Below are 57,416 nucleotides of genomic sequence, written 5' to 3'. Positions count from 1 at the left end.
GCAGTTTCGCGGCGATCCAGCAGTGGCAACACGACCTGGACGGTTTCGCCGCCCTGCAACCCCACGAGCGTGACAACATCATGGGCCGGCGGCTGAGCGACAACGAAGAGCTCGACGATGCGCCGGAGTCGGCCCACGTCAAACGCACCGCCCAGGAAAGCTTCGCGCCGCAAGCCTTCCTCGTGCGCCGCTCCATGCCGTGGATCGAAGGCGATCGCGCCGGCCTGATGTTCCTCGCGTTCGGTTTCTCCCTGGACGCTTTCGAGGCGCAACTGCGACGCATGAGTGGCCTTGAAGATGGCATTACCGATGGCTTGTACCGCATGAGCCGGCCGATCACCGGCGGCTACTACTGGTGCCCACCGTTGCTGGACGGGCGCCTGGACCTGCGGATCCTGGCCGGGGGTTGTGCAAAAGCGTGACGTGAACGCTATTCTTGGCCCCTGGCGTCTACCGTGAAACAGGGGAAGCAGCGTGGATAAAGTCATCGTGATCACTGGTGGTGGCCGTGGTATCGGCGCGGCCACGGCGTTATTGGCTGCCGAGCTGGGGTATCGGATCTGCATCAACTACCATTCCGATGAAAACGCCGCGCAGGACGTGCTGGCGCAGATCCGCGCCAAGGGCGCACAGGCCATTGCCGTGCGCGCTGATGTGAGCATCGAGGATGAGGTGATCGGCCTGTTCGACCGGGTGGACGCGGAGCTGGGGCGCGTTACGGCGCTGGTGAACAATGCCGGTACCGTCGCTCACAAGTCCCGGCTCGATGAGATGTCCGAGTTCCGCATCCTCAAAGTCATGAAGACCAACGTGCTGGGGCCGATTCTCTGCGCCAAGCACGCCGTGCTGCGCATGTCTCCCCGGCATGGCGGGCAGGGCGGCAGTATCGTCAACGTGTCATCGGTGGCCGCCCGCCTGGGCTCGCCGAACGAATACGTCGACTATGCCGCTTCCAAGGGCGCGCTGGACACCTTCACCATCGGCCTGTCCAAGGAAGTGGCTGGTGAGGGCATCCGCGTCAATGCGGTTCGCCCGGGTTACATCTACACCGATTTCCATGCCCTCAGCGGCGATCCCGAGCGGGTCAGCAAGCTGGAATCGGCAATCCCTATGGCCCGGGGCGGTCGTCCGGATGAAGTGGCCGAAGCGATTATCTGGCTGCTGTCGGACAAGGCTTCGTATGCGACCGGGACGTTCGTGGACCTGGGGGGCGGGCGCTGAGTTTCGCCGGTACTGGCCCCATCGCGAGCAGGCTCGCTCCCACATTTGAATACAGTCCGCCTATGGGAGCGGGTTTGCCTTTGATGCTATCGGTGTGCAGAACGCCTGCATTGAAATGGCCGGATGGGGTTATTCCTGGATGACGTAAATGTTATCGAACCCTACGCCGTATGGAGGCTTTTCAACTTCTTGGAATGCTGTAATACGAACGGTAGGTAATCCGGACGATTGAGGTGGAGGAGGGGGAAATGTCACTTTGCAGGAATGCCATTGGTCATCGCCTGCAGGGACGTCCAGTAGCTGAACATTATCATTGACTCTGCAAGCCAACTCTTTCAGCGTCACCCCATCGGGGACTTTAATGTCGAACTTTACGATGACTGGAAGATTGTCCGCGAATGGCAATTTGAATATCTTGGCCAAGCTGTAATCAGTCACATACTCGTCACCGGTGATGTAATGATTGCCACGTGGCTCCCTCACTATTTCTCCTTCACTTTGGGTAAATCTCCAGCCGTCTGGACCGTTCTCGAAATCGTGAAAATATTTCATGATCTTCTCCTTAGGATAGATTGTTGCCAACGCGGGGTGCTCATTTCGGTTGGCGATCTCTACGCTAAGTCGTTCTCCACAGGCCTGCTACTGTCAGAGCTGACAGGTATCTTGGTTGGTCATCAGTGAGCGAATAATCCTCCCCAACGTCTCCATGGCCTTTTCCGACGCCTCGGTCCAAGGGCTGCCGTAGTTCAAGCGAATGCAGTTCCTGAACCGCCGGGTCGCTGAAAAGATCGGACCCGGGGCGATGCTGATGCCTTGGGCCAGGGCCATCTGGAACAGTTTCAGCGAGTCCATCTGTTCTGGCAGCTCCAGCCACAGGAAATACCCGCCGGCCGGGTGGCTGACGCGGGTCTGGGCCGGGAAATGACGAGCGATGGCGGCAAGCATGGCGCTTTGCTGTTCTTCCAGGGCGTAGCGCAGTTTGCGCAGGTGACGGTCGTAGCCGCCGTGTTGCAGATAGTCGGCGATGGCGGCCTGGGCTGGCATCGAGGCACACAATGAGGTCATGAGTTTAAGGCGCTCGATTTTCTGCGCGTAGCGGCCGGCGGCAACCCAGCCGATGCGGTAACCCGGTGCCAGGCTCTTGGCGAATGATCCGCAGTGCATCACCCACCCTTCGGTGTCGAACGCCTTGGCCGGTTTCGGAGCTTGTTGGCCGTAATAGAGTTCGGCGTAGACGTCATCCTCGATCAATGGCACCTGATGGCGGCGCAACAACGCCACCAGTGCCTGTTTCCGTTCCTCGGGCATGGTTGCGCCGATGGGGTTCTGGAAACTGGTCATGCACCAGCATGCCTTGATCGGATGGCGTTCCAGGGTTTGTTCCAGTACATCCAGGTCAATGCCGTCGCGCGGATGCACGGGGATTTCCACGGCCTTGAGCTTGAGCCGTTCCAGCACCTGCAGGCTGGCATAGAAGGCCGGTGCCTCGATGGCCACCAGGTCGCCGGGCTCGGTCACGGCCTGCAAGCACAGGTTCAAGGCTTCCAGGGCGCCGTTGGTGACCAGCAGTTCCTCCATAGGCAGCATCAGCCCGCCGACCATGTAGCGCAGGGCGATCTGGCGGCGCAACTGCGGATTGCCCGGCGACATGTCGGTGACCACCACCCGTGGGTCCATATCCCGCGTGGCGCTGGACAGTGAGCGGGATAGCCGTTGCAGCGGGAACAGCGTCGGGCTGGGGAATGCCGAGCCGAAGGGTACGGTGCCTGGATCCTTGATGGAATTGAGCACCGAGAACACCAGTTCGCTGACGTCGACTTCGGTGGATTCGTGCACCTGGCTACTGATGACCGGCTCGGAAAAGGGCTTTGGCGCATGGTTGTTGACGAAGTAGCCGGAACGCGGCCGGGCCCGGATCAAACCGCGGCGTTCCAGCAGGTAATACGCCTGGAAAACCGTGGACGGGCTGACGCCGTAGGTCTGGCTGGCATAGCGCACCGACGGCACGCGCTGTCCCGGCCCCAGCATGCCGGAGCGGATCAGCTCTGCGATGTCGTCGGCGAATTTCTCGTAGCGTTTCATGTACGGTCCAGTCATCCACGGTTCAGGTTGCGCATCAACTGTGGGAGCGAGCCTGCTCGCGATAGCGGAGTGTCAGGCACATCAAGGTTGACTGTGCTGACCTCATCGCGAGCAGGCTCGCTCCCACAGGAAAACAGCTCTGCATCTTAAGGCTTCAGCGATTCATCGGCGCGACAAAACGGCTTTTGGCCTCGCTATGAATGTTTGGCTCGTCACTGTCGGCTACCTTGAATGTCAGTGCCTGTGAGCCGCTGCGGGAGCGTTCGCTGAGCATCGCCACCGACACCGGTACGTCGACTATTTCTCCCGGGGCCAGGCTCAGTCGGGTCTTGCCTTGCAGGACGAAGTCGTTGCCGTCCACCAGGGAGAGCTGATAGTCCTGGCGTTGCTGGGTCTTGTTGATGATCTTCAGGCTGTAGATATTCTCGATCAGTCCCTGGCTGTTTTCGCGGAACAGGCCGCGGTCCTTGCTCACGTCCAGGGAAACCATCGGCCGCTCCACCAATGCCACCACCAGTGCGCCGATCATCACCAGCAGCACGGCGGTATAACCGATCAGCCGCGGTCGTAGCAGGTGGGTCTTGCCGCCCTGCAACTGACGCTCGGAGGTGTATTTGACCAGCCCGCGGGCGTAACCCATCTTGTCCATGATCGAATCGCAGGCGTCGATGCAGGCCGCGCAGCCGATGCATTCCATTTGCAGGCCGTCGCGGATATCGATGCCGGTCGGGCAGACCTGCACGCACATCTGGCAGTCGATGCAATCCCCCAGGCCGAGATTGGCCGGGTTCGCGTCGCGCTTGCGTGGGCCGCGGATTTCGCCACGGGCCGCGTCGTAGGAAATGGTCAGGGTGTCTTTGTCGAACATCACGCTCTGGAACCGTGCGTAGGGGCACATGTGCATGCACACCGCTTCACGTAGCCAGCCGGCATTGAGGTAGGTGGCGCCAGTGAAGAACAGCACCCAGAACAGGCTTACGCCGGCCATCTGCAGGGTCAGCAGCTCTTCGGCCAGTGGGCGGATCGGCGTGAAGTAGCCGACGAAGGTCAGGCCGGTGAGCAGGCTGATGGCCAGCCACAACGTGTGCTTGGCCGAGCGGCGCAGGAGCTTGTCCAGGCTCCAGGGCGCGCTTTGCAGCTTGATCCGTTGGTTGCGATCGCCTTCGGTGATCTTCTCGCACCACATGAAGATCCAGGTCCAGGAACTCTGTGGGCATGTGTAGCCGCACCACACCCGGCCGGCGAACACGGTGATCGCAAACAGGCCGAAGGCGGCGATGATCAGCAGCGCCGACAGCAGGATGAAATCCTGGGGCCAGAAGGTGGCGCCGAAAATGTGGAATTTGCTTTCGGCGAGGTCCCAGAGCACCGCCTGGCGGCCGCCCCAGTCCAGCCACACCGTGCCGAAGAACAGCAGGAACAGCAGGCCCGCGCCGCTCATGCGCAAGGTGCGGAACAGGCCGCTGAAGCTGCGGGTGTGGATCAGGTTGTCAGTGGTCCTGGCCCTGATCTTCGCGGGCGCGGGTTCAAAGGTCTGTATCAACTGGACGGGGATTCTATCGCTCATGGTCGGTCGCTCATCAGCCTTATCTGGCCCGCGCACTATGACCATCGCGCTGTTTGCATAACAGACTCAGGTGTTTCGATAAAAACCGGATCAGATGGGCTGGAGGCCAGGGCCTGCGACAGGTTGAAGCACCCAGGGATAGACAAACACCCCCATGTAGCAAGGGAGCTTGTGTGGCGAGGGAGCTTGCTCCCTCGCCACAGATTGCCCACTTGCCGACAAGGTGGTGCTCAGATCGCCGAGCCGCTGTCGCTGGCCTTGAGATGTCTGCGTCCATCGGTTGCGCCGGCCTGGATCAAGGCGTCGGCTTCGGCCTCGGTGAAGTGGACGAGGTCGCCGTTGAGCTTCACGGCCGACATGGCTTTATCCGCGTCGGTGATAATCGTCAACTCGCTGGCGGGGCGCTGTTGCGGACCGTTTCTGGTGTCGAAATAGCAGATCCGGTGGTCATCGATACGCAGGGTCATGGTGTGCTCCTTCTTGATGTCCTGAGCGTTAGGCTCCCCATGACCACCAGGGTTCGTCGCGCCGGATCAGCGGTCGGAGCACCTCTGGCATCCGTTGCGGTCCATCGTTTATCGACGGCATGAGGATTGTATGGAAGCGTGGTGGCATCAGGTCTGGATCACTCTGCAATCGGAATTCGCCGACATCGGCGATACCCAGCAAATGACGCGGGTCACGGTGCGCCTGCTAATGGCCGCGCTGCTCGGCGGCATCCTGGGGTTCGAGCGTGAGCACAAGGGCAAGGCGGCGGGGGTGCGCACGCATATGCTCGTGGCGCTGGGCGCGGCGTTGTTCGTGCTGGTGCCGCAGATGTCCGGTTCCCAGGCCGACGCCATGAGCCGAGTGGTGCAGGGCGTGATCGCCGGCATCGGTTTCCTGGGGGCGGGCACGATCCTGAAGAACAATCATGGGGACGAAAGCCACGTAAAAGGCCTGACCACTGCCGCCGGCCTGTGGATGACGGCGGCCATCGGCGTCGCGGCCGGGTTGGGCCGGGAAGCGACGGCGGTGTTGAGCACGTTGTTGGCGTTGGCGGTTTTCAGTGTGATGCCGGTGATCGTGCGGGCGCTGGATAAGGATGACAAACCGTGATCTAACACACCGGTGCAATACCTGTGGGAGCGGGCTTGCTCGCGAAGACGGTGTGTCAGTCACTTATAAGCTGGATGATCCAACGCCTTCGCGAGCAAGCCCGCTCCCACAGGTTCTCCACTACGCTTGTTTTTCACACCCGCTCCGGCGGCGCCTCGTTCGGTGGATCGCCCACGGGCTGCTGCGGGGCGAGGGGAGGATCTTTCTCCGGTACAGGTTCCGGGTCAGGTCCTGGAGGCGGCAGGGTGGGGTCATCGATATTGGGATCGGGGGTTTCGGCCGGGATGGGAATATTCATCGGGACGGGTCTCCGTGACGCACATGGCTTGAGTCGTGCTTACTGCTGTTGACCACCCTGGGCCGGGTTTGATCCCGCTCGCCACCGGGCAAATCCCGCTGAACTTTTCCCTGCCGGTCCGGTTCGGAGTTTAAGTGAGTTCTTTCAGGGACCCGTTTTCCAAGACCAGTGGGCCTTACCGCCATAACGTCCATGGGGCGTAAAAGGAGCGATGCTCGATGATTGCCGAACACCCGACCGACTTGGCGTACAACCCGAATCTACCGCTGTCCCACGCCTTGTTGCTGCCACGTATTGCCATTGAAAACACCATGCCGGTGATCGATGGCGGCCAGTTCGCCGCCAAGGCCGTGGCGGGACAAGATGTCACGGTGACCAGCAAGGTCTTCACCGATGGTCATGACAAGCTGGCCGTGCGAATCCGCTGGCGGGCACTGGACGATGAGGTGTGGAACAGCGAGGTGATGACCGACCTGGGCAATAATGGCTGGCGGGGCCAGTTCAATGTGCCGGCCCAGGGGCGCTATGTATTTTGCATCGAGGCCTGGTTCGACCAGTACGCCAGCTTCTGCTACGAACTGGAAAAGAAATACGCTGCCGGCGTGCCCATCAGCCTGGAGTTGCAGGAAGGCCGCAATCATGTGCTACAAGCCTCCGAGCGCAGCGATGGCGAGTTGAGCGAACAACTGGCCGCCTTGCACCACGAGCTTTCGGGGTTGTTGCCGGCTGAACAGGTCGCTTTGTTCCTGGCGCCGCACAGTGCCGACTTGATGTCCCTGGCCGATCACCGGCCATACCTGAGCATCAGTCCCGAATATCCACTGGATGTCGAGCGCGAACGGGCCGAGTTCGCCAGCTGGTATGAACTGTTTCCGCGCTCGATTACCGATGATCCCAGCCGTCACGGCACGTTCAACGACGTCCATTCGCGCCTGGCAATGATCCAGGACATGGGCTTCGACGTCCTGTATTTTCCGCCGATTCATCCCATCGGCCGCAGCTTCCGAAAAGGCCCGAACAATTCCCTCACCGCCGGTCCCGACGATCCGGGCAGCCCGTATGCCATTGGCAGCGAAGACGGAGGGCATGAGGCGATCCATCCGCAACTGGGCACCCGGGAAGACTTCCGTCGCCTGGTGGCGGCTGCCGAGGCCCATGGCCTGGAGATCGCCCTCGATTTCGCCATCCAGTGTTCCCAGGACCACCCCTGGCTGAAGCAGCATCCGGGCTGGTTCAGTTGGCGGCCGGACGGCACGATCAAATACGCGGAAAACCCGCCGAAGAAGTACCAGGACATCGTCAATGTCGATTTCTACGCGGCGGAGGCGATTCCCAGTCTATGGACGGAGCTGCGGGACATTGTGCTGGGCTGGGTCAATGAGGGCGTGAAGATGTTCCGCGTCGACAACCCTCATACCAAGCCGCTGCCGTTCTGGCAGTGGTTGATCGCCGATGTGCGGGCCCAACATCCCGAGGTGATCTTCCTCGCCGAAGCCTTCACCACACCGGCGATGATGGCCCGGTTGGGCAAGGTCGGCTATTCCCAGAGCTACACCTATTTCACCTGGCGCAACACCAAGGCCGAGCTGGCGACCTACTTCAGCGAACTCAATCAGTCACCGTGGCGCGAGTGTTATCGACCGAATTTCTTCGTCAATACCCCTGACATCAACCCGGCCTTCCTCCATGAGTCGGGACGCGCCGGTTTTCTCATTCGCGCAGCGCTGGCGACCATGGGCTCGGGCCTGTGGGGGATGTATTCGGGCTTCGAACTCTGCGAGTCGGCACCGGTGCCGGGCAAGGAGGAATACCTCGATTCGGAGAAATACGAAATCCGGCCGAGGGACTTCACCGCACCAGGCAACATCATTGCCGAAATCGCCCAGCTCAACCGCATCCGCCGCCAGAACCCGGCGCTGCAGACGCACCTGGGGCTGAAAATCTACAACGCCTGGAACGACAACATTCTGTTTTTCGGCAAGCGCACACCTGACGGCAGTAACTTCGTCCTGGTCGCGGTCAGCCTCGATCCGCACAACCCCCAGGAAGCCAATTTCGAGTTGCCGTTATGGGAAATGGGCTTGCCCGACGATGCCCAGACCCAGGGCGAGGACTTGATGAACGGCCACCGCTGGACCTGGTATGGCAAGTATCAGTTCATGCGCATCGACCCGGGGTACCAGCCGTTCGGGATCTGGCGGATCAGCGCGTCTTGAAGACTGGGGGGAAGGGATTTCTGTGGCGAGGGGATAAATCCCCTCGCCACAAATAGATCTCATCAGTCTCCAGAGGCTTTATTGAATTCATCAGGAGTTGCAAATGGCGAAGAAACCGCGGTCAGCCACCTTCATCAAGGACCCGCTCTGGTACAAGGATGCGGTGATCTATCAGGTACACGTCAAATCCTATTTCGACTCCAACAACGACGGTATCGGCGACTTTCCCGGCCTGATCGCCAAGCTCGACTACATTGCCGACCTGGGCGTCAACACTATCTGGCTGCTGCCGTTCTATCCGTCGCCCCGGCGCGACGACGGTTATGACATCGCCGAATACCGGGGCGTCAGTCCCGACTACGGCACCATGGCCGACGCGCGGCGCTTCATCGCCGAAGCCCACAAGCGCAACCTGCGGGTCATCACCGAACTGGTCATCAACCACACCTCCGACCAGCACCCGTGGTTCCAGCGGGCACGCAAGGCCAAGCGCGGTTCGAGTGCGCGGGATTTCTACGTCTGGTCCGACGACGACCACAAGTACGACGGCACCCGGATCATTTTCCTCGACACCGAAAAGTCCAACTGGACCTGGGACCCGGTGGCCGGCCAGTACTTCTGGCACCGGTTCTATTCCCACCAGCCCGACCTCAACTTCGACAACCCGCAAGTCATCAAGGCCGTGCTGTCGGTGATGCGCTACTGGCTGGACATGGGCATCGACGGCCTGCGCCTGGACGCGATTCCTTACCTCATCGAGCGCGATGGCACCAATAACGAAAACTTGCCTGAGACCCACGATGTCCTCAAGCTGATCCGTGCCGAGATCGACGCCAACTACCCCGACCGAATGCTGCTGGCCGAAGCCAACCAATGGCCGGAAGACACTCAACTGTATTTCGGCGATGTCGATGCCCAAGGTCTGAACGGTGACGAATGCCACATGGCGTTCCACTTCCCGCTGATGCCGCGCATGTACATGGCGCTGGCCCAGGAAGACCGCTTTCCCATCACCGACATCCTGCGTCAGACGCCCGAGATCCCGGCCAACTGCCAATGGGCGATTTTCCTGCGCAACCATGATGAGCTGACCCTGGAGATGGTCACCGACAAGGAGCGCGACTACCTGTGGAATTACTACGCGGCCGACCGTCGGGCGCGCATCAACTTAGGGATTCGTCGACGCCTGGCGCCGCTGGTGGAGCGTGACCGTCGTCGGGTGGAACTGCTCAACAGTCTGCTGCTGTCGATGCCCGGTACGCCGACGTTGTACTACGGTGACGAAATCGGCATGGGCGACAACATTTACCTGGGGGACCGCGATGGGGTGCGCACGCCGATGCAGTGGTCCATCGACCGCAACGGCGGTTTTTCCCGGGCCGACCCGGCCAGCCTGGTGCTGCCACCGATCATGGACCCGCAGTACGGCTACCAGTCGGTCAACGTCGAGACCCAGGCTGGCGACCCCCATTCGCTGCTCAACTGGACGCGGCGGATGCTGGCGGTGCGCAAGCAGTCCAAGGCCTTCGGCCGCGGTACCCTGAAAATGCTGTCGCCGAGCAACCGGCGGATCCTGGCCTATACCCGTGAATACACCGGGCCGGATGGCAAGCATGAAATCATTCTCTGTGTGGCCAACGTGTCCCGCAGTGCCCAGGCCGCCGAGCTGGACCTGTCGACTTACGCGGGCATGGTGCCGGTGGAGATGCTGGGGGGCAATGCCTTCCCGCCCATCGGCCAATTGAATTTCCTCCTGACCCTGGCGCCTTATGGCTTCTATTGGTTCGCCCTGGCGGCGGAAAACCAGATGCCGAGCTGGCACGTGGAGCCGGCCCAGAGCCTGCCGGACTTCACCACCCTGGTCTTGAAAAAACGCCTGGAAGAATTGCTCGAAGCGCCATCGCGCACCACCCTGGAGCAAACCATCCTGCCGAGCTGGCTGCAGAACCGGCGCTGGTTCGCTGGCAAGGACAGCGCCATCGAGAAGGTCGATATCGTTTATGGCGTGCGCTTCGGCGATCCGCAGCATCCGGTGCTGCTCAGCGAAATCGACGTCACCAGTGGTGGCCAGATGCTGCGTTATCAACTGCCCTTCGGTCTGCTGGCCGAGGATCAGGTCGGCGCGGCGCTACCGCAACAACTGGCGCTGTCCCGGGTCCGCCGGGTGCGCCAGGTGGGGTTGATCACCGATGCGTTCAGCCTGGAAAGCTTCATCCGGGCCGTGCTGAACAGTATGCAGGCGGCCACCGTGCTGCCGTACGCCGATGGCGAGTTGCGGTTCGAACCCACCGAGGGGCTGGCGGCGTTGAACCTGGGTGCCGAGCCGGAGGTGCGTTACCTGTCCGCTGAGCAGTCCAACAGTTCGGTGGTGGTGGGCGGCAGCCTGGTGCTCAAGCTGATCCGCAAGGTCGCTTCCGGCGTGCACCCGGAACTGGAAATGAGCGCCTACCTGACTGCCGCGGGCTTCAGCAATATCTCGCCGCTGCTGGGTTCGGTGATCCGCCGCGATGCCGAGGGCGAGGATGCGCTGCTGATGATCGCCCAAGGCTACCTGAGCAACCAGGGCGACGCCTGGGAATGGACTCAGAACAACCTTGAGCGAGCTTTGCGTGATGAGCTGGCCGATGCAGTGTCCGAGCAGGAACAGCACTACAACGCCTTGGGCGAACTGAAGGATTTCGCCGGCATGCTCGGTCAGCGCCTGGGCGAAATGCATCAGGTGCTGGCCCAGGCCACCGACGACCCGGACTTCACGCCGCAGAAAACCACCGCCAAGGACGCCCAGGCCATCGGCCGGGACGTGGCTGCCCAGGTGGAAAATGCTTTGCGTCTGCTCAAGCAACACCAGAGCCAATTGAACCCGGCGGACCAAGCCATGGTCGCACGCTTGCTGGAGCAGAAAAAAACCATCCTGGCACACGTCCAGGAATTGGCCGGCAAGGCCGTCGGTGGCTTGCGCATCCGGGTTCATGGCGATTTGCATCTGGGGCAAGTGCTGGTGATCAAGGGCGACGCCTATCTGATCGACTTCGAGGGCGAACCGGCGCGGCCGTTGCATGAACGTCGGGGCAAGCACAGCCCGTACAAGGATGTCAGCGGTGTGCTGCGCTCCTTCGATTACGCGGCGGCCATGGCGATTCACTTGCACACCGTCGACAGCACGGCCGACGCCGATGCGGCGCGGCAACGGGTCGCAGATCGTTATTTGGCCGAGGCACGCCAGGCATTTGTCCAGGCATATCGACTGGCGGCAGCTAATCTTGCCCATGAGTGGAAGGATGCTGAAGGCGAAGACGCCGCGCTGGCGTTGTTCGGCCTGGAGAAGGCGGCCTATGAAGTGGCCTATGAAGCCGAGAATCGCCCTGCCTGGCTGCCCGTGCCGTTGCACGGGCTGTACGGGTTATTGAGTGGGCTTGAACCCTTTTCCGATTTTTAGTGGAGAGCATCATGAGCGTCTCGAACAAGGAACCACAGGGACAGGCCAAAGAGTCTTTGCTGCCGTCCCCTCGTGATATCGACGCGCTGGTGCGTGCCGAGCATCACGATCCGTTTTCCATTCTGGGCCCCCACGGCGACGGCGCCGGCGGGCAGTTCATCCGGGCGTACCTGCCCGGTGCGCTGAGCGTCCACGTGCTCGCCCGTGACAGCGGCGAGGAGTTGGGTGAGCTGCATCTGGGCGACACGCCGGGTCTGTTTGTCGGCCATTTCGAGCATGCCCAGCCTTATCTGCTGCGCACCCGTTGGGCCGGTGGCGAGCAGGTGGCCGAAGACCCCTACAGTTTCGGGCCGTTGCTGGGGGAAATGGATCTTTACCTGTTTGCCGAAGGTAATCATCGCGATCTCAGTTCCTGCCTGGGGGCGCAGCTGACCACCGTCGATGGTGTCGATGGCGTGCGGTTCGCCGTCTGGGCGCCGAATGCCCGACGGGTGTCGGTGGTCGGTGACTTCAACGTCTGGGACGGACGCCGGCACCCGATGCGCATCCGTTATCCATCGGGCGTATGGGAGCTGTTTATTCCGCGTTTGGGGGCGGGAGAAGCCTACAAGTATGAAATCCTCGGCGCCCACGGCATCCTGCCGCTCAAGGCCGACCCGGTGGCGCTGGCCAGCCAGATGCCCCCGGACACCGCGTCGAAAGTCGCCTCACCGCTGAACATCGAATGGCAGGACGGTGAATGGATGCAGCACCGTCGCGAACGCCAGGTCCCCAGTGCACCGTTGTCGATCTACGAACTGCACGCCGGTTCCTGGCAATGCGAAATCGACGAGGCTGGGGAAGTGGCCCGGCAATACAACTGGCATGAACTGGCCGAGCGGCTGATTCCCTACGTCAAGGAGTTGGGCTTCACCCACATCGAACTGATGCCGATCATGGAGCACCCGTTCGGCGGCTCGTGGGGTTACCAGCCATTGTCCCAGTTCGCGCCGACGGCGCGCTTCGGCTCGCCGGACGATTTTGCCGCCTTCGTCAACGCCTGTCACCAGGCCGACCTCGGCGTGATCCTCGACTGGGTACCGGCGCATTTTCCCACCGACACCCATGGCCTGGCCCAGTTTGACGGCACGGCGCTGTATGAGTACGGCAACCCGCTGGAAGGCTTCCACCAGGACTGGGACACCCTGATCTATAACCTGGGACGCACCGAGGTCCACGGCTTCATGCTGGCTTCGGCCTTGCATTGGTTGAAGCATTTCCATGTCGACGGCCTGCGTGTGGATGCCGTGGCGTCGATGTTGTATCGCGACTATTCGCGCAAGGCCGGGGAGTGGGTGCCCAACTGTCACGGTGGACGCGAGAACCTGGAGGCCATCGATTTCCTCCGGCACCTCAACGATGTGGTCGCCCTGGAAGCCCCAGGGGCACTGGTCATCGCCGAGGAGTCCACCGCCTGGCCTGGCGTCAGCCAGAGCACGCAACAGGGCGGCCTGGGCTTCGCCTACAAGTGGAACATGGGCTGGATGCACGATTCGCTGCATTACATCCAGCAGGATCCGGTGTATCGCGCCCATCATCACAACGAACTGAGCTTTGGCCTGGTGTATGCCTGGTCCGAGCGGTTCGTCCTGCCGATTTCCCATGACGAAGTGGTCCATGGCAAACGCTCGCTGATCGACAAGATGCCCGGCGACCGCTGGCAGAAATTCGCCAACCTGCGCGCCTACCTCAGTTTCATGTGGGGTCATCCGGGCAAGAAGCTGTTGTTCATGGGCTGCGAGTTCGGCCAATGGCGCGAGTGGAACCATGACCAGCAATTGGATTGGTACCTGACGCAATACGCCGAGCACCGTGGGGTGCAGAAGCTGGTGAGCGATTTGAACCGGCTCTATCGCGAGGAGCCCGCGCTGCACGATCAGGATGACGCGCCCCAAGGGTTCCAGTGGTTGATCGGCGACGATGCACTGAACAGCGTCTACGCCTGGTTGCGCTGGAGCAAGGAGGGGCGGCCGGTACTGGTGGTGGCCAACTTCACACCGGTGCCACGCGAGGCCTATCGGGTCGGCGTGCCTTTCGCCGGGCGTTGGGTGGAGTTGCTCAACAGCGATGCCGACACCTATGCCGGCTCCAACTACGGCAACGGCGGCGGCGCCTCCACCGAGGCCGTGCCCAGCCATGGGCAGGCCCTGTCCCTTGAACTCAACCTGCCGCCGTTGGCAGTGTTGATCTTGCGGCCGGAGGGGTAGCCTCCGGCGTGATCCGTTAAGTTTGCCCTAGCCAAATGTGGGAGCGGGCTTGCTCGCGAAGGGGGCTGACAGTCAGCAAAGATGTCGACTGTCAGACCGCTTTCGCGAGCAAGCCCGCTCCCACACTGTATAAGGCTTGGTAAACAGGTCTTCCTGGGGATCACAGGAAGATCAACGCACCAGACACGGCTGCTTGTTATTGAACGTCCAGCCTGGAATCAGATACTGCATCGCCACCGCATCGTCCCGCGCGCCCAGCCCCATGCCTTTGTACAGCTCATGGGCTTTGGCAAGTTGATCCATGTCCAGCTCGATCCCCAGCCCCGGCTTCTTCGGCACCGGCACGCAGCCGCCCTGGATCTGCAAGGGCGCCTTGGTCAGTCGTTGACCGTCCTGCCAGATCCAGTGAGTGTCGATGGCCGTGATATCACCCGGTGCGGCCGCTGCCACGTGGGTGAACATCGCCAGGGAAATATCGAAGTGATTGTTGGAGTGCGAGCCCCAGGTCAAGCCCCACTCATTGCACATCTGCGCCACCCGCACCGAACCCTGCATGGTCCAGAAGTGCGGATCGGCCAAGGGAATGTCCACTGACTGCAAGGTGATCGCGTGGCCCATCTCGCGCCAGTCGGTGGCAATCATGTTGGTGGCGGTTTTCAGGCCGGTGGCACGGCGAAACTCCGCCATGACCTCGCGGCCCGAATAACCGTTCTCGGCGCCGCAAGGGTCTTCGGCATAGGCCAGTACCCGGTGCTGGTCACGGCACAGGCGGATGGCTTCCTTGAGCGACCAGGCGCCGTTCGGGTCCAGGGTGATGCGCGCCTGGGGAAAGCGTTCGGCCAAAGCGGTGACCGCTTCGATCTCTTCGTCGCCCTTGAGTACGCCACCCTTGAGCTTGAAGTCCTGGAAGCCGTAGCGCGCATGTGCGGCTTCGGCCAGGCGCACCACGGCGGCGGCGTCCAGGGCTTTGTCGTGGCGTACGCGGAACCAGTCATTGTCGGCATCCGGCTCGCTGCGATAGGGCAGGTCGGTCTGCTGGCGATCACCAACATAAAAGAGATACCCCAGCATCTTCACTTCATCGCGCTGCTGGCCTTCGCCGAGCAGGGCTGCGACCGGTACGTCCAGGTGCTGGCCGAGCAGGTCCAGCAAGGCCGCTTCCAGGCCGGTGACCGCATGGATGGTGATGCGCAGGTCGAAGGTCTGCAGGCCACGGCCACCGGCATCGCGGTCGGCGAACGCCTGGCGCACGCTGTTGAGGATCTTCTGATAGGTGCCGATGGGGTTGCCGACCACCAGCGCCCGGGCGTCCTCGAGAGTCTGGCGAATGCGCTCGCCACCGGGCACTTCGCCGACACCGGTGCGGCCGGCGTTGTCCTTGAGAATGACCACGTTGCGGGTGAAGAATGGGCCATGGGCGCCGCTGAGGTTCAGCAGCATGCCGTCATGGCCGGCCACGGGCACGATCTGCATGCTGGTGATGATCGGGGCTTTACTGGCTTCTTGTGAATTCATTGTACTTATCCTTGAACGAGTCGAATGATCAGACGTGGCTGGCCGTCGGATTGGCTGGTGTCGCTGCGGCTTTGGGCTTGGGCACATTGCGCGCGGCAAAGACGATGATCGCGGCAATGATGGACGTGCCCGCCAAGCCGTAGAGGCCGCCCTGGATCGAGCCGGTGTGCTGCTCCAGCAGGCCGAACGTCGTCGGGGCGACGAACCCGCCGAGGTTGCCCACCGAGTTGATCAGCGCGATGACGCCGGCCGCCACCCGAGCATCCAGGTACGCCTGGGGGATCGGCCAGAACAGCGACGATGCCGACTTGAAACCCAGGGCCGCGAAGCAGATGGCGACGAAAGCGAAAATCGGCCCGCCGACGGTGGACATGAACATCCCTGCCGCCGCAATCAGCAGCGCAGCCGCCACCCAGGCTTGCTGGAACTTCCATTTGGCCGACATCGAGGCGAAGGCGTACATGCCGACGATCGACAACAGCCAGGGAATCGAGTTGAACATCCCGACCTGGAAGTCACTGAGGTCGCCCATCTTCTTGATGATGCTCGGCAGCCAGAACGTGGCGGCGTAGATCGTCAGCTGAATGAAGAAGTAGATCAGGCAGAACAGGATGATCTGGCGATCCTTGAGCAACTGGCCGATGGACAACTTGACGGGGGTGGCCGCTTCGCGGGCCCGTTGTTCGTCATCGATGGTTTTTACCAGTGCATCCTGTTCTTCACGGTTAAGCCACTTGGCGTCGTGGGGCTTGGAGTCCAGCCAGAACCAGACGAAGACGCACAGACCGACAGAGAACATCCCTTCGATGAAGTACATCCATTGCCAGCCGTGCATGCCCAGGCCGTTGATCTGCAGCAGCAACCCGGACAATGGGCCGGAGATCAGCGAAGCAATGGCCGAGCCGCTAAGGAAGATGGCGATGGCTTTGCCACGCTCGACGGCTGGGAGCCAGCGGGTGAAGTAATAGATCACGCCGGGAAAGAAACCGGCCTCGGCCACACCCAGCAGAAAGCGCAGGATGTAGAAGTGGGTTTCGTTCTGGATGAAGGCCATGCCAGCGGCCACCAGGCCCCAGGTGAGCATGATGCGGGTCAGCCAGATACGTGCGCCGATTCTTTGCAGCAGGATGTTGGAAGGGACTTCGAACAGCGCGTAACCGATGAAGAACAGGCCGGCACCGAAGCCATAGGCCGCCGCACCGATGCCCAGGTCGTGCTCCATATGGGCACGCACGAAGCCGATGTTCACACGGTCGATGTAGTTGACGATAAACATGATGACGAACAGCGGCAGAATGTGGCGCTTGACCTTGGATATGGCCGACAACAGCACCGGATCCGCGTCGGCATTCGCCTTGAGGCTGGATGTGTTCACTGGTTTTTCTCCCACTCATTGTTTTTATGCGGGGCATCGAGCAGGCGTCGATGTTGATAGACATCATACAACTTGATTTTTTTCGATGACAAGCTGTTTTTGATGAGATTTGGAAAGTGTGGTGAGGCTGCTTATGCCGTATTTATTGGTTTGTGTGGCTTTTTTGAGTCATTTCGCCGTGTGGCTGGTTGCCATAAAGGAAGTCTGTCAACTGAGTGGATAGTCAGGGAGAGATTGATATTCGGTGTGTTGTCATACAAGTTAAGCTTCGTCATGGTGAACACGCTCAAGCCCGTGGGTGGTAGGATCAGTCAGCCTGTATTCGAGGAACCCCGGCGATGCAAGACACCGACGCGCCCCAGCGCAAACGTACCCACAACCTGGCCCACGATCTGGTGGCGAAGCTCAGCCAGAGCATCCTGTTGGGACAGTTGAAACCGGGGCAGAAGCTGCCTTCCGAAGGCGCCATCGTGCTCGAGCATGGCGTCAGCCGCACGGTGGTACGCGAGGCCATTTCCAAGTTGCAGGCTTCGGGGCTAGTGGAGACGCGCCATGGCATCGGCACCTTCGTGCTGGAGCAAACCGGCGAGCCGGGGTTACGCCTCAATGTCGATACCGCGGCAGGGGTGCGCGGCATCCTGGAGCTGCGCCTGGGCCTGGAAACCCAGGCGGCTGCCCTGGCGGCCCAACGTCGCAGCGAACAGCACTTGCAGCAGATGCGCCAGGCGCTGGATGACTACCAGCGGTTGCTCAGCAACAACGACAGTTGCGTCGAGGCCGACCGGCGTTTCCACCTGCTTATCGCCGAGGCCACGGCCAACACCTGTTTTGTCGAAGTCATGCAGCACCTGGGCAGCGCGATGATCCCCAGGACCCGGGTGAACGTGGCCGAAAGGGGTCAGGTTGATCTGGGGAAGCTGGCACAGTTGGCCAACCTCGAACACGAGGCCATCTTCAATGCCATCAAACGCCAGGACTCCGACGCCGCCCGCGCCGCCATGTGGCTGCATTTGACCAACAGCCGTGACCGGTTTGGCGCGGGGGCCTGATCGGCCGCTATCGCGAGCAGGCTCGCTCCCACAAGGGATTTGCACCGGTCACAGAATGCGTGCTCACTGAAGACTCATTGTGGGAGCGAGCCTGCTCGCGATAGCGTCATCACAGCCAACATCACCCCGACAGTCAGCAGGCAAAAAAAAACCGGCGCAACCGAGGTTGTGCCGGTGGTGTTGCCGGTGGCTGTGCGGATATTCGTGGGTCCGCTCAGCCGCCGTTGAGCCCGTTGCCGATTACGGCCGTTCCAGGGCCAGGGCCACGCCCTGGCCGCCGCCGATGCACAATGTTGCAAGGCCTTTCCTGGCATCGCGCTTGATCATCTCATGCAACAACGACACCAGTACCCGGCAACCCGACGCGCCGATCGGGTGGCCCAGGGCAATGGCGCCGCCATTGACGTTGACCTTGTCCATGTCCCACTTCAGCTCCCTGGCCACCGCCAGCGACTGGGCGGCAAAGGCTTCGTTGGCTTCGATCAGGTCCAGTTGCTCCAGGGACCAGCCGGCTTTGTCCAGGCAGCGGCGGGTGGCCGAGACCGGGCCGATGCCCATGATGGCCGGGTCGACGCCGGCGTTGGCGTAGGCACTGATTTTCGCCAGTACCGGCAAGCCCAGGGCCTTGGCCTTTTCAGCGCTCATCAGCAGCACCGCCGCCGCACCGTCGTTGAGCGACGAAGCGTTGCCCGCGGTGACACTGCCGTCCTTCTTGAAGGCGGGCTTGAGTTTGCCCAGGGATTCGGCGGTGGTGCCGGCCCGTGGTTGCTCGTCGGTGGCAAAAGTCAGCGGATCGCCCTTGCGCTGGGGAATCTGGATCGGCGTGATCTCATCGGCGAAACGGCCACCTTCAATCGCGGCCACGGCCTTCTGCTGGGACGCGGCGGCGAAGGCATCCTGTTCTTCGCGACTGATGCCGTACTTGTCCACCAGGTTCTCGGCAGTGATGCCCATGTGGTAATCGTTGAAAGCATCCCACAAGCCATCGGTGATCATGCTGTCGATCATCTGCGCGTGGCCCATGCGCAGGCCCGTGCGGGCGGCGGGCAGCACGTAGGGGGCCAGGCTCATGTTCTCCATGCCGCCGGCGATGATGACGTCGGCATCCCCACAGCGGATGGCCTGGGCACCGAGATGCAGCGCCTTGAGGCCGGAGCCGCAGACCTTGTTCAGGGTCATCGCCGGCACGGCGTGGGGCAGCCCGGCCAGGATCGACGCCTGGCGCGCCGGGTTCTGCCCGGAGCCTGCGGTCAGTACCTGGCCAAGAATCACTTCATCGACCTGCTCGCCGGAAATCCCGGTCTGCTCCAGCAGGCGGCGGATCACCGCTGCGCCGAGTTCCGGTGCAGCAATGGAAGCCAGCGAACCCTGGAAGCTGCCGATGGCGGTACGGGTGGCGGCGACAATCACGACTTCTTGCATCGAATCTCTCCTCACTGGGCAGCGAACTGCATTTCAGGCACATGGTCCGGCACGATCAATTTGCCGGCGGTCTTGGCGACGATTTCCTCGACGCTGACACCCGGGGCCCGTTCTTTCAGGATGAAGGCGCCGTCCTGGATTTCCAGGTAGGCCAGGTCGGTCAGAACGCGCTTGATACAACCGGCACCGGTCAGCGGCAGGCTGCAACGGGGCAGCAGTTTCGATTCGCCATCCTTGGACGCGTGGGTCATGGTCACAATGATGTTCTCGGCGCCGGCCACCAGGTCCATCGCACCGCCCATGCCCTTGACCAGCTTGCCGGGGATCATCCACGAGGCAATGTTGCCTTCGACATCCACCTCGAACGCGCCGAGCACGGTCAGGTCGATGTGACCGCCGCGGATCATGGCGAACGATTCGGCTGAAGAAAAGATCGATGCGCCGATGCGCGCGGTGACGGTCTGCTTGCCGGCATTGATCATGTCGGCGTCGACTTCGTCCTCGGTGGGGAACGCGCCCATACCGAGCAAGCCGTTTTCCGATTGCAGCATGACTTCCATGCCTTCGGGAATGTAGTTGGCAACCAGGGTGGGGATGCCGATACCCAGGTTCACGTAATAGCCGTCCTGCATTTCGCGGGCGACGCGTTGAGCCATTTGTTCGCGGGAAAGTGCCATGTTGTTATTCCTTCATTCGGGCCGAGGGGCAGGGGATCACTTGCGCACGGTGCGCTGTTCGATGCGCTTCTCGAACGTGCCACAGATGATCCGGTCGACGTAGATGCCTGGGGTATGGATCTGCGTCGGGTCCAGTTCGCCGGGTTCGACGATCTCTTCGACTTCGACCACGGTGATCTTGCCTGCCGTGGCGGCCAGCGGATTGAAGTTCTGCGCGGTGTGGCGATAGACCACGTTGCCGAAATGGTCGGCTTTCCAGCCTTTGACAATGGCGAAGTCGCCGGTGATGGATTCTTCCATCAGGTACTGGCGGCCGTGGAATTCACGCACTTCCTTGCCTTCGGCCACCGGGGTACCGACGCCGGTGGCCGTGAAGAATGCGGGGATACCAGCACCGCCGGCACGCATTTTTTCCGCGAGGGTGCCCTGGGGGGTGAGTTGGACTTCGATTTCGCCGCTCAACAATTGCTGCTCGAAGAGGGCGTTCTCGCCCACATAGGAGGCAATCACCTTGCGGATCTGCCGGTCTTCCAGGAGCACACCGAGGCCGAAGCCGTCGACGCCGCAGTTGTTGGACACGACGGTGAGGTCGCGGATGCCCTTGCGCTTGATCTCGGCGATCAGGTTTTCCGGAATGCCGCACAGGCCGAAGCCACCGGCGATGACGGTCATGCCATCCTTCAAGCCCGCCAGCGCTTCTTCATAGGAACTCACGCGTTTGTCGAAACCTGCCATAGACACCTCTTTTATTCTTGATGGGGTCGCAATGGAATGCAGTGTTGCGCCAAGTCATATATTTGTTAAGTTGATTTTTAGATTGGATTAATTGATAAAGCTCAATAATCGCCGCCGGTTACTTGCGGCTCGAAACTTACGGCTTGCCGCTGGAGCGAAGCGACCCCCATGACCCTCAAGCAGATCCGTGCCTTTCTTGCCGTGGCCCAGAGCCTGAGTTTCGCCGTGGCCTGCGAGCGACTGCATCTGTCGCAGTCGGCCCTGAGCCTGACCATCAAGGCCCTGGAAGAGGGTCTGGGTGGGCGCCTGTTCAGCCGCAACACCCGCAACGTGGCACTGACGCCCGAGGGTGAATCCCTGTTGCCCCTGGCCCGGCGGCTGATTGCCGACTGGGACAACGCCGAGGATGAGATGCGCCAGCGCTTCACCTTGCAACGCGGACGGGTGACCCTGGCGGCGATGCCGTCGTTTGCCGGCAACCTGCTGCCACCGATCCTCAAGACCTTCCGCGCCCGCTATCCGAATGTCAACGTTACAGTCAACGATGTGATCAACGAACAGGTGCTGGAGATGGTGCGTGACCGTCACGTCGAACTGGGCGTTGCGTTCGAGCCGCTGCAGGGTTCGTCCCTGGCGTTCACGCCGTTGTACCTGGATCGCTTCGTCGCGGTGGTGCCGCTGGATTCGCCGTTGGCCCAACGCAATGAAATCCAGTGGCAGACATTGTTGGAACAGCCATTCATCACCCTGCAAAGGCCCTCTACCGTGCGGGTGATGCTGGAGGAGCATCTCCAGGTCCGGGGCATGAAGCTGCCAGTGGAGTTCGAAAGCCATCAGTTGGCGACGGTCGGACGCATGGTCGCCAGCGGCCTGGGGGTGAGCGCGGTGCCGGCGCTGTGCATCGGGCAGATGCATGAGCTGGGGGCCCGTTGCATCACCTTGCGCGATCCGGTGGTGGAGCGCGCCATCGGCGTGCTGACCAAACCGGGACACGAACTCTCGGCGGCGGCGCAGGCGCTGTTCGATACCCTCAAGGATCAGGGCTTGGGTGCTCGATTGGGCATGCACTGAGCCCAAGACCTGTGGGAGCGGGCTTGCTCGCGAATGCTATTTGTCAGTGATATCAATGTCGACGGATAACCGCTTTCGCGAGCAAGCCGCTCCCACAGGAAGTGGTGGTGGACTCACGCCTGTCGTAACACCTTTCGTCGTCCCGCATCGCGGTTCCTTCAAACTTTCCCACTGCCTGGAACATCCACTTTTATGTGCGGTATTTCAGAATCGTCGCGCTGCGGTGCAGTCTCGACCACGGAAAAGGAGAAGGAAATGGCAACGCCTAAAGAGAACCTGCTGGATTGGCTCAACGACGCCCATGCCATGGAGCAGCAAGCGGAAAAAATGCTCAAGGCCCAGGCCGAGCGGCTGAAGCATTACCCGGTGCTCAAGGCCCGCATCGAAGAGCATCTGCAGGAAACCCTCGGGCAACAGAAGCTGGTGGAGGAATGCATCCAGCGCCTGGGCGGGAGCACGTCGATGATCAAGGACATGGCCGGCAAGCTCATGGCTTTCGGCCAGGCGGTGGGTGGCATGACCATGAGCGATGAAGTGGTCAAGGGCGCGATGAGTGGCTACGTATTCGAGAACCTGGAAATCGCTTCCTACACCGTGCTGATCGCGGCGGCGAAAGCGGCCGGCGACGTCGATACCCAGCGGGCCTGCGAACAGATCCTGCCACAGGAGATCGCCATGGCCGACTGGCTGCGCGACCACTTGCCGGAGATCACCCAGGCGTTCCTGGAACGCTCCGACAATCCCCATACCGAAGCCAAGCGCTGAACGTGAAGGGCGGCCGATCCAGGGCCGGCCGTTCGCCCGGCGCATAGAGGAGGTGTATGAATCAGACCAGTGGTGAGGTACGCGCCATCAACCGACAGAGCGCAATGGTGGGTGTGTATGTGGCGCAGGATGACGGCCATACCGTGCTCGAACTGCGTTCTGCCAACGATATCGACGTCGGTGACGTCATGGAATGGAGCAGCGGCACGGCCCTTGGCATCCAGTCCTACCGCAACCTGACCAAAGGCTGGGACGCCGAGGTGTATGTGGTCAAGCACGGTATCGCGGCAGCCAATCTGGAGGTCCAGTTGCTGGTGGGCTCCTAGGAGAAGAAGCATGAGCGAGTCGAAGATGAAATGCGGTTGCCCCGATTGCCAATGCGAGGTGGATCCGCAGCGGATGTTCAACCACGACGGCGAGGCGTATTGCAGCCAGGCCTGCGCGGAGCAGCATCCCAACGGCGAACCCTGTCCGGCCCCCGATTGCCATTGCGAGCGCAGCGGCAAGGTCGGGGAGCGGGACGTGACCAATAAACAACTGGACGACGCGCTGGAGGAAACCTTTCCGGCCAGTGACCCGATTTCCCCTTGATTAACGGCACGTCTTTATCCGGACAGCGGCGACAGGGTGTCCGGACGCCGCAAGCCGGACAGTGCGGTGGTGCAGGATAACGCCGGCAGCCCGCGAGTTTTGGCTTCCTGGAACGGCGCGAGGCATGGGTGACGAGACCGGTGCAGTGGGGTGCCGGCGCCATCCGGCCTTTGGCGGACGGCGTGGAAAGACACGCACTGTTATTAAATGCCGGGGCTATATATGAGGTCCGTCGACAGCTTTGCGCTTATTTGAATAAATTTATCGGCTGGCGCTTGTTCGATAGGGTTTGATTGTACTTTCCAATGAACTTTGAAGTGCTGACCGTTCGTCGCTGACTGCCGAACGTTGTTCAAACCTTATCGCCCCCGGGTTCTCCGAATACTACGAGCCGAGAGGTTCGCTAACAGTAACTGACGAGGTGAATGAAATGGCTAATACAGGCAATAACAACCCTGGCAATTTCGCTAACGATCGTGAGAAGGCATCGGAAGCCGGGAAAAAAGGCGGGCAAGCGTCCGGGGGCAATTTTGCCAACAATCCTGAACGCGCTTCGGAAGCCGGCCGCAAAGGTGGCCAGGCGTCCGGCGGCAATTTCGCCAATGACCCTCAACGCGCAGCAGAGGCTGGGCGCAAGGGCGGGCAAGCGTCTGGTGGCAATTTTGCCAACGACCCCGAACGTGCTTCGGAAGCCGGCCGCAAAGGTGGCCAGGCATCGGGTGGCAATTTCGCCAACGACCGGGAAAAAGCTTCGGAAGCCGGCAAGAAGGGTGGCGAAAGCAGCCACGGCGGCGGCCGTAAGTCGTAATACGCCATGACAGGCAGGCCCTTGGCGCCAAGCCGGGGCCTGCACTGTTGAAATATAAAAAACAGCTCGTGGGCCATTGCCCGCTTATTCAATGATTGAAGGTTGGAAGGTTGCGTATTTACCGCCTGTCTTCATTATTGGATAAAAAGTAAATTTAATTCCCTTTATATATTCAGACTCTTGTCAGTCTGCCGTTTATCGGTAGGCCCATAAGTTGTGCCTGATCGAGGAGTTCAAACCATGTTTCTACATAACAAGCGACTGCAGTACACCGTGCGTGTGGCAGAGCCGAATCCAGGTCTTGCCAACCTGCTGCTGGAACAGTTCGGTGGGGCCCAGGGGGAGCTGGCGGCGGCATCCCGTTATTTCACCCAGGCGCTGGCCGAGGATGATCCGGGCCGCAAGGATCTGCTCATGGATATCGCTACTGAAGAGCTCAGCCACCTGGAGATCATCGGTTCGATCATCGTGATGCTGAACAAGGGCGCAAAAGGCCAGATGGCCGAAGGGGTGGAAAAGGAAGGGCAGTTGTACCGGGACATCAACGGTGCCGGCAACGATTCCCATATCACCAGCCTTCTGTATGGTGCCGGTTCACCGCTGACCAACTCCGCGGGTGTACCTTGGACCGCTGCCTATATCGACACCATTGGCGAGCCGACCGCAGACATGCGCTCCAACATCGCCGCCGAGGCCCGGGCGAAAATCGTCTATGAACGGCTGATGAACGTCACTGACGATCCGGGCGTAAAAGAGGCGCTGGGTTTCCTGATGACCCGGGAAATCGCTCACCAGATGTCTTTTGAAAAAGCCTTGCATTCCATCCAGCCCAATTTCCCTCAGGGTAAATTGCCGGGCATGCCGGAGTTCACCAATGTGTATTTCAACATGTCCCAGGGCGAGCCGGCTGTACGCGGCCCATGGAACCAGGGCGACGATTGGGAGTTCGTCGAAGACCCCACACCGGCGGTGGATGGCGGCGATGGCCTGGCCAGCGTACAACTGAGTAAAAAAGACGAAGCCCTGCTGATGGACATGAAGGCGCGGACGATGTCCAACCCCGAGAGCGATCCCACCACAGGTGCCGACTTGGGTTCGGGGATGCAAGGTGACAAACTGTAGGAAAGCGGCGAGGGAGCCGGGCTCCCTCGCTTCCTCGCTGAACCTTCCATTGGCCCTGACTAAAGCCTGTAAGGATATTTGATGGACCAGCCGACTTCCCGGATCCGATCGCCCTGGCGTACCTGGCTGGATCCCCTGCAAGGCAACCTGCTGCTGGGTGCGAGCTTCTGGCTCGGGCTGGCGGCGGTCGCCGTGCTGTTGCTCTACAGCGGCTATAACGCATTGGTGGGCGCCGACCCTCGCCATCTGGGCTATGCGGTGCTGGGCGGGACCTCCGGGTTTGCCGCCACAGCCTTGGGGGCAATCATGGCCGTGGTGTTGCGGGACATCTCCTCGCGCACCCAGGACATCATGTTGGGCTTCGCCGCCGGCATGATGTTGGCGGCCAGTTCTTTTTCGCTGATATTGCCGGGTATCGAAGCCGCCCAGGTGATTTGCGGCAATCAGTTGCTCGCCGCGTTTGTCGTGGTGCTCGGCCTGGGGTTGGGCGTTGCGCTGATGATCGGTCTCGACCGGTTTATTCCCCATGAACATGAATTGAGCGGACGGCGCGGACCCCAAGCCGAGCGTATCAATCGCGTCTGGTTGTTCGTGCTCGCGATTACCTTGCACAACCTGCCGGAAGGCATGGCCATCGGCGTCAGTTTTGCCGACGGAGATTTCAAGGTCGGCCTGCCTCTCACCACGGCGATCGCCATTCAGGACATTCCCGAAGGACTCGCCATTGCCATGGCATTGCGAGTCACCGGCATCAGCACCCTGCGTGCCGCATTGATCGCAGTCGGTTCAGGGTTGATGGAGCCGCTGGGTGCGGTGATCGGCCTGGGCATGTCGTCGGGCGTGGCCGTGGCCTACCCCATCAGCCTGGGCCTGGCGGCCGGAGCGATGATTTTCGTGGTGTCCCACGAGGTGATTCCCGAAACCCACCGCAACGGCCATGAAACCCCGGCCACCCTGGGCTTGATGATGGGGTTCGCGGTGATGATGTTTCTCGATACAGCGCTGGGCTGAGGTTAGCTTGCTGACTGCACCGCCGCCATCGCGAGCAGGCTCGCTCCCACAGGTTTTTGTGAGAGCGACCCTGCTCGCGAGAGCGGTGGGTCAGCTTGGTTGTTTCCTGCCACCTATACTCAATGCCATGGATGAGATGAATCCGGAGTGGCGCGATCGTGCTGCGTTCGCTGATGCTGGCCGTGTTGATCGCTCTGGCGGGGTGCGCCACGACAGAGCGCGGCCGGTCGGCGAATGCGGTGACGGTCTCTCAGGACACCTGGCGGCAGGTCGACCAGCAGATCATCGCTGCGTCCAAAAGCGCTGTCGGGCAAGCCGAAGTCTATGCCCGAGGGTCGATGGAGCATTGGCGGGGGCTGGTGTACGAACGGACCGAGGCTGAATTCATCCCGTGGTTCAGCAGCTATTGGACCCAGGAATGGATGGCGGTGAAGGTCAGTTGGTATGCCGCCAGTGCCAAGGGCGAAGCGGATTCTGCTTCCAACCGCCTGGCGCTCTATCTTCAAGAGCAATACCGCGAGCAGGTGCTGGAACCGGTGGCCGTGGAGATCGATCCCGAAGCCATCAGGGCCGCCGCGACCAGCTATTACGTGCGCCTGCTCGATCAGCAGGTGCGGGTGATCGCACAGCGGCAGCAAATTCCGAATGAACTGATGAACCGGCGTCTGCACGGCATTCCCGCGATCAATCTGGGCCCGCCGGCGGCGCGCAATGCTTCGTTGTATGAGATGGTCCACACTGAGCCGCTGAATACCCTGCCGGCCTACGCCGCGTTGATTGACCACATCAACAAAGCCGCCACCACGGGGGCGGGCCCGTCGGATGCGGTGATCGCCACGGTGGCGCAACGCACCAGCGAGAAAATCGAAGCCCAATTCGCCACTCGAGGCGCGGCCGGAGCGGCTGCAGCCGTGGCCGGAAAGGCCGCGGGGGCATTGATTTCGGTGGGTGTGGCAGGCGTTCGGGCGATCATCCACGAAGGCGAGCGGCCGGAAATGGAAGCGCAGATTCGCAAAAGCCTGAGTGCCGCCTTCGATGAGGCGTGGTTCAAGTCGCTCAAGCATCCCCTGAGCGGAGTGCTGGCACCGGTGTATTACCTGGACGAAGAAATCGAAGGCAACCTGGTGGAGGCGCAGCTGGCGAATCGGGCAGTGGCGTTGCCGGATATCAAGCCGTGACGGGCGGGCTCATCCCGCACCGAGCGTGACGCGACAACCCTTGCGGTGGCGGATCTGTTCGTCCGAAGGGCGTTCCCTGACGAACTCGAAGCGTGGCTCGCCTTCGCTGTAGATCACCAGCCAGCCCCATTCCAGCTCGCTCTCGTGCTGCCCCGGCTTGGGCGGCGATGCCCACCAGGGTTCTTTTTGCATGATCTGACGCATCGTGTCCTCCTGCGGGCTCATCCTTTGAACTATAGACCGTTGGATTTTCGCGCAAGCATCGCACAACGCTCACGAAGCGCTCGGGCCTCGCCACAGGAGCTTGTTTGAGGCTCAGTGTGCTCTGATCCCGCCTACCAGCGTCTAGGGTCTGTATCCCCGCACTCGAACGGGGAATGACTGGACCCCCGCACATGCAAGCACTGTTGAACGAGATCCTCGATGCGGTTCGCCCCCTGATCGGTCAGGGCAAGGTGGCCAACTACATTCCGGCCCTGGGCAGCGTGCCTGGCAATCAGTTGGGCATTGCCGTGTATGGCAACGATGGCGAGCTGTATTGCGCAGGTGACGCCGAAACGCCGTTTTCAGTACAGAGTATTTCCAAAGTATTCAGCCTGGTGCAGGCCATCGAGCATTCCGGCGAAGCCATCTGGGAGCGCCTGGGCCATGAGCCGTCCGGCCAGCCCTTCAACTCCCTGGTGCAACTGGAGTTCGAGCGCGGTCGCCCACGCAACCCGTTCATCAATGCCGGTGCCTTGGTGATCTGCGATATCAACCAGTCGCGTTTCGCCGCCCCGGCGTTGTCGATGCGTGATTTCGTGCGACGCCTGTCGGGCAATCCCCAAGTGATGGTGGATGGCAAGGTCGCTGAGTCGGAGTACCAGCACCGCGCCCGGAACGCGGCGATGGCTTACCTGATGCAATCGTTCGGTAATTTCCATAACGACGTGGAAGCGGTGTTGCGCAGTTATTTCAGTCACTGTGCGCTGCGAATGAGCTGCATCGACCTGGCCCGGGCATTCTGCTTCCTGGCCAACGACGGCTTCTGCAAGCACAGCGGCGAACAGATCCTGAGCGCCCGCCAGACCCAGCAGGTCAACTCCATCATGGCGACCAGCGGGCTTTACGACGAGGCCGGCAATTTTGCCTATCGCGTTGGCCTGCCAGGCAAGAGCGGTGTGGGCGGCGGAATTGTCGCTGTGGTGCCGGGGCGCTTCACGGTGTGTGTCTGGTCGCCGGAGCTCAACGCCGCCGGCAACTCCCTGGCCGGCATGGCGGCGCTGGAGTTGCTCAGCCAGCGGATTGGCTGGTCGGTGTTCTGATAAAAGCAAAGGGCCCGTCCTTGTTCAGGAACGGGCCCTTTGTCTTGAGTGCACTCAGCAGAAGCGGTCGATGACCCGGACTTCAGAGGTGGTTTGCATCGACTGCCAGGCGTGGGTCAGCGTCTGCAGCACACTACCGATGAAGTCTTTGTCGGCCGCAGCCTTTTTGCCCACGTAGCCTTGGCCGCGACGGTACATCTTCAGTCGGGCGCACAGGTCTTGCTGGTTCCGTTCGAACTCGTCTTCGTGGGTGTAGGGCGACAGGCAGTCCATATGGACCTGGCCTGTCTTGCTGATCCACAGGATATGGCTGTCGAGTGTGTCCTTGTGTGCTGCGAACATGCGAGCCAGTTCATCAATAGATGGTTGATTGTTCAGATTCATGTGTAAGCCCCTTGACCATTTGGTTGATCTGTCTGGTGGTTCGCAAAGATTTCGCTTCTCGGTAAGTGCCTGCCTGCTACCGAAACCAGGCCGTCAGCGTTCGTCCGTCAGACTTCGACGGGGTCGTGCATCGGTTGTGTAGTGCTATCGAAGGGCTGCTACGCAAATGCGCTACAACGAAGAGAAACAGCGAAGAACCTTAAGGCAGTGTCAACTTTCGAGGGTCGACCACGCGCGTCATGAGGACCTTCGCCGACGTTTCTCGTCCTTGTTACCGGACGGTCATGCCAGGTCAGCACCTTCAATCTGCCTTGTGGGCAGTCCCTTATCCAAAAAACAGCTCGGCGGTCAGACGAGCTTGCTCAAACGGTTACCTGTACTCCCGATCGGGGAGACGTCTGCATCATGCAAGGGCAAATCGACGTCGTCAACGGTTTTGTAGTGATTATTTTTGGTCACTACATATTGTCGGACAAAATGTTTTGGGTATGAGAAATCTCGGCGCGAGTGACTCGGTCTGTCAGAACAGGAGGCCCATGGGTATTGGCTTTGCTCAGGTTGTCTTGGCTTTTGTCGCTTTGCGCGGCGCGCCGGCAGCCTTGCGCTTGGCCGGCTTGCGTTTGTTTTTCCACGGGGTTGCGCCACGTCCGGCGGGGCCGGCCGTGCCGTTGATGGTCAGGCTCATGCCCTGGCAGCGGGCGATGTGCTTACTCATCCAGGCGGCTTGTCGAGTGACGAATTCCTCCAGGCTCATCTCACCGCTTTGCACCATGTCCAGCGCCTGCTCCCAGATCGCGGTGGTGCCCGGGTCGGCGATGGCGCGGGGAACGGCGTCGATCAGGCTGAAGGCCGCCGGGGTGGCGGACAAGGCCTTGCCGTTTTTCACCAGGTAGCCGCGATCGAGCAAGCCCTGGATGATCGACGCCCGGGTCGCTTCGGTGCCGATGCCGGTGGTGTCCTTGAGCTTCTGCTTGAGCAGTGGATCTTCCACCAGTCTGGCGACGTTCTTCATTGCCTTGATCAGGTCGCCTTCGGTGAACGGCTTGGGAGGCTGGGTCCACAGGTCCTTGAGTGTCACGTCGTCCACGCCACACTCGTGACCTTCGGCCAGTGCCGGCAAGGTTTGCGGTTGCACGGCTTCCCGGCCCTTGGCCGGAGCCAAGGCTTCGGGCAAGGCGCGTTTCCAGCCGGGCTCGACAATCTGTTTGCCCACGGCCCGCAGCGCCTGGCCGGCGCAGTCGAAGTCGGCCTGGGTCCGGTCGTATTCATGGTTGGGCAGGAACTGCGCCAGGTAGCGTGCGCGAATCAGTGTGTAGACCGCCCGTTGTTTGCCGGCGAGCTTGTCGAGGTTCTTCGCCGCGGCGGTGGGGATGATGCCGTGGTGGGCGCTGACCTTGGCGTCGTTCCAGGCCCGGGACTTGCGTTGCGGTTGCAGGTGTTCACGTAGCGGTGCGAGGCCCGGATCGGCCTGGGCAAGGGCAGCCAGGATGGCGGGGGCTTCGCTGTGCTGGCTCAAGGGCAGGTAGCCGCAATCGCTGCGGGGATAGGTGATGACTTTGTAGGTTTCGTAGAGCGACTGGGCGATGTCCAGGGTTTCCTGGGCGCCGAGGCCGAGCTTCTTCGAGCAGATTTCCTGCAGGGTGCCGAGGTCGAAGGGCAACGGCGCTGCTTCGCGCAGGCGCTCGGTGCGCACTTTGGTCACCGAGGCGGTATCGGTGTTGCCCATGGCCTGGGCGGCATCGCGCGCCAGGGCCTGGTTCAGGCAGCGCTCCTGGTCGTCGCAGGCGTCCGGATCGGCGCGCCACTGGGCGGTGAAGACGGTGCCGTCGTGGCGCAGTTGCACATCGATGGCCCAGTAGGCGACCGGCACGAAGTCGGTGATGCTGCGGTCACGGTCCACCACCAGCCGCAGGGTGGGTGTCTGCACCCGGCCTACCGGCAGCACGCCCTGGTAACCGGACTGACGCCCCAGCAAGGTGAACAGGCGACTCATGTTCATGCCGATCAACCAGTCGGCCCGGGAGCGACCCAGGGCCGAGTGATACAGGTTGAAGGTTTCGGCGCCCGGCTTGAGGGCGGCCAGGGCCTTGCGGATCGAGGCTTCGTCGAGGGCCGACAGCCATAGCCGCTGGATCGGCCCGCGATAGCGGCAGTGCTCCACCAGTTCCCGGGCGATCATTTCGCCTTCCCGGTCGGCGTCGGTGGCGATCACCAGTTCCTTCGCTTCCCCCAGCAGGCGCTTGACCGCCTTGTACTGGCCGGCGGTTTTTGGCTTGACGGTCATTTTCCATTGCGCCGGCACGATGGGCAGGTCGGCCAGTACCCAGCGCTTGTAGCGGGCATCGTAGGCATCGGGCGGGGCGGTCTCCAGCAGATGGCCGATGCACCAGGTCACCGTGACGTTCGCGCCCAGCCAGCAGCCGTCGCCGCGCCGCGTGGCGCCGAGCACGGCGGCGATGTCCTTGGCCTGGGACGGTTTCTCACACAGGTACAACCGCATAACGCCCTTTCCCTGACAGGTTTCATGGGGCGACAGCATGGTCAGGGATTGGCTTGGGGGCAAGCTTTATCTGTATGGATATACAGATAAAGCGTTGCGCTGCGTTGCAACGGAGTGTCTGGAATGACGTTCGGCGGCCGGTTTGTACTCGGAATGAATTTCTCGCAAGGGCGTCGCTCATAACTTGCAGAGCGGCTGAAACCGCGAAACCAATTGCCGGGATCAAGGAGAGTCACTTTATGAGTTCGATGCCGAAGGGCGACGGACAGGCCACCACGCGTCTGATTCTCGTTGTTGAGGATGACCCGACGATTCTGGAATTCCTGTGTGAAATCCTGGAAGACGAAGGGTTTGTCGTGGAGCCTCGGGAAAGCGCCGATTCGGCGCTGACATTCCTCGAGCAGAATGCGGATTTTGTCGATCTGTTGCTGACCGATATCACCATGCCGGGTAACCTGGATGGTGCGGATCTGGCGAACCTGACCGGGGATCGCTGGCCGCAGATACCGCTGCTGATCATGTCCGGCTACGAAACGCCGGAAAGCGCCGGGATCAAGCACCACGCGTCGTTCATCGCCAAGCCCTGGGCGTTGGGGCAAATGTTGGATCTGGTGGAAAGTACGGTCAAAAGCCATCAGGTGCACTGATGGCTTGGTCTGGAACCAGACCTTGTGGCGAGGGAGCTTGCTCCCGCTCGGTTGCGTAGCAACCGTCAAAACGGGACTGCTTCGCAGTCCAGCGGGGATAAATCCCTCGCCACAGATGTTGCTGAAGCAGCCGTTTCTCAGTTCTTGTCCAGGTCCACGTTCCTGGTTTCCCGCAGGCAGAGCATGCCCACCACCAGGCTCACACCGGTGATCACCACCGGGTACCACAGCCCATAGAGAATATCCCCGGTATAGACCACCAGGGCGAACGACACGGTGGGCAGGAAGCCGCCGAACCAGCCGTTGCCGATGTGATAGGGCAGGGACATGGAGGTGTAGCGGATGCGGGTCGGGAACAGTTCGACCATCAGTGCCGCCAGCGGGCCGTAGCACATCGCCGAGATGATGATCAGCGCCACGATCAAGGCGACGATCATCGGTCGGTTGATCTGCTGGGTATCGGCCTTTTGCGGGTAGCCCGCCAGGGTCGTTGCGCCGCGCAGGGCGGCTTCGTCATACCCCTCGATCTTCACATCACCGACGTTGACCTGCACCGGGCTGCCCGCCGGTGCCGCGACGCTGCTGTAGGGCAGCCCTTGCTTGACCAGGAACGTCTTGACCTTGTCGCATGGGCTGTCGAAGCGCGCCTTGCCCACCGGGTCGAACTGGAAGGTGCAGGTGGCCGGATCAGCGATCACGCTGATCGGTGCCTGGCGACTTGCCTGGTCGATGGCCGGGTTGGCGTAGTGGGCCAGGGTCTTGAAGATCGGGAAATACAACGCCGTCGCCAGCAGCAGGCCGATCATCAGCACCGGTTTGCGCCCGACCTTGTCCGACAGCCAGCCAAAGAAGATGAAGAACGGTGCGCCGATCACTACGCTGACGATCAGCAGACTGTTGGCAAGGGCCGGGTCCATCTTCAGGAACTGGGTGAGAAAAAACAGTACATAGAATTGTGCGGCATAGAAGGTCACCGCTTGCCCGGCATTGATGCTGAACAGTGCGATCAGCACGACCTTGAGGTTTTCCCATTTACCGAACGATTCACGGATCGGTGCCTTGCAGCACTTGCCTTCTTCTTTCATTTTCACGAAGGCCGGTGATTCATGCAGGCTCATGCGGATCCAGGTGGAGATGCCCAACAGCAGGATCGACAGCAGGAACGGAATGCGCCAGCCCCAGACTTCGAACTGATCCCCCGTGAAGTAGCGACAGCCCAGTATCACCAACAGCGAGAGCAGCAATCCGAGGGTGGCGGTGGACTGAATCCAGCTGGTGTGGAAGCCGCGCTTGCCAATGGGCGCGTGTTCGGCGACGTAAGTCGCTGCGCCGCCGTATTCACCGCCCAAGGCCAGGCCCTGGAGCATGCGCAGCGCGACCAGGATGATCGGCGCGGCGATGCCGATACTGGCGTAGTTGGGCAGCAGGCCGACGCAGAATGTCGCCAGGCCCATGAGGATGATGGTTGCCAGGAAGGTGTATTTGCGCCCGATCATGTCCCCCAGCCGCCCGAACACCAATGCGCCGAATGGTCGCACGACGAAACCGGCGGCGAACGCCATCAGGGCGAAGATGAACGCCGTGGTGTCGTTGACGCCGGCGAAGAACTGTTTGCTGATCACCGCCGCCAGGGCGCCATAGAGAAAAAAGTCGTACCACTCGAACACCGTCCCCAGGGACGAGGCGAAGATGACTTTCTGGGTTTCCCGGCTGGCGCCGACGCTGTGCGTGACTTCCAGGGGTTGAACATGCTCGGACATAGCGGTATCCCTCACAGTGATTGTTTTTGTTGTTCCACTGTCGACGCCGGGTGGGCGTCTCCTGCTTTGACGCATTCCTTGGGTGACTGCCGCTCCCACAAGGGACCTTGGTTGTTCTTCAGACTGTTGCTGTCTCCTTGGTGCTGACGGTGCTCGTAGCGTTCGTCGCAAGCATCATCCGCGCCGCCTTCTCGGCAATCATCAGCGTCGGCGAGCAGGTATTGCCCGAGGTGATGCGCGGCATGATCGAGGCATCGGCGATGCGCAGGCCCTTGATGCCATGGACACGCAGTTGCGCGTCCACCACTGCGTCACCGTCCTGGCCCATGCGGCAGGTGCCCACCGGATGGAAAATCGTCGTGCCGATGCGGGCGGCGGCCCGATGCAGTTCTTCTTCGCTCTGCAGGTTGGGGCCCGGCAGGTATTCCTTGGGCTTGAAGGCTTGCAGGGCGGGCGCGGCGACGATGCGTCGGGTCAGGCGGATGGCATCGGCGGCGACCCGCAGATCCTCGGGATGGCTCAGGTAATTGGGCTGGATCAGCGGCGCCTCGTGCGGGTCGGCCGAGCGGATGTCTACCCGGCCACGGCTTTGTGGGCGCAGGTCACAGACCGACGCGGTGAACGCCGGGAAGCTGTGCAGGGGCTCGCCGAAGCGTTCCAGGGACAAGGGCTGCACGTGGTATTCGAGGTTGGCCGAGGTCTGCTCCGGCCCCGAGCGGGCGAACGCGCCGAGCTGGCTGGGCGCCATGGACAGGGGGCCGCTGCGGTCATAGAGGTAGCGCAGGCCCATGCTCATCTTGCCCCACAGCGTGCCGGCGATCTGGTTCAGGGTCCGGGCATTTTCCAGCTGGTAGATGAGCCGCAGTTGCAGGTGGTCCTGCAGGTTGCCGCCCACCCCCGGCAGTTCATGCACCACGCCGATTCCCAAGCGCTGCAGCAAGTTGCGCGGACCGATCCCGGAGCGCTGCAGGATACCCGGTGAGCCAATGGCGCCGGCGCACAGGACGATCTCCTTGCGCGCCTTGAAGGTCATGCCTTTGCCTTGCCAGCGGGCGCTGACCGCGTGGGCCCGGTCCTCGCGCAGCAGCACGCGGTCGACTTCGACTTCGGTGAGGACGGTGAGATTGGCGCGCTGGCGAACCGGTTTCAGGAAGGCCTTGGCGGCGTTCCAACGCACTCCGGCTCTCTGATTGACCTGGAAGTAACCGCAGCCTTCATTGTCGCCACTGTTGAAGTCGTCGACATTGGCAATGCCGCTCTGTTCGGCGGCGTTGCGGAAGGCATCAAGGATCGGCCATGACAGGCGCTGGCGTTCGACCCGCCATTCGCCGCTGGCGCCATGCAGTTCAGAGTCCCCGGCGAAGTGGTTTTCGCTTTGCCGGAACAGCGGCAGCACGTCTTTCCAGGCCCAGCCGGCATTGCCCTCGGCGGCCCAGCCGTCGTAGTCCGCGGCCTGGCCGCGCATGTAGATCATGCCGTTGATGGAAGAGCAGCCGCCCAGGACCTTGCCGCGCGGATAGCTCAAGGCACGCCCTTGCAGGCCGGGTTGCGCTTCGGTCTTGAAGCACCAGTCAGTACGCGGGTTACCGATGCAGAACAGGTAGCCGACCGGAATGTGAATCCAGGGATAGTTGTCGCGTCCGCCCGCTTCGAGCAGCAGCACCCGATGCTGGGGATTGGTCGACAGCCGGTTGGCCAGCAGGCATCCGGCAGGGCCGGCGCCCACGATCACGTAATCGTATTCATCGACGACAGGTTGCATCCGCGACCTCTTTTTTTGTTTTTGTCAGAGCCATCGTAGTTGTTAGTTTTCGTTAAAAGAATGTTAGTTTTTGCGCAACAGCTGTGTGTTTATAAACAGCGACGTGCAAGGAACGTTCATGTTCGACTGGAATGACCTGCGGTATTTTCTCGAGCTGCAACGCAGCGGCCGCCTGTTGACCGCGGCGCGGCGGCTGAACACCACCCATGCCACGGTGGCCCGGCACATCGAAGCCATCGAGAAAAGCCTGGGGACCGCACTGTTTGTCCAGCACGCTCAGGGTTATGAACTGACCCCGGCTGGCGAGACGCTGCTCAAGCACGCCGAGGCCATGGAGAACGTGGCGTTGCTGGCCCAAGAGGACATTACCCAGTCCAGTGCGCCCCTGGGCAAGATTCGCCTGGGGGTGACCGAGGGGCTGGGCATCATGTTCCTGGCCAGTCGCATGGACGGCTTGTTTCAGCGCTATCCGGGGCTGGAAGTGGAGCTGGTGGCGGTGCCGCGCTTCGTCAGCATCCTCAACCGCGAGGCGGAAATCAGCATTCACCTCGAACGCCCGGCGGCCGACCTGCTGGTGACCCGCAAACTCACCGACTACAGCCTGGCGCTGTACGCCAGCCAGGCTTATCTGGATCGCTCGCCGCCGCTGCGCAGTCGCGAGGACCTGGCCCGTCACGCCTGGATCGGTTACGTCGATGACCTGCTGTTCAGTCAGGAGCTGATGTTTCTCAACAGCTTTTGTCGCAACCCCAGGGTGGTGTTCCACAGCACCAGCGTCATCGCCCAACAACAGGCCGCGCGCTCAGGGCTAGGGATCGCCGTGCTGCCGTGCTACATGGCCAGCGACGACCCGGCGCTGGTGCCCTTGCTGCCCGACGAAACCCTGCGCCGCAGCTACTGGATCAGCACCCGGCGCGAACTGCACAAGTCCGTGCGCCTGCGGGTGCTGTGGGATTACGTGGTGCAGTTGTGCGAGCGGGAGCAGGGGATTTTACTTCCCTGATCAAGTGCTGCTCTGTGGCATCGATGCTCCCGCACTGTCCGCCCAAGCCCCCTTTTCTGGCCCCCAATGACCTCAAGCCGACACGCCGGCGTGCCTTAACGTGGCAACTGCCAGACCCACAACAAGAAAGGCGCACCCATGCGCCGCCGAGAGGGGCTTTATGTCGGCAACTTTTCCTTCTGTCCTGCTTCAAACCGCGACCCTCACGCTGCTTGGCGCGCTGCTCGCCGGATGCGGCGAAGAGCCCAAGCCGCCTGCGCCCGCGACCCTCAACGCCATGCCCGCCGATGCGGCGCTGGCCCAGGTCTACGACAGCAGTTGCAGACTCTGCCATGCGAACCCCGGCGCCGGGGCGCCCCTGACCGGCGACGCGAATGCCTGGGCGCCGCGGCTGGCCCAGGGCGCCGATACCCTGCTGGACCACGCGATCAACGGCTACAACGGTATGCCGCCGATGGGCTTGTGCATGCACTGTTCCGAAGAGCAGTTCCTGGCCTTGATCGCTTTCATGTCCGGCCAACAATTCCAGTAGCGGGGGCAGACCATGGACTACTCACGACGCCAATGGCTGCAGCGGGCCGGTGTGGTTGCCGCTTTCACGGCGCTCGGCGGCCAGGGCGCCCTGGCCGACCTGATGCGCGCGCCGCGATTAATCCCGTGGCGCAACTGGTCCGGTGCACAGAGTTGCCTGCCGGCTGCGCGGCTGGCGCCCAAGGATCTTGATGAACTGGTACAAATGGTCACCCGTGCCGAAGGACGGATCCGCCCGGTGGGTTCCGGTCACTCCTTCAGCGCCCTGGTGCCCACCGATGGAACCTTGCTGTCCCTGAGTTTTTTCAGCGGCTTGCTGGATCATGACCCGGCCAGCCTGCAAGCCGAGTTCGGCGGCGGTACGCCGATGTCACGCATGGGCCCGGTGCTCAAGGCCATCGGCCAGGCATTGCCGAACATGGCCGACGTCGATTACCAGACCCTGGCCGGCGCCATTGCCACATCGACCCACGGCACCGGCAAAGCCTTCGGCTCGTATGCGTCCCAGGTCGTCGGGCTGCAGTTGGTGACGGCCGGCGGCGAGGTGCTCGATTGTGATGCCAACCGCCATCCCGAGGTTTTCAAAGCGGGGCGCGTGTCACTCGGAGCGCTGGGGCTGGTGACCCGGGTGCGCTTGCAGAACCGCGCCGCCTATCGGTTGCGCGAGCGCCAATGGGTGGCGAAAACCGAAGAACTGCTGGAAGACGTGGAAGCCAATACCCGGGACAACCAGCACTGGGAAATGCAGGTGGTCACCCATTCCGACTATGCGTTGGCGATCGCTCTGAACGAAACCACCGATCCGGCCACGCCACCCATCAGCCCCGAGGAGGAGGGCGGCAACGAATTCGTCACCCTGATCGAGAAACTCGACAAGTACGGCAGCGACTTTCCGGCGATCCGTCGTTCGTTGCTCAACAGCCTGCGACTGGTGGCCGACTTCGACGACCGGGTCGGTGACTCCCATGACATCTATGCCAATGCCCGCACTGTGCGTTTCAACGAAATGGAGTATTCGGTGCCGGCCGAGCATGGACCGGCGTGCCTGCGGGAGATTCTCGCGCTGATCCGCGACAAGGACCTGCGGACCTGGTTTCCCATCGAATACCGCTACGTGAAGGCCGACGACATTCCCTTGAGCATGTTCGAAGGACGGGACAGTTGTTCGATCTCCGTTCACCAGCATTACCAGATGGACCATCACAATTTCTTCGCCGCCATCGAGCCGATCTTCTGGAAGTATCAGGGCCGACCGCACTGGGGGAAGTTGCACTCGCTGAACGCCAGGACACTCCAGGCGCTGTACCCGCGCTGGAACGAATTCACCCAGGTGCGCCAGGCCCTGGATCCCGCTGGAAAATTTCTGAACGGACATCTTTCAACGATCCTGGGGGTGAGCTGATGGCTTTCAATCGTCGTGGTTTGCTCAAGGGCACGTTGGGCGCCGGGGTGTTGCTGGCCGGTGCGGGGGCCTGGCTGCGGCCGGATGACCGGGGCGGGCCGTACAGTGATTATTTCCGTCAGTTGAACCGCGAGCTCAAGGCCCATGGCCCCATGCGTCCGGTGATGCTGATCGACCTGGATCGCCTCGATCACAATATCGATGTGGTGAAGGCTTCGGTCCGGCGCGCGGGCAAGCAGCTGCGGCTGGTAGAGAAGTCCCTGCCTTCGCCCCAATTGCTGAAGTACATCGGTGAGCGGGCCGAGACCCGGCGGTTGATGTCGTTTCACCAGCCGTTTCTCAATCACGATGCAATGCAGTTCCCCGATGCCGATATCCTGCTGGGCAAACCGCTGCCGGTGCGTTCCGCCGAGCTGTTCTATCAGCTTCACAACGGGCCGTTCGACCCGTCGCGTCAGTTGCAGTGGCTGCTGGATACCCCCGAGCGCGTCCAGCAATACCAGGCCCTGGCCCAAGGGCTGGGTACGCGCATGCGGGTCAACATTGAACTGGACGTCGGCTTGCACCGGGGCGGGGTGGCTGATGACGCGAGCCTGGATGCGATGCTCAAGTTGATTCGTGCCCATCCGGCGCAATTGGAGTTCGCCGGGTTCATGGGCTATGACCCATTCGTAGGCATGGGCGTGCCTGAACTGTTGGCGAGCCCTGAAACGCTGTTGGCTCGGGTCATGGCGACCTACACCATGCGAGTAGATTTCCTCCGGTTGCGCTATCCCGACCTGTGGCACCCGGGGCTGACCCTCAATACCGCGGGCAGTCCCAGCTATCGTCTGCATGAACAGGAACGCCTGAGTACCGAAGTGTCGGTGGGCACGGCCATGCTCAAACCCAGTCATTACGACCTGCCATCCCTGAGCGAGCATGTGCCGGCGGCCTACATTGCGACTCCGGTGCTCAAGCGTACCGGCGCGGTGAACATTCCGGCGCTGGACGACAAGTCCCGGATCTTTTCCTGGTGGGACGTGAACCAGCGCGAGACGTTCTTTCTCTACGGTGGCAACTGGATGGCCGATTTCGAATCTCCATCCGGCCTGAAGAGCAACCGCCTTTATGGCCGCAGTTCCAACCAGGAAATGGCCAACGGCTCCGAGGCGGTAGGGCTTGCGGTGGAGGACCAGGTGTTCCTGAGGCCGACCCAGGTCGAGTCGGTGCTGTTGCAGTTCGGTGATCTGCTGGCGGTGCGCGGGGGGCGGATTGTCGAGGCGTGGCCGGTCTATGGCTGATCCACTGTGGTAGTGATCGTTCCCGCGCTCCGCGTGGGAATGCCTCAACGGACGCTCCGCGTTCGGCTCTTGGGACGCGGAGCGTCCCTGGCTGCATTCCCACGCAGAGCGTGGGAACGATCAGAATCAGGTGTTCATCCGAGTTCTATAACTCAAACGGAATACTCAACTTGGCCCAGAGCATCTCGCCTTCGGGGCGGTTCTCTACGTCGAATTCCTTGGCCCAGCGGATCTCGGCGCTGGCGTATTTGAAGAAGGTCAGGTGCAGCGCCGGGCCGATGGCGAAGACCTGGCCGCGCACGCCGTCGTCCACGTCCTGCCCGGCGAATTGCACAGTGTGGCCGAACTGTTTGTCATCGGTGGTCTGCTTGAGATAGTAGCCGTTGAGTCCCACCCTCAGGTTGTCGGTCAGCCGATAGCTGGCGGAATAATCGAAGTGGAAAATCTGCCCCGAGCGGTAGTCGGTGTCCTTGTTCCTCTCGTTGAAGCTGTAGGTGGTTTTCATCGACACCTCGGTGTTTTCCGTGGGCAGCCAGGTGAAGGAGAACAGCGGCTTGTAGGTGTAGAAATTGTTGCTGGTATTGGCCAGTCGATCAGAACTGTATTCGCCGGTGGGCACGGTGATTTCCACGGCGGCGGCCAGGGTCAGGTTCTTGCCCATGTCCCAGAGCACGATCGGGGAAATGGTGGTATCGCCCATTCCCTCACGGGTGTCGCTCATGCCGAACAGCGCGACTTCCTGCTTGATCCAGGGCTGGGCGACATAGATTCCCAGGCGCCCGCCGGCGAATCGCAACGGACTCAGGTAGTCGATACGCGGAATCACCGCCGTGGATTCGATCTCCACCCCCGGCACCTTGCCGCCCAACGAGCTGATGTTGAATGTCCGGGCTTTGTAATGGTTGTAGTAGAGGTTGAACGCGACCATGTTGTCCGGAAGGCTGTCGACCTCCAGTGGCAACACGAAGAAGCCGTCGGTGCCGGTACCGATGTTGTCGACTCCGTTTTCGGTGGCGAGGGCCGGTAGCGCGCAGCTGCAGGCCAGGCCCAGGGTCATTTGCAAGGCGAATGTCGTGCGGATCGGGTTCATGTGAGGCGCTCATTATTATTGTTGGAGGTACACCGAAGGTCCGAGCCATACAAATAAGCCGTTCGCGGCTGACAGGGCAGGGTATTGGCGGCCACACAGGGGACTTGGGCGGCCAGATTTCACCCACCTCTTTCCATGGGGGCATGCTAACGTTTATGAAACAACCGGTTACAAAAAACGCCCCCTAACGTGTCCCGGAACCCGCCATGCAGATGAAAGTCATCGACCCCACTTATGAGCTGGCGCTGGTCTCGCCATTCCTGCTGCAAACCCTGGCCGAAGTCGTCGCGGACAAAGGTTTCGACGCCGTCAGCCTGTGTCGCGGCCTAGGGTTCGGCCTCGATGATCTGCAGGACCCCGCCCAGCGCATTTCCCATCGCCAGGCCGTGGTCATGATCCAACGGGCACTCAGATTGTTGCCGGACCAGGGGCTGGGGCTGTGGGTCGGCGACCGCAACGTGCTTGGTACCCTCGGCCTGCTGGGGCATGTGTTGTCGCTGTGTGAAACCCTGCGCGATGCCTTCGCCCTGGGGATCCGTTACCAGCACACCACCGGTGGCATCGCCGTGACCAGTGTCGAAGAGACCGCCGAGCGGATCATGGTCGACGCGACCTGCCGCTTGCCCTTCGCCGAGGTCCAGGTGTTTGCGGTCGAAGAGTTCTTCGCCAGCCTGATGGTGTATGGACGGGCGCTGGCGGGCCCGGATTTCAGGCCCCAGGCCGTGGAGTTCATGCACGCGGCGCCATCCTACGTCCTGGAGTACCAACGGATCCTGGGACCGGATGTGCGCTTCGGTTGTCGATACAACCGCATGCTGATCGATGTCCGTTGGCTGGACGTGCGCCTGCCCAATCATCATCCGCTGGCCCTGCGCCAGGCATTAGCCTTGCTGGAGCAGGAAGCGGCCGAGGTCCATCAGAAGATCGACCTGATCCAGGCGGTGGAGCGGGCGATTGCCCGGGACCTGACCCGGGGCAGCCACATCGAGAAAATCGCCGGCGACCTCAACATGAGCAGCCGTACCCTGCGACGGCGCCTGACCGAACACAACCTGACGTTCGAAACCCTGCTCGAACAGGTGCGTCGCGGCCGGACGCTGAGCTTGCTGGCCAACCCCGAACTGTCCATCGAGCGCATCACCGAAGAGGTCGGCTACAGCGATGTGCGCAGTTTCCGCCGGGCCTTCCGACGCTGGACCGGCATGAGCCCCAGCGCGTTTCGCAGCGAGGGTGTCAACGCTCGCTAATCTAAGGTTATGTCCAAACAGTATTTCTCAAGCCTTGGACGGCTTCCCTAAGATCACGTCATAACTCGTTATGACAAGTGATCCAGCCCATGTCCGACAACGTGCTTGCCCTCAGCAGCGTTCCGCTGCACACCCAACTGCGCGACGTATTGCGCGCCCGCATCCTCGACGGTGAATACCCCCAAGGCAGCCAGATGCCTTCGGAAAGCGAGCTCGGTACGCTATTTCGCGTCAGCCGCATCACCGTGCGCCAGGCCCTCGGGGATCTGCAGAAGGAAGGGCTGATTTTCAAGATCCACGGCAAAGGCACCTTCGTTGCCAAGCCCAAGACGTTCCAGAACGTCAGCACCCTCCAGGGTCTGGCTGAATCCATGACCGGGCGCGGCTTCGAGGTGATCAACCGCCTGCGCAGTTTCAAATTCATCCCGGCGGACAAGCAGGTGGCCGAGCGTCTGGGCTTGACCGAAGGGGAGATGGTGGCGCAGATCAAACGGGTGCGACTGATCAACCGCGAGCCGGTGTCCCTGGAAATCACCTACCTGCCCAAGGCCTTCGGCGAGCGCCTGGAAAAAGCCGACCTGGTGACCCGTGACATTTTCCTGATCCTGGAAAATGACTGTGCCTTGACCCTGGGGCACGCCGACCTCGCCATCGATGCGGTGTTGGCCGACAGCGATCTGACCCAGGCCCTGGAGGTCGAGCCAGGGTCGCCGATCATGCGCATCGAACGCCTGACCCACGACGCCGATGGCCGGCCGTTGGACTTCGAACATCTCTATTACCGCGGCGATGCTTTCCAGTACCGCTTGCGGATCGACCGGCAGAAAGGGACACAAGCATGACCGACAGCGCTGTGACTGGAAGTATTTTGGAACAGGAATACGACATCGTCGTCATCGGCGGCGGTACGGCCGGACCCATGGCGGCGATCAAAGCCAAGGAGCGCAACCGCGATTTGCGCGTGCTGTTGGTGGACAAGGCCAACGTCAAACGCAGCGGCGCCATCAGCATGGGCATGGACGGTTTGAACAACGCGATCATTCCCGGCCACTCCACACCCGAGCAGTACACCAAGGAAATCACCATCGCCAACGACGGCATCGTCAACCAGGCGGCCGTGTACGCCTATGCGACGCACAGTTTCGAAACCCTCTCGCAACTGGACCGCTGGGGCGTGAAGTTCGAGAAGGACGAAACCGGCGACTACGCGGTGAAAAAAGTCCATCACATGGGCGCCTATGTGCTGCCGATGCCGGAAGGGCACGACATCAAGAAAGTCCTCTATCGCCAATTGAAGCGGGCGCGGGTGAGTATCACCAATCGGCTGGTCTGCACCCGCTTGCTGACGGATGCCGAGGGTGCGGTGAACGGCGTCATGGGCTTCGATTGTCGCACCGCCGACTTCCATGTGATCAAGGCCAAGGCGGTCATTTTGTGTTGCGGCGCGGCGGGGCGTCTGGGCTTGCCGGCCTCCGGCTACCTGATGGGCACTTATGAGAACCCCACCAATGCCGGGGACGGCTATGCCATGGCCTACCATGCCGGTGCCGAACTGGCGAACCTGGAATGCTTCCAGATCAACCCGTTGATCAAGGACTACAACGGCCCGGCCTGCGCCTACGTCACCGGCCCCTTGGGTGGCTACACCGCCAACAACAAAGGCGAACGCTTCATTGAATGCGACTACTGGAGCGGGCAGATGATGTGGGAGTTCCACCAGGAGCTCGAGGGCGGCAATGGCCCGGTGTTCCTCAAGCTCGACCATCTGGCCGAGGAAACGATCCAGAACATCGAGGACATCCTGCACAGCAATGAGCGGCCCAGCCGCGGTCAGTTCCACGCCAACCGCGGCACCGACTACCGCACGCAGATGGTGGAAATGCACGTCTCCGAAATCGGTTTCTGCAGCGGCCATTCGGCCTCGGGCGTATGGGTGAACGAGCGGGCCGAGACGTCGGTCAAGGGGCTGTACTCGGCCGGCGACATGGCGGCTACCGCACAACTACATGCTCGGTGCGTTCACCTACGGTTGGTTTGCCGGCCACAACGCGGCGGATTTCGTGGCCGGCAAGGATTTCTCGGCGCTGGATGCCGCTCAGATCGAGCGGGAAAGAGCCCGCGTCTACGCTCCGCTGAGGCGCGAACACGGCCTGCCGCCGGCCCAGGTGGAGTACAAGCTGCGGCGTTTCGTCAACGACTACCTGCAACCGCCGAAGGTCACCAAAAAGATGCAGATAGGCCTGCAGCGCTTCAGCGATATCCAGCGTGACCTGGACCAGATCAAGGCCCACAACGCTCACGAGTTGATGCGTGCCATGGAGGTCAGTGTGATCCGCGACTGCGCCGAAATGGCCGCCAAGGCCTCGCTGTTTCGTGCCGAAAGCCGTTGGGGGTTGTACCACTACCGGGTCGATCACCCGCAACGCAACGACAGTGAGTGGTTTTGCCATTGTCACCTGAAGAAGGGCGACGACGGCGTGATGACCTCATTCAAGAAAGCGGTCGAGCCCTACATCATCGCCCTTGATGCCGACGAACTGCAGGCTTACGAGCGGCTGCGGGTCGGCGCCGACGCGGCGTGAACCGTCCACCCAGAGAGAACGCCCCATGGCTTATCAACCCCAGGAAATCTTCTTCCGCTCCAATGCCCCCGTCACCGTGGACGAGGACAAATGCATCGCCCACAAGGGCTGCACCGTGTGCGTCGATGTCTGCCCCATGGACCTGCTGGCGATCAACCCGGCGACCCAGAAGGCCTACATGGCGTTCGATGAATGCTGGTACTGCATGCCCTGTGAAAATGACTGCCCGACGGGGGCGGTGAAGGTGGAGATTCCTTACTTGCTGCGTTGACCGAGACACCGCTAATCGCGAGCAGGCTCGCTCCCACAGTGGATGTGTGGTGGACGCCGGACTTGTGAACGCCTGAGAACAATTGTGGGAGCGAGCCTGCTCCGGGCGGCGATCCGACGATGGGGCCAGCCCAGCCACTACAAAGCCATCCGGCCACCCCCGGACGCCCGATCAAAAACACCCCTCGTTTCCCACCGTGCACAGATCACGGCGGAGACGAACCTCCTATACATGATTCGAGGGGAATCCCCATGTTGCGTGCAGCGCTGGCCGGTCTGGTACTGGCTTCATTGACCTTGTCTGCCCAGGCAGAAACCATCCGTATCGCCATCGGCACCCAGGACACCACCATCAACTGCGCCGCCGGCGGGTTGCTGATCCGTGAGCTGGGCCTGCTGGACAAATACCTGCCCCATGACGGTGCCTATAAAGACGCCCGGTACGATATCCAGTGGAAGAACTTCACCAGCGGTGCGCCCCTGACCAACGAGATGGTCGCCGGCAAACTCGACTTCGGTGCCATGGCCGACTTCCCCGGCGCATTCAACGGCGTGGCATTTGAAACCGCCGGCAGGCACAGCCTGTTCATCAGCGTGCTGTCGGGCAGCATCCAGGGCAGTGGCAATGGCATCGTCGTCCCCTGCGCGTCTGGGGTACAGTCCCTGGCCGAACTGAAGGGCAAGACCATCTCCGTGCCGTTTGCGTCCACGGCTCACGGCATGTTGCTGCGCGCCGTGGCGGCCCAGGGCTGGGATCCGCTCAGGGATGTGAGCATCATCGCCCAGCCGCCGGAAGTCGCCGGCTCGGCTTTGCAGGCCGGCAAGATCGACGCCCACGCCGACTTCGTGCCGTTCGCCGAACTGTTCCCCAGCCGGGGGTTTGCCCGCAAGATCTACGACGGTGCCCAGGCCGGCGCGCCGACGTTCCATGGGGCGTTGGTGGACCAGGCCTATGCCAGGAAATACCCGGAAATCGTCGTCGCTTACCTGCGTGCAACCCTCGAGGCCAACCAGTTGCTGGCCGCAGAGCCGGAGAAGTACAGCGAGCTGATCGCCCAGGTCACGGGGGTGGATGCCGAGGTCAACTATCTGTTCCACGGGCCGCTGGGCGTGCAGACCCGTGACCTGACCTGGAAGCCGGAATACCGGCAAGCCGTCGGCACGGCAATCGATACCCTCAAGCTGTTGAAAAAAGCCGATCGCGGCCTGGACCTTAATACGTTCATCGATGACCAGTACATCCGTGCCGCATTCAAGGCCTCGAACCTGGATTACGACGCGCAACTGGGGCACTACGCCCAGACACCCTTGAGCGGCGCCGATGCTTCGACGGGGCAGGCGATTACCGACTTCAGCCGCGTGGCCGAGATCTGGGTGCGTGGCGAGCCGAAAGTGCGTCACTACGCCTCGGCGCAATCGGCTTTCGCCGCCCTGGCGGGCCTCAAGCAGGAAGGCAAGGGCATCCGTGCGGTCTATGCCCAGGCCAGCGACAGCGGGATCAAGTTGCTGGCCGAGCAGGCCTGGTTCGCCAGTGATGCCCAGGGCCGGCTCAGCGCCTTTCTGTTGAAGGGGCAGGCCGAGCAATTCGCTACGGCCCAGGGCGGCAAGATTTTGGACTTTACCGAAGCGACTGCTCAGGCTGTCGCAGCCCGATAAAGCTGACCAATAACCTGTGGGAGCGGGCTTGCTCGCGAATGCGGTCTGACATTCAACACTGATGTCGACTGAACCACCGCTTTCGCGAGCAAGCCCGCTCCCACAGGGATCTCGGTTGAGAGGAAAAGTTGTGTCCCGATCTTATTTTCGCTGGCTTCTGCGAGCCGCTTCCCTGTTGCTCTGCCTGCTGTTCTGGCAGCTCGCTGCAACTCTCCACTGGGACCTCGGTCTGGTGACCTTCGCCAACGTCCCGACGCCACTGGCCGTGATCCAGGCTGCGCTTGGGCTGGGGGAATCGGGCAATCTCGCCCGGCATCTGGGCAGCAGCCTGGGCCGGGTCTTTGCCGGTTATGGCGCGGCGGTGTCGATCGGTGTGGCCGTGGGGCTCGCCATTGGTCGTTCGAAATGGGCCGAAGACCTGCTGCTGCCGCCCCTGGAAGTCCTGCGCCCGATTCCGGCAGTGGCCTGGATTCCTTTGGCAATCCTGATGTTTCCCTCGTCGGAACTGTCGATGGTGTTCATCACTTTCACCGGCGCGTTGTTTCCGATCCTGCTCAACACCGTGCATGGCGTCGAAGGCGTGGACCGGCGGCTGATCGCGTCGGCCAAAAGCCTGGGGGCCGGGCGCCGGGCGATCCTGCAGGAAGTGATTCTGCCGGGTGCGGCGCCGAGCATCATCACCGGCCTGGCCATCGGCATGGGCACGTCCTGGTTCTGCCTGGTGACGGCGGAAATGATCGCCGGCCAGTACGGCATCGGCTACTACACCTGGGCTTCCTACACCGTGCAGAACTACCCCGACATCGTGGTCGGCATGCTGCTCATCGGTGTGCTGGGCATGGGCAGCAGTGTGTTGATCAAGCGCCTGGGCGGGTTGTTCACGCCTTGGCATCGACGCCGAGGAAAAGCCTGATGAGTGTCATGCAAGCGCCCGAAGGGCGCATCGATATCCGCCAATTGTCCATTGTTCTTGGCACGGGAGCCCAGGCCTTCGAAGCTGTCCAGGGTCTCGATTGCCAGATCGAAGCGGGCCAGTTCGTCTGTGTCCTGGGGCCTTCCGGGTGCGGAAAATCCACGCTGCTCGGGGCCTTGGCCGGGCATCTGCAACCGCGTACCGGCACCCTGGATGTCGACGGTGTGTCGGTGTCCGGTCCGTCGCCCCAGCGGGGCATGGTGTTCCAGCAACACACGTTGTTTCCCTGGCGCAGTGTGCGCGACAACGTCGCTTTCGGCCTGAAGATGCGCGGTCTCGGCAAGGCCGAGCGATACCGTGCCGCCGATGAGATCCTGGCGCTGGTGGGGCTGGAAGGCTTTGCCGGGCATTGGCCGGACCAGCTCTTCGGGGGGATGCAGCAACGGGTGGAAATTGCCCGGGTGCTGGTCAATCGCCCGCGGCTGCTGCTGATGGACGAGCCCTTCGGCGCGCTGGATGCCCTGACCCGGTTGCGCATGCAGGAACTGCTCTTGGACATCTGGACGCGCATCCGCACCACCGTGGTGTTCGTCACCCATGACATCGATGAGGCGTTGTTCCTGGCTGACCGCTTGCTGGTGATGAGTCCGCGCCCTGGCCGGATCATCGAGGACCTGCGGCTGGATTTTGCCCGTCCACGCACGACGGAGCTGGTGACCCACCCCGAGTTCACCCGTTTGAAACGCCACTGCCTCGAGCTGCTGCACTATGCAGAGGGCCGGCAATTGCCGCGCCTCAATCCTCTCGGGCTTCCTGAAACCTCCTTGCCGCGATTTGCCTTATGACCTCTTTATTCGAAAACACCGACAACGACGATATTCTCCTCCTGCAACCGCGGCTGACTGACGACGATCCCGGTGTGCGCCGTATTGCCTTGATTGAACTGGCTGAGCTTGAGGAGCCCGAAGGCTTGTCGTGGCTGGTGGACCGCCTGGACCGGGATCCCAGTGCCGAAGTGCGGGCCGAAGCTGCGCGCCTGCTTGAGGCCTGGGAAGATGCCGCAGTGGTCGAGGCCTTGTGCCGGGCCCTGACCGATCCGTGTCCAACCGTACAGAGTGCTGCCGCGCAGAGCCTGAGCCTGCTCAAGAGCGAGGCGGCGGGGAGGGTGATCCTGCCCTGGGTCGCCCATGGGGACGTCAGCGTGCGGGTCGCCGCGTTCAGGGCCTTGCGCGAGTTGCGCCTGACGGACGCAGCACCGGCTGCAATCGCGGCCCTGGCCGATAGTGATGCCGGCGTGCGCCGCGAGGCTGTCGGAGTGCTCGGTTGGCTCAAGCATCTCGACGCCTTGCCGGCCCTGGCAAGGCTTGCCAGTGACGATGCCGACAGCGAAGTGCGTCGAGCCGCCACCGGCGCCCTGGGCCTGGCTTCGGACCCACAGGTCTTGCCGGCGCTGTGCCGGGCGCTGCGCGACCCGATCTGGTCAGTGCGCGAAGAGGCGGCCACCACCTTGGGCAAGGTCGGCCACAGCGAGGCCGGCCCGGCTCTGATCGATGCCCTGGGTGACGATTATTGGCAGGTGCGTCTGCGGGCCACCCGCAGCCTTGGCCGCTTGCGCTACGCCCCGGCGTTGCAACCCTTGATCGCTACCCTGGGGCATCGCATCGGCAATCTGCGCAAGGAGGCGGCCCTGGCGTTGGGCGAACTGGCCGATAGTAATGCCATCCCGGCCTTGCAGGCCGCTCAGGACGATGGCGACCCTGAAGTGCGCAAGGCCGTGCGTATTGCCTTGGAGCAGTTGCGATGAATCCGCTGGCGATTGGTAATTCCCAGGCTAAAGGGCAATTGCACCTGGATTGGCCCGATGGTCGTGAACAACGGCTGGAGCATGCTGAATTGCGCCGTCAATGTCCTTGCTCGCAATGCCGGGCGTTTCGCCTGCGGGGGCTGGTGGTGCAGGTTGATCCGCGGATTCGGGTGGTTGCGGTCAATGCTCAGGGGTATGGGGTTCAGTTGGTGTTCAGTGATGGGCATGAGCGGGGGATTTATCCATGGGCTTACCTGGCTGGACTGAACACTGACTGTGGGAGCGGGCTTGCTCGCGAAGACGTCGGCACCTCCAGCATTTCTTTGACGGACACACCGCTTTCGCGAGCAAGCCCGCTCTCACAGGGATGTGCATGACTGTGAACTGACTGGCGGCGCTTGTCAGAAAAAACCGACAGGAGTACAAATGTACTCCATGACGACTCTCACTCCCCGCCGCTCCGCCATCCTGACCTTCATCCGCGACCGTATCGCTGAGCAGGGCCAGCCACCCAGCCTCGCTGAAATCAGCGAGGCGTTCGGTTTCGCCTCCCGCAGCGTAGCGCGCAAGCATGTACTGGCGCTGACCGAAGCCGGTTTTATCGAAGTCAATCCGCATCAGGCCCGGGGCATCCGCTTGCTGAACCAGCCGCCGCGTCCCGAGCTGCTCGACGTGCCGGTGCTGGGGCGAGTGGCCGCCGGCCGGCCGATCGGTGCCGATGCCGAGGTCCACGACCGCCTGATGCTGGACCCGGCGATTTTCACCAAGGCGCCGGATTATCTGCTGCGGGTCCAGGGTGACTCGATGATCGGCGACGGCATTCTCGACGGTGACCTGGTGGGTGTCCAGCGCACGCCCCAGGCCGCGAACGGACAGATCGTGGTGGCGCGGCTCGACGGTGAAGTCACCATCAAGCGTTTCGAGCGCGTCGGCGAGCGGGTGCGCTTGTTGCCACGCAATCCGGCCTATCAGCCGATCATCGTCGAGGCCGACCAGGACCTGGCGATAGAAGGGGTGTTCTGTGGCTTGTTGAGGCAAGGCTGATGGGCGCGGTCGTTGCTCTGGACACGCTGTTCAATGGCGGCCAGGTCTGGAAAGGCCGGCCTGCGCCTCCGGCCGCCAGCCCGCAACCCACCGGCCATGCCGCGCTGGACGCGGCGTTGCCCAGTGGCGGCTGGCCGGAAGCGGCGCTGACGGAAATCCTCCTCGCGGCGCCGGGCCTGGGTGAGTTGCAACTGGTGTGGCCGACCCTGGCGCGATTGTCTGCGCAAGGGGAGCGAATCGTGCTGGTGGCACCGCCGTTCGTACCCTATCCCCAGGCCTGGCAGGGTGCCGGGGTGGACCTGAGCCAACTGTCGGTGATCCGGGCCGGTGAGCGCGATGCTCTGTGGGCCACCGAACAATGCTTGCGTTCGGGCAGTTGCGGGGCGGTCTTGTGCTGGCCTCGCCAGGCGGACGATCGTGCCTTGCGCCGCCTGCAAGTGGCCGCGGAAACCGGCCAGACCCTGGCGTTCGCCTGGCGGCCGATCCAGGAAGCCATCAATCCGTCACCGGCGGCCCTGCGCATCGCCATCGATGCCGGGCCTGGGCAGCTGCGGGTGCTTAAATGCCGAGGTGGGTTGGTCCGGCCGGCACCGATTGCCTTTGCCTACGCCACGCCAACAGGGCATTGAGGTTGCGATGCGCTGGGTCTGCATTCTCTTTCCGCAATTGGCGCTGGACGCCGCGCTGCGTCAGCGCCCCGATCCCGAGGAGCCCCTGGCGCTGTTGACCGGTCCGGCCCAACGTCGGGTGCTGCAAGCGGTCAACGATCCCGCCCGGGCCCTGGGCCTGCGTCCCGGCCAGACCATGACCGCCGCCCAGGCCCTGAGCAAAGGCTTTGCCACCGCCGAATATGATGCAGCGCAGATCGAGCACTGGCAGCAATTTCTCGCCGCCTGGGCCTATCGATTCAGCTCCCAGGTCAGTGTGCATTACCCGCGCACGGTGCTGTTCGAGATCGAGTCGAGCCTGGGCCTGTTCGGGCCCTGGCCGGTCTTCGAGGCACGGCTGCGGGCCGAACTGACCGAACTGGGCTTTCGTCATCGCATCGTCGCGGCCCCGAACCCGGTGGCGGCGCGGGTGCTCGCCAATGCCCATGATGCCCTGGTGGTACCGGATGCCGAGCGCCTGCAACAGTGCCTGGGACAGATGCCGGTGGATCGGATCGGCCTGCCCCCCGACGTCGCCACGGCGTTGTCGCGCATGGGGTTGCGCTGCCTGGAACAGGTCCAGGCCTTGCCCCGGCACACGCTGGCACGGCGCTTCGAAGCACAGGTCCTCAAGCATCTCGACGCATTGATCGGCAGTCGCACCCTGGCGCTGTCGTTCTACCTGCCGCCTGATCGTTTCGATGTGCGCATCGAACTCAACTACGACGTCCAGTCCCATCAGGCGCTGTTGTTCCCGTTACGCCGGTTGACCGGTGACCTGTCGGCCTTCCTGTGCGGTCGCGACAGTGGCGTGCAGCGATTCGACCTGCACCTGGAACACGCCGGGTTGCCGGACACGATCATCAAGGTCGGCCTGCTCAGTGCCGAGCGGGACCCTTCGATGCTCTTCGAACTGGCCCGTGGCCGTTTGGAACAGGTGCAGGTCGAGGCGCCGGTGCGTGGCTTTCGCTTGTGTGCCGAAGATTTGCCGAGTTTCGTGCCCCAGCGCCTGGAGCTGTTCGACGAACGTCCCCAGCAGTCCTTGCCCTGGGAGCAACTGCGGGAACGGTTGCGCGCACGGCTGGGGGACGACGCGGTGCAGGGCCTGGGGTTTCGCGACGACCATCGGCCTGAATGCGCCTGGCAGATGACGCCTCAGACCCGGCTCCAGCCTTGCGTGGCGCGCAGCGCTGTGCAGCGTCCCGGCTGGCTGCTGGACGAGCCCCAGGCGTTGCCGGAAGGCCTGGCGCGCGTCCTCATGGGGCCGGAGCGCATCGAGACCGGCTGGTGGGACGGCGCCGACGTGCGCCGCGATTACTACCTGGTCGAAACCCGTGCGGGGCAACGGGGCTGGGCCTATCGGCCGGTGGGCGAGGGCGGGCCGTTGTGGTTGCAGGGTTGGTTCGCATGAACGTCGACTATGCCGAGCTGCATTGCCTGTCGAATTTCAGTTTCCAGCGCGGTGCCTCCAGTGCATTGGAACTGTGTCGCCGGGCCAGTCAGCAAGGTTACCGGGCCCTGGCGATCACCGACGAGTGCACCTTGGCCGGCATCGTGCGGGCCTGGCAAGCGGCCAAGGAATTGAACCTGGCGTTGATCGTCGGCAGCGAGATCCAGATCGAGAACGGCCCGAAGCTGGTGCTGCTGGTGGAAAATCTCGAAGGCTATCAAGCCTTGTGCCGGTTGATCACCCGTGCCCGCCGTCGTAGCGAGAAGGGCCGTTATCGCATCGTACGGGAAGACTTCGACGAGCCCTGGCCTGGGTTGCTGGCACTGTGGGTGCCCGATGGCAACGACGTCGAGGAGCAGGGCCGCTGGCTTCAGTCGATCTTCGCCGGGCGCCTGTGGCTGTCGGTGCAGTTGCACTGCGGCCAGGACGACCGGCGTCGCCTGGCCGACTTGTTGGCGCTGGCGGACCGCCTGGCGCTGCCTGCCGTCGCCACGGGCGATGTGCACATGCACGTGCGCGGTCGTCGTGCCTTGCAGGACACCATGACCGCCATCCGGCATCACGTCACGGTGGCCGAGGCCGGCCAGCGCCTGCACCCCAACGGCGAGCGTCATCTGCGCAGTCGCAAGGATCTGGCCGATCTCTATCCGCGCAGGTTGCTCGATGAAACCCTGGCGATCGCCCGGCGTTGTACTTTCGACCTGGGTCAGTTGCGCTATGAATATCCGCGTGAGTTGGTGCCCGAGGGGCACGATCCGGCATCGTGGCTGCGGGAACTGACCCAGCGGGGCATGCGCGAACGTTGGAAAAAAGGGGTGGACGATAAGGTCCGGGAACAGATCGACAAAGAATTGGAATTGATCGCCGAGCTGGGCTACGACAGCTACTTCCTCACCGTGCAGGACATCGTCAACTTCGCCCGCCAGCGCAACATTCTTTGCCAGGGGCGTGGTTCGGCGGCCAACTCGGCGGTGTGTTATGCACTGGGCATTACCGAAATCGACCCGAGCCGAACCAACCTGTTGTTCGAACGCTTCCTGTCGCGAGAGCGCAACGAGCCGCCGGACATCGACGTGGACTTCGAACATGAACGCCGCGAAGAGGTGCTGCAATACGTCTTCCAGCGCTACGGTCGCCATCGCGCGGCGCTGACGGCTGTGGTCAGCAGTTACCATGGCGCCGGGGCGGTGCGGGACGTCGCCAAGGCCTTGGGCCTGCCGCCGGATCAGGTCAATGCATTGGCCGACTGTTGCGGTCGCTGGAGCGACGAGGCGCCACCCGTGGAGCGTCTGCGCGAGGGCGGTTTCGACCCGGACTCCCCGATCTTGCGCCGGGTATTGAGCCTGACCCAGCAACTGATCGGCTTTCCCCGGCACCTGTCCCAGCACCCCGGCGGCTTCGTGATTTCCGAACAGCCCCTGGACACCCTGGTACCGGTGGAAAACGCCGCCATGGCCGAGCGCACCATCATCCAGTGGGACAAGGACGACCTGGATGCGGTCGGGCTGCTCAAGGTGGATATCCTGGCCCTGGGCATGCTCAGCGCGATTCGCCGGTGTTTTGATCTGATCGAGCGCTATCGGGGAGAGCGATACACCTTGGCGGGTTTGCCCAGGGATGATGTGGCCACTTTCGAGATGATCAGCCGTGCGGACACCATCGGTGTGTTTCAGATTGAATCACGGGCGCAGATGGCGATGTTGCCCCGGCTCAGGCCCGAGAATTTCTATGACCTGGTGATCGAAGTGGCGATCGTGCGGCCGGGGCCGATCCAGGGCGGCATGGTGCATCCGTACCTGAAACGGCGAAACAAAGAGGAACCTGTCACCTATCCTTCGGAGAAATTGAAGACAGTGCTCGGGCGTACCCTGGGCATTCCGTTGTTCCAGGAGCAGGTCATGCAGATCGCCATCGTGGCGGCCGACTATACCGCCGGCGAAGCGGACCAGTTGCGTCGCTCCATGGCCGCCTGGAAACGTCACGGCGGGCTTGAACCGCACCGTCTACGCCTGGCAGAGGGGATGGATCGCAACGGCTATACCCCCGAATTCGCCGCGCAGATCTTCGAGCAGATCAAGGGCTTCGGCAACTACGGTTTCCCTGAGTCCCACGCCGCCAGCTTCGCCTTGCTGACTTACGCCAGCAGTTGGCTCAAGTGCCACGAGCCGGCAGCGTTCGCCTGCGCCCTGATCAACAGCTGGCCCATGGGGTTCTACAGCCCGGACCAGATCCTGCAGGATGCCCGCCGGCATCAATTGCAGATCCGTCCGGTGGACGTGCGCGCCAGTGATTGGGATTGCAGTCTCGAACCCCAGGAAGGTCGGCAACCGGCTATTCGCATGGGCTTGCGCCTGATCAAGGGCTTTCGTGAAGACGACGCCCGGCGTATCGAGGCAGCCCGTCGACAGCGGGCATTCACTGACGTGGCCGACCTGGGCGAGCGCGCGCAACTCGATGTCCGGGCCCAGGAGCAGTTGGCCGACGCCGGGGCCTTGCGTGGCCTGGTCGGTGATCGCCATCGTGCACGCTGGGAAGTGGCCGGCGTGCAGAAGCAATTGGGTCTGTTTGCCGGTTTGCCCAGTCAGGAGGAACCGCCGGTGAATCTGCCCAAGCCTTCGCTGGGGGAGGACTTGTTTGCCGACTACGCCACCCTAGGCACAACACTGGGCCCTCATCCGCTGGCCTTGCTGCGCCCTGAACTGCGTGCCCGACGCTGTCGCAGCTCCCGGGAGTTGCAGGAGGTGGAACATGGCCGCAACGTCAGCGTCGCCGGCCTGGTCACCGGTCGCCAGCGCCCCGGTACGGCCAGTGGGGTGACCTTCGTCACTCTGGAAGATGAATTCGGCAACCTCAACGTGGTGGTCTGGCGCGACCTGGCGGAGCGCCAACGCAAAGTGCTGGTGGGCTCGCAATTGCTTCGGGTCGACGGGCGCTGGGAAAGCGTCGGTGAAGTCCGTCATCTGATTGCCGGGCGCTTGAGCGACCTGACCGGGCTGCTGGCGGGTATCAACGTGCGCAGCCGCGATTTTCGCTGAGCCCGTTTGCCATCTGGCCGCGGAGGCCTTTGGCTTGGCCGGCATGAAACCAAATGCCAACCTCGCGCTCGAAGGTCTGAGCACAAGGGGCTCGCGATATGCGATTCCCCGCAGCCATTCGAGGTTCAGAGTCGCCCATGGAGTTCTTATCCCAGCCTCACGGATGTCCCGGATGGGACGGTGAAATGGCCCGGCGCATCCGGGCGTACGATTGGCGCCAGACCGAACTGGGCCCTATCGAACGCTGGTCCGCCAGCCTGCGCAGTGCCGTCCAGGTGTTGCTGGCTTCGCCTTTGCCAATGGTCATGTTGTGGGGCCGCCAGGGCGTCATGATCTACAACGATGCCTACGCCGAGTTCGCCGGCGGGCGTCATCCTTATCTGTTGGGGTGCGCGGTAGAGCTGGGGTGGCCGGAAGTGGCCGAGTTCAATCGTCACGTGCTGGACGTCTGCCTGGCCGGAGGGACGTTGTCCTATCGCAGCAAGGAACTGGTCCTGTTGCGTGATGGCAAGCCTGAAGATGTGTGGATGGACCTTTTCTACAGCCCCGTGCCCGACGATGACCAGGCACCGGCCGGCGTGCTGGCAATTGTCGTGGAAACCACCGAGCTGGTCTTGTCCGAGCGGGCTCGCCAGGCAGCGGAACGCAGCTATCGCGCCGTCAATGAACGCATTCAGCTAGCCCTTGCGGCCGGGCCGTTGCTCGGCTCGTTTGTCTGGGACGTCCAGGCCGACACCCTGTCTGGCGACGAGCGTTTCGCCCGCACGTTCGACTACCCGCCAGACACACCGCTGGAGGCGTTGCCCGTCGAGATTGCCCGCCAGCGTGTTCATCCCGATGACCTTGATGAGCTCAAGCAACGCATTGAACTGACCTTGCGCACAGGGGCGTCCTTCAATGCCGAATACCGGGTGCGTCGCCCCCAGGGCGATGACCTGTGGGTGCAGGCCAGCGGTCGATGCGAGTTCGATGCGATGGGCAGGCCTCTGCGTTTCCCCGGTGTGCTGATTGACATCAACGAACGCAAGATTGCCGAAGCATCGTTGCTCAGGTTCACCCGTGACCTGGAGCAGCGGGTCGCCGATGAGGTCCAGGCGCGGCTGGCGGCCGAAGAGCAGTTGCGCCAGTCGCAGAAGCTTGAGGCCATTGGCGGGCTCACTGGGGGCATCGCCCATGACTTCAATAACCTGCTGCAAGTCATTGCCGGCAACCTGCATCTGCTGGCACGTCATGAGCCGGATAATGCCAATGTGCAACGCAGGATCAGTGCCTCCATCGAGGCGGTGGAGCGGGGCGCGAAGCTGTCATCGCAACTGCTGGCCTTTGCTCGTCGCCAGCCGCTGTCACCGGCGGTCTACAACCCCCGACGCATCTACGACGACCTGGAGGAATTGCTGCAACGGGCCTTGGGCGAGACCATCCGGATCGAAGTAACCCTGCCCGACGAGCCGTGGTGCATCCATGTGGATCGCAACCAGTTGGAAAATGCTCTGCTGAACCTGGCGATCAATGCCCGCGATGCCATGGGCGGCGATGGCATCATCCAGATACTGGGCGAGAATATCGTGCTCGACGAAGCGTCCTGTGCCGGCAAAGGCATCCCGGCGGGTGATTATGTG

At 62.2% G+C, this 57,416-nt stretch carries 49 protein-coding genes and 2 pseudogenes (2 of these 51 running past the window's edge); 35 read left to right on the top strand and 16 right to left on the bottom strand.

What is annotated here, in order from left to right:
• Together FBX99_RS07555 and FBX99_RS07550 are read left to right on the top strand one after the other, a co-directional pair.
• Positions 1-422 carry the final stretch of a Dyp-type peroxidase gene (locus tag FBX99_RS07555; RefSeq protein WP_144923561.1) on the top strand. It extends 472 nt beyond the left edge of the window, so 422 of the gene's 894 nt are visible here — the last part of the coding sequence; the start codon falls outside the window, past its left edge; the stop codon is at positions 420-422.
• Positions 423-474: 52 nt separating this feature from the next.
• Positions 475-1,221, top strand: coding sequence for an SDR family oxidoreductase (locus tag FBX99_RS07550; protein WP_144923558.1), 747 nt, complete (start codon positions 475-477; stop codon positions 1,219-1,221).
• Positions 1,222-1,350: 129 nt separating this feature from the next.
• Here FBX99_RS07550 and FBX99_RS07545 read toward each other — a convergent pair whose 3' ends face one another.
• The 4 genes from FBX99_RS07545 to FBX99_RS07530 all read right to left on the bottom strand — a co-directional run bounded on the left by FBX99_RS07545 (position 1,351) and on the right by FBX99_RS07530 (position 5,337).
• The gene (locus FBX99_RS07545; protein WP_144923555.1) at positions 1,351-1,773 is read right to left on the bottom strand and encodes a hypothetical protein; all 423 of its coding nucleotides are present in this window, start codon (positions 1,771-1,773) and stop codon (positions 1,351-1,353) included.
• A 93-nt stretch (positions 1,774-1,866) separates the two neighbouring features.
• On the bottom strand, positions 1,867-3,303 hold the full coding sequence (mapR, locus tag FBX99_RS07540) for a GntR family transcriptional regulator MpaR (protein ID WP_144923552.1): 1,437 nt from the start codon (positions 3,301-3,303) through the stop codon (positions 1,867-1,869).
• A 154-nt stretch (positions 3,304-3,457) separates the two neighbouring features.
• Positions 3,458-4,870 (bottom strand): cytochrome c oxidase accessory protein CcoG, encoded by a 1,413-nt coding sequence (ccoG, locus tag FBX99_RS07535; RefSeq protein ID WP_144923548.1) that lies wholly within the window; start codon positions 4,868-4,870, stop codon positions 3,458-3,460.
• 230 nt (positions 4,871-5,100) lie between these two features.
• Complete coding sequence (locus FBX99_RS07530) at positions 5,101-5,337, bottom strand: DUF3203 family protein (protein WP_144923545.1); 237 nt, start codon at positions 5,335-5,337, stop codon at positions 5,101-5,103.
• Positions 5,338-5,467: 130 nt separating this feature from the next.
• On the opposite strand from FBX99_RS07530, the gene FBX99_RS07525 reads away from it, so the two are divergent.
• Positions 5,468-5,968 carry an MgtC/SapB family protein gene (locus FBX99_RS07525; protein WP_144923542.1) on the top strand — a complete coding sequence of 167 codons (501 nt, stop codon included), beginning with the start codon at positions 5,468-5,470 and terminating at the stop codon, positions 5,966-5,968.
• A gap of 133 nt (positions 5,969-6,101) precedes the next feature.
• Here the strand turns inward: FBX99_RS07525 and FBX99_RS28855 are convergent, their stop codons facing one another.
• Positions 6,102-6,266 carry a hypothetical protein gene (locus FBX99_RS28855; protein WP_175361304.1) on the bottom strand — a complete coding sequence of 55 codons (165 nt, stop codon included), beginning with the start codon at positions 6,264-6,266 and terminating at the stop codon, positions 6,102-6,104.
• A gap of 218 nt (positions 6,267-6,484) precedes the next feature.
• Between FBX99_RS28855 and FBX99_RS07520 the strand changes: the two genes are divergently transcribed.
• From FBX99_RS07520 to glgB, 3 genes are all read left to right on the top strand, one after another.
• Positions 6,485-8,482, top strand: coding sequence for an alpha-1,4-glucan--maltose-1-phosphate maltosyltransferase (locus tag FBX99_RS07520; protein ID WP_145131122.1), 1,998 nt, complete (start codon positions 6,485-6,487; stop codon positions 8,480-8,482).
• Positions 8,483-8,585: 103 nt separating this feature from the next.
• Entirely contained in the window at positions 8,586-11,918 is a 3,333-nt protein-coding gene (treS, locus tag FBX99_RS07515) for a maltose alpha-D-glucosyltransferase (RefSeq protein ID WP_145131120.1), read from the top strand.
• Between the two features lie 11 nt (positions 11,919-11,929).
• Entirely contained in the window at positions 11,930-14,164 is a 2,235-nt protein-coding gene (gene glgB / locus FBX99_RS07510) for a 1,4-alpha-glucan branching protein GlgB (protein WP_145131118.1), read from the top strand.
• A gap of 171 nt (positions 14,165-14,335) precedes the next feature.
• Here the strand turns inward: glgB and gudD are convergent, their stop codons facing one another.
• Positions 14,336-15,679 (bottom strand): glucarate dehydratase, encoded by a 1,344-nt coding sequence (gudD, locus tag FBX99_RS07505; protein ID WP_145131116.1) that lies wholly within the window; start codon positions 15,677-15,679, stop codon positions 14,336-14,338.
• A gap of 28 nt (positions 15,680-15,707) precedes the next feature.
• Positions 15,708-17,054: an MFS transporter gene (locus FBX99_RS07500; RefSeq protein WP_144923527.1), complete on the bottom strand. Its 1,347-nt coding sequence runs from the start codon at positions 17,052-17,054 to the stop codon at positions 15,708-15,710.
• A 338-nt stretch (positions 17,055-17,392) separates the two neighbouring features.
• Between FBX99_RS07500 and FBX99_RS07495 the strand changes: the two genes are divergently transcribed.
• Positions 17,393-18,103, top strand: a complete 711-nt coding sequence (locus FBX99_RS07495) for a FadR/GntR family transcriptional regulator (protein WP_144923524.1) — start codon at positions 17,393-17,395, stop codon at positions 18,101-18,103.
• A gap of 240 nt (positions 18,104-18,343) precedes the next feature.
• Here the strand turns inward: FBX99_RS07495 and FBX99_RS07490 are convergent, their stop codons facing one another.
• The 3 genes from FBX99_RS07490 to FBX99_RS07480 are packed head-to-tail and all read right to left on the bottom strand — an operon-like array spanning position 18,344 to position 20,937.
• Entirely contained in the window at positions 18,344-19,525 is a 1,182-nt protein-coding gene (locus tag FBX99_RS07490; RefSeq protein WP_144923521.1) for an acetyl-CoA C-acetyltransferase, read from the bottom strand.
• An 11-nt stretch (positions 19,526-19,536) separates the two neighbouring features.
• The gene (locus FBX99_RS07485) at positions 19,537-20,202 is read right to left on the bottom strand and encodes a CoA transferase subunit B (protein ID WP_144923519.1); all 666 of its coding nucleotides are present in this window, start codon (positions 20,200-20,202) and stop codon (positions 19,537-19,539) included.
• A gap of 36 nt (positions 20,203-20,238) precedes the next feature.
• Complete coding sequence (locus tag FBX99_RS07480; protein WP_047703666.1) at positions 20,239-20,937, bottom strand: CoA transferase subunit A; 699 nt, start codon at positions 20,935-20,937, stop codon at positions 20,239-20,241.
• 168 nt (positions 20,938-21,105) lie between these two features.
• On the opposite strand from FBX99_RS07480, the gene FBX99_RS07475 reads away from it, so the two are divergent.
• The 8 genes from FBX99_RS07475 to FBX99_RS07440 all read left to right on the top strand — a co-directional run bounded on the left by FBX99_RS07475 (position 21,106) and on the right by FBX99_RS07440 (position 27,483).
• Positions 21,106-22,008, top strand: coding sequence for a LysR family transcriptional regulator (locus tag FBX99_RS07475; RefSeq protein ID WP_144923516.1), 903 nt, complete (start codon positions 21,106-21,108; stop codon positions 22,006-22,008).
• A 255-nt stretch (positions 22,009-22,263) separates the two neighbouring features.
• Positions 22,264-22,773 (top strand): ferritin-like domain-containing protein, encoded by a 510-nt coding sequence (locus FBX99_RS07470; protein ID WP_041023644.1) that lies wholly within the window; start codon positions 22,264-22,266, stop codon positions 22,771-22,773.
• Positions 22,774-22,829: 56 nt separating this feature from the next.
• On the top strand, positions 22,830-23,099 hold the full coding sequence (locus FBX99_RS07465; protein ID WP_144923513.1) for a hypothetical protein: 270 nt from the start codon (positions 22,830-22,832) through the stop codon (positions 23,097-23,099).
• Between the two features lie 10 nt (positions 23,100-23,109).
• Entirely contained in the window at positions 23,110-23,364 is a 255-nt protein-coding gene (locus FBX99_RS07460) for a metallothionein (protein WP_256662467.1), read from the top strand.
• 430 nt (positions 23,365-23,794) lie between these two features.
• Positions 23,795-24,172 (top strand): general stress protein, encoded by a 378-nt coding sequence (locus FBX99_RS07455; protein WP_144924323.1) that lies wholly within the window; start codon positions 23,795-23,797, stop codon positions 24,170-24,172.
• A 240-nt stretch (positions 24,173-24,412) separates the two neighbouring features.
• A complete protein-coding gene (locus FBX99_RS07450) occupies positions 24,413-25,294 on the top strand; it encodes a manganese catalase family protein (RefSeq protein WP_047703662.1) in 882 nt (293 codons plus the stop codon).
• A gap of 81 nt (positions 25,295-25,375) precedes the next feature.
• Positions 25,376-26,305: a ZIP family metal transporter gene (locus FBX99_RS07445; RefSeq protein ID WP_047703661.1), complete on the top strand. Its 930-nt coding sequence runs from the start codon at positions 25,376-25,378 to the stop codon at positions 26,303-26,305.
• A 158-nt stretch (positions 26,306-26,463) separates the two neighbouring features.
• Positions 26,464-27,483, top strand: a complete 1,020-nt coding sequence (locus FBX99_RS07440) for a hypothetical protein (protein WP_145131114.1) — start codon at positions 26,464-26,466, stop codon at positions 27,481-27,483.
• Positions 27,484-27,492: 9 nt separating this feature from the next.
• Here FBX99_RS07440 and FBX99_RS07435 read toward each other — a convergent pair whose 3' ends face one another.
• Positions 27,493-27,687, bottom strand: a complete 195-nt coding sequence (locus FBX99_RS07435; RefSeq protein ID WP_145131112.1) for a hypothetical protein — start codon at positions 27,685-27,687, stop codon at positions 27,493-27,495.
• Positions 27,688-27,878: 191 nt separating this feature from the next.
• Between FBX99_RS07435 and glsB the strand changes: the two genes are divergently transcribed.
• Positions 27,879-28,787, top strand: coding sequence for a glutaminase B (gene glsB, locus FBX99_RS07430; RefSeq protein WP_144923504.1), 909 nt, complete (start codon positions 27,879-27,881; stop codon positions 28,785-28,787).
• Between the two features lie 54 nt (positions 28,788-28,841).
• On the opposite strand, the gene FBX99_RS07425 is transcribed toward glsB, so the two are convergent.
• Positions 28,842-29,171 (bottom strand): hypothetical protein, encoded by a 330-nt coding sequence (locus tag FBX99_RS07425; protein WP_144923501.1) that lies wholly within the window; start codon positions 29,169-29,171, stop codon positions 28,842-28,844.
• Positions 29,172-29,724: 553 nt separating this feature from the next.
• Entirely contained in the window at positions 29,725-31,671 is a 1,947-nt protein-coding gene (locus tag FBX99_RS07420) for a DNA topoisomerase III (protein WP_145131110.1), read from the bottom strand.
• A 239-nt stretch (positions 31,672-31,910) separates the two neighbouring features.
• On the opposite strand from FBX99_RS07420, the gene FBX99_RS07415 reads away from it, so the two are divergent.
• Positions 31,911-32,318: a response regulator gene (locus FBX99_RS07415; protein ID WP_144923496.1), complete on the top strand. Its 408-nt coding sequence runs from the start codon at positions 31,911-31,913 to the stop codon at positions 32,316-32,318.
• A gap of 137 nt (positions 32,319-32,455) precedes the next feature.
• On the opposite strand, the gene FBX99_RS07410 is transcribed toward FBX99_RS07415, so the two are convergent.
• Complete coding sequence (locus FBX99_RS07410; RefSeq protein WP_145131108.1) at positions 32,456-34,078, bottom strand: MFS transporter; 1,623 nt, start codon at positions 34,076-34,078, stop codon at positions 32,456-32,458.
• Positions 34,079-34,196: 118 nt separating this feature from the next.
• Positions 34,197-35,840: a GMC family oxidoreductase gene (locus FBX99_RS07405; protein ID WP_145131106.1), complete on the bottom strand. Its 1,644-nt coding sequence runs from the start codon at positions 35,838-35,840 to the stop codon at positions 34,197-34,199.
• A 118-nt stretch (positions 35,841-35,958) separates the two neighbouring features.
• Between FBX99_RS07405 and FBX99_RS07400 the strand changes: the two genes are divergently transcribed.
• From FBX99_RS07400 to FBX99_RS07385, 4 genes are all read left to right on the top strand, one after another.
• On the top strand, positions 35,959-36,843 hold the full coding sequence (locus tag FBX99_RS07400) for a LysR family transcriptional regulator (protein WP_144925629.1): 885 nt from the start codon (positions 35,959-35,961) through the stop codon (positions 36,841-36,843).
• Positions 36,844-37,003: 160 nt separating this feature from the next.
• Complete coding sequence (locus FBX99_RS07395) at positions 37,004-37,375, top strand: cytochrome c5 family protein (RefSeq protein ID WP_144925632.1); 372 nt, start codon at positions 37,004-37,006, stop codon at positions 37,373-37,375.
• A gap of 102 nt (positions 37,376-37,477) precedes the next feature.
• Positions 37,478-38,776, top strand: coding sequence for a D-arabinono-1,4-lactone oxidase (locus tag FBX99_RS07390; protein WP_371921403.1), 1,299 nt, complete (start codon positions 37,478-37,480; stop codon positions 38,774-38,776).
• A gap of 74 nt (positions 38,777-38,850) precedes the next feature.
• Positions 38,851-40,059, top strand: coding sequence for a DSD1 family PLP-dependent enzyme (locus tag FBX99_RS07385; RefSeq protein ID WP_178111867.1), 1,209 nt, complete (start codon positions 38,851-38,853; stop codon positions 40,057-40,059).
• A gap of 145 nt (positions 40,060-40,204) precedes the next feature.
• Here FBX99_RS07385 and FBX99_RS07380 read toward each other — a convergent pair whose 3' ends face one another.
• Positions 40,205-41,149 (bottom strand): transporter, encoded by a 945-nt coding sequence (locus tag FBX99_RS07380; RefSeq protein ID WP_144925641.1) that lies wholly within the window; start codon positions 41,147-41,149, stop codon positions 40,205-40,207.
• Positions 41,150-41,355: 206 nt separating this feature from the next.
• On the opposite strand from FBX99_RS07380, the gene FBX99_RS07375 reads away from it, so the two are divergent.
• The 14 genes and pseudogenes from FBX99_RS07375 to FBX99_RS07305 form a co-directional block, all read left to right on the top strand.
• The gene (locus tag FBX99_RS07375; protein WP_144925644.1) at positions 41,356-42,396 is read left to right on the top strand and encodes an AraC family transcriptional regulator; all 1,041 of its coding nucleotides are present in this window, start codon (positions 41,356-41,358) and stop codon (positions 42,394-42,396) included.
• A gap of 89 nt (positions 42,397-42,485) precedes the next feature.
• A complete protein-coding gene (locus tag FBX99_RS07370) occupies positions 42,486-43,238 on the top strand; it encodes a GntR family transcriptional regulator (protein ID WP_144925647.1) in 753 nt (250 codons plus the stop codon).
• Positions 43,235-44,978 (top strand): annotated as a pseudogene (locus FBX99_RS07365) (fumarate reductase/succinate dehydrogenase flavoprotein subunit). The gene FBX99_RS07370 and the pseudogene FBX99_RS07365 overlap by 4 nt, the downstream one beginning before the upstream one ends.
• A gap of 25 nt (positions 44,979-45,003) precedes the next feature.
• Positions 45,004-45,249 (top strand): ferredoxin family protein, encoded by a 246-nt coding sequence (locus FBX99_RS07360; protein ID WP_144925650.1) that lies wholly within the window; start codon positions 45,004-45,006, stop codon positions 45,247-45,249.
• 251 nt (positions 45,250-45,500) lie between these two features.
• A complete protein-coding gene (locus FBX99_RS07355) occupies positions 45,501-46,904 on the top strand; it encodes an ABC transporter substrate-binding protein (protein ID WP_145131104.1) in 1,404 nt (467 codons plus the stop codon).
• Between the two features lie 130 nt (positions 46,905-47,034).
• Positions 47,035-47,817 carry an ABC transporter permease gene (locus FBX99_RS07345; protein WP_144925659.1) on the top strand — a complete coding sequence of 261 codons (783 nt, stop codon included), beginning with the start codon at positions 47,035-47,037 and terminating at the stop codon, positions 47,815-47,817.
• Positions 47,817-48,662: an ABC transporter ATP-binding protein gene (locus FBX99_RS07340; protein ID WP_145131102.1), complete on the top strand. Its 846-nt coding sequence runs from the start codon at positions 47,817-47,819 to the stop codon at positions 48,660-48,662. Before FBX99_RS07345 ends, FBX99_RS07340 begins: the two co-directional genes overlap by 1 nt.
• Positions 48,659-49,621 (top strand): HEAT repeat domain-containing protein, encoded by a 963-nt coding sequence (locus tag FBX99_RS07335; protein ID WP_144925665.1) that lies wholly within the window; start codon positions 48,659-48,661, stop codon positions 49,619-49,621. Before FBX99_RS07340 ends, FBX99_RS07335 begins: the two co-directional genes overlap by 4 nt.
• A pseudogene (locus FBX99_RS07330) lies at positions 49,618-49,887 on the top strand (DUF971 domain-containing protein); the annotation flags it as partial. The gene FBX99_RS07335 and the pseudogene FBX99_RS07330, both read left to right, overlap by 4 nt.
• Before the next feature lie 160 nt (positions 49,888-50,047).
• Positions 50,048-50,665 (top strand): transcriptional repressor LexA, encoded by a 618-nt coding sequence (lexA, locus tag FBX99_RS07325; RefSeq protein WP_144925670.1) that lies wholly within the window; start codon positions 50,048-50,050, stop codon positions 50,663-50,665.
• Positions 50,665-51,294: a translesion DNA synthesis-associated protein ImuA gene (imuA, locus tag FBX99_RS07320; protein ID WP_144925673.1), complete on the top strand. Its 630-nt coding sequence runs from the start codon at positions 50,665-50,667 to the stop codon at positions 51,292-51,294. The genes lexA and imuA overlap by 1 nt, the downstream gene beginning before the upstream one ends.
• Positions 51,295-51,301: 7 nt before the next feature.
• On the top strand, positions 51,302-52,723 hold the full coding sequence (locus FBX99_RS07315; RefSeq protein ID WP_145131100.1) for a DNA polymerase Y family protein: 1,422 nt from the start codon (positions 51,302-51,304) through the stop codon (positions 52,721-52,723).
• Positions 52,699-55,797, top strand: a complete 3,099-nt coding sequence (locus FBX99_RS07310; protein ID WP_218570864.1) for an error-prone DNA polymerase — start codon at positions 52,699-52,701, stop codon at positions 55,795-55,797. The genes FBX99_RS07315 and FBX99_RS07310 overlap by 25 nt, the downstream gene beginning before the upstream one ends.
• A gap of 137 nt (positions 55,798-55,934) precedes the next feature.
• Positions 55,935-57,416, top strand: the 5' portion of a protein-coding gene (locus FBX99_RS07305) for an ATP-binding protein (RefSeq protein WP_145131096.1). Its footprint extends 630 nt past the window's final position; only the first 1,482 of its 2,112 coding nucleotides appear in the window; the start codon lies at positions 55,935-55,937; the stop codon falls past the right edge of the window.

Origin of the sequence: Pseudomonas sp. SJZ074 (assembly GCF_007828215.1) — a bacterium.
GTDB lineage: Bacteria > Pseudomonadota > Gammaproteobacteria > Pseudomonadales > Pseudomonadaceae > Aquipseudomonas.
This window is presented reverse-complemented; position numbering and strand designations above follow the sequence as displayed.

Coding starts and splice junctions, on each gene's coding strand:
- FBX99_RS07480 (WP_047703666.1), bottom strand. CDS start 20,937: ATGGCAGGTTTCGACAAACGCGTGAGTTCCTATGAAGAAGCGCTGGCG.
- FBX99_RS07525 (WP_144923542.1), top strand. CDS start 5,468: ATGGAAGCGTGGTGGCATCAGGTCTGGATCACTCTGCAATCGGAATTC.
- imuA (WP_144925673.1), top strand. CDS start 50,665: ATGGGCGCGGTCGTTGCTCTGGACACGCTGTTCAATGGCGGCCAGGTC.
- FBX99_RS07530 (WP_144923545.1), bottom strand. CDS start 5,337: ATGACCCTGCGTATCGATGACCACCGGATCTGCTATTTCGACACCAGA.
- FBX99_RS07450 (WP_047703662.1), top strand. CDS start 24,413: ATGTTTCTACATAACAAGCGACTGCAGTACACCGTGCGTGTGGCAGAG.
- FBX99_RS07435 (WP_145131112.1), bottom strand. CDS start 27,687: ATGCGTCAGATCATGCAAAAAGAACCCTGGTGGGCATCGCCGCCCAAG.
- FBX99_RS07415 (WP_144923496.1), top strand. CDS start 31,911: ATGAGTTCGATGCCGAAGGGCGACGGACAGGCCACCACGCGTCTGATT.
- FBX99_RS07410 (WP_145131108.1), bottom strand. CDS start 34,078: ATGTCCGAGCATGTTCAACCCCTGGAAGTCACGCACAGCGTCGGCGCC.
- mapR (WP_144923552.1), bottom strand. CDS start 3,303: ATGAAACGCTACGAGAAATTCGCCGACGACATCGCAGAGCTGATCCGC.
- glsB (WP_144923504.1), top strand. CDS start 27,879: ATGCAAGCACTGTTGAACGAGATCCTCGATGCGGTTCGCCCCCTGATC.
- FBX99_RS07520 (WP_145131122.1), top strand. CDS start 6,485: ATGATTGCCGAACACCCGACCGACTTGGCGTACAACCCGAATCTACCG.
- FBX99_RS07370 (WP_144925647.1), top strand. CDS start 42,486: ATGTCCGACAACGTGCTTGCCCTCAGCAGCGTTCCGCTGCACACCCAA.
- FBX99_RS07465 (WP_144923513.1), top strand. CDS start 22,830: ATGAATCAGACCAGTGGTGAGGTACGCGCCATCAACCGACAGAGCGCA.
- FBX99_RS07470 (WP_041023644.1), top strand. CDS start 22,264: ATGGCAACGCCTAAAGAGAACCTGCTGGATTGGCTCAACGACGCCCAT.
- FBX99_RS07380 (WP_144925641.1), bottom strand. CDS start 41,149: ATGAACCCGATCCGCACGACATTCGCCTTGCAAATGACCCTGGGCCTG.
- treS (WP_145131120.1), top strand. CDS start 8,586: ATGGCGAAGAAACCGCGGTCAGCCACCTTCATCAAGGACCCGCTCTGG.
- FBX99_RS07395 (WP_144925632.1), top strand. CDS start 37,004: ATGTCGGCAACTTTTCCTTCTGTCCTGCTTCAAACCGCGACCCTCACG.
- FBX99_RS07475 (WP_144923516.1), top strand. CDS start 21,106: ATGACCCTCAAGCAGATCCGTGCCTTTCTTGCCGTGGCCCAGAGCCTG.
- FBX99_RS07335 (WP_144925665.1), top strand. CDS start 48,659: ATGACCTCTTTATTCGAAAACACCGACAACGACGATATTCTCCTCCTG.
- FBX99_RS07545 (WP_144923555.1), bottom strand. CDS start 1,773: ATGAAATATTTTCACGATTTCGAGAACGGTCCAGACGGCTGGAGATTT.
- FBX99_RS07460 (WP_256662467.1), top strand. CDS start 23,110: ATGAGCGAGTCGAAGATGAAATGCGGTTGCCCCGATTGCCAATGCGAG.
- FBX99_RS07485 (WP_144923519.1), bottom strand. CDS start 20,202: ATGGCACTTTCCCGCGAACAAATGGCTCAACGCGTCGCCCGCGAAATG.
- gudD (WP_145131116.1), bottom strand. CDS start 15,679: ATGAATTCACAAGAAGCCAGTAAAGCCCCGATCATCACCAGCATGCAG.
- FBX99_RS07375 (WP_144925644.1), top strand. CDS start 41,356: ATGCAGATGAAAGTCATCGACCCCACTTATGAGCTGGCGCTGGTCTCG.
- glgB (WP_145131118.1), top strand. CDS start 11,930: ATGAGCGTCTCGAACAAGGAACCACAGGGACAGGCCAAAGAGTCTTTG.
- FBX99_RS07425 (WP_144923501.1), bottom strand. CDS start 29,171: ATGAATCTGAACAATCAACCATCTATTGATGAACTGGCTCGCATGTTC.
- FBX99_RS07315 (WP_145131100.1), top strand. CDS start 51,302: ATGCGCTGGGTCTGCATTCTCTTTCCGCAATTGGCGCTGGACGCCGCG.
- lexA (WP_144925670.1), top strand. CDS start 50,048: ATGTACTCCATGACGACTCTCACTCCCCGCCGCTCCGCCATCCTGACC.
- FBX99_RS07355 (WP_145131104.1), top strand. CDS start 45,501: ATGTTGCGTGCAGCGCTGGCCGGTCTGGTACTGGCTTCATTGACCTTG.
- FBX99_RS07360 (WP_144925650.1), top strand. CDS start 45,004: ATGGCTTATCAACCCCAGGAAATCTTCTTCCGCTCCAATGCCCCCGTC.
- FBX99_RS07455 (WP_144924323.1), top strand. CDS start 23,795: ATGGCTAATACAGGCAATAACAACCCTGGCAATTTCGCTAACGATCGT.
- FBX99_RS07390 (WP_371921403.1), top strand. CDS start 37,478: ATGCGCGCGCCGCGATTAATCCCGTGGCGCAACTGGTCCGGTGCACAG.
- FBX99_RS07420 (WP_145131110.1), bottom strand. CDS start 31,671: ATGCGGTTGTACCTGTGTGAGAAACCGTCCCAGGCCAAGGACATCGCC.
- ccoG (WP_144923548.1), bottom strand. CDS start 4,870: ATGAGCGATAGAATCCCCGTCCAGTTGATACAGACCTTTGAACCCGCG.
- FBX99_RS07495 (WP_144923524.1), top strand. CDS start 17,393: ATGCAAGACACCGACGCGCCCCAGCGCAAACGTACCCACAACCTGGCC.
- FBX99_RS28855 (WP_175361304.1), bottom strand. CDS start 6,266: ATGAATATTCCCATCCCGGCCGAAACCCCCGATCCCAATATCGATGAC.
- FBX99_RS07445 (WP_047703661.1), top strand. CDS start 25,376: ATGGACCAGCCGACTTCCCGGATCCGATCGCCCTGGCGTACCTGGCTG.
- FBX99_RS07490 (WP_144923521.1), bottom strand. CDS start 19,525: ATGCAAGAAGTCGTGATTGTCGCCGCCACCCGTACCGCCATCGGCAGC.
- FBX99_RS07340 (WP_145131102.1), top strand. CDS start 47,817: ATGAGTGTCATGCAAGCGCCCGAAGGGCGCATCGATATCCGCCAATTG.
- FBX99_RS07405 (WP_145131106.1), bottom strand. CDS start 35,840: ATGCAACCTGTCGTCGATGAATACGATTACGTGATCGTGGGCGCCGGC.
- FBX99_RS07400 (WP_144925629.1), top strand. CDS start 35,959: ATGTTCGACTGGAATGACCTGCGGTATTTTCTCGAGCTGCAACGCAGC.